Here is a 56,884-nt window from a genome sequence, read left to right as displayed (position 1 = left end):
ATGCTTGGCGGGCCGCCGGGCCGCGCAAAACCTTCGTCGAGTGGTCGTCATGTCGCTTGTCGGGCGGGTCCGAAGACAGAGCCGATGTAGGGCTCCGCCCCGGACTTGGGGACGACGACGGGACCGTTACCGACGAGTGACCCTGAAGGGCCATCCTGCTCCATCAAGGCGTGGCTGTTGTAGCCGAAGTACCACGTCAGTTCGTCCTCACAAAGTAGAAGCTGCCGGCTCGGCGCGGTGCGCGCCGACGTGGCGGCCCGCCCCTGGAGCCACCACACGATGTCGTTCGCGAGATCGAGCGCGGCCGGTGTGGGTGCTCGGCGGTGAGGTCGTCATCGCTCGTCATGGAGCCAAGTCTGCCCGACAGCCTCCAGGATCCGATCCTCCGATCAAGATGTTTGGCTCCGTCGTGCGACCACGTAGCGTATCCAGCCCGAGGTCGCGCCTACGGTGACGAAGACAGCAAGATACTGGGCGGCGTTCAACCAGTTCGCGCTGACGATGAACAAGATCCACAGCACGACAGCGATGAGTGTTTGGCCTGCGGCGAAGACAAGATCGTGTCTGGTTCGCCGATTCTTTTCGCCGCTCACGCAACGTTCCCCTCTGCTAGCCGCCTCCGACTTGCTGGTGTCGTCACCGCTGTGCGCGGCGGGCGCTTACAAGCGGCGATGTGCCGACGAAGTCGTCACAGGAATCGCCGACCAGGTCGGCAACTTCCTCTGGAACGATTCGCCACAGCAGGAGCCGCCCGCGGAGCCTGCTGACGTAGCCTCGCTGATCGACCAGCTCCAGCAGCTCCTCGATGCCGCGAAATCGTCCGGCCACTCCGGTGGCGACGACACACCCGGGCTGCGCGCGGTGGTCTGAACGCCGTATAACGGCTTGTACGGCGACCGAAACTGAGACGGCGGGGTTCTCCCCTCGGAGAAGCCCTGCCGTTTTCGCTGGTCACACCAATTTCCTGAGTCGGGATGACAGGATTTGAACCTGCGACCCTTCGCTCCCAAAGCGAATGCGCTACCAAGCTGCGCCACATCCCGATGCCCGCCACTCTCCGAAATCCGAGGCCAGCCGGGATCCGGAGGGGGTGTGCGGCACCAGCCTAGCCCTCACGCTAAGCTGGGCCAGCCTCCGGGTCCGCTGGGTCCCAGCGGGGGCGCTGCGGGTGTAGCTCAATGGTAGAGCCCTAGTCTTCCAAACTAGCTACGCGGGTTCGATTCCCGTCACCCGCTCCATATCCGTTCACCTGCGAAGACGAGGCCGCGTCGGCCTCGAGGCGGGTGGCGATCACGTCCAGCAGCAGATCCGTGTCCACCGGCTTGGTGATGTAGTCGTCGGCGCCCGAGGCGAGGGTGCGTTCGCGGTCCTCGGCGGTGGCCTTGGCTGTGACGGCAATCACGGGCAGGTCCTCGTGTGCCGCTTCGGCGCGGATGGCCGCGATGGTGGCGTTGCCGTCGAGCTCGGGCATCATCACGTCCATGAGCACCAGCGCGGTGTCCTCGTGGCGTTCCAGGGCGCGGATGCCCGCGACGCCCGTGTCGGCGTAGATCACCTCCAGGCCGGCCTGTTCGAGCACCGCGGCGAGGGCGAAGACGTTGCGCAGGTCGTCGTCGACGATCAGGACCTTCTCGCCGTTGAAGCGCTTCGGGGCGCTGTCCGGCTCGGTGACGGTGATCGTGCTCGGCAGGACCGGCAGCTTCGGCGTGGGCCGCACCGGGACGGCGGGCGCGATGAGGTTCGCGGCGCCCACGGGCAGGTACAGCGTGAACGTGCTGCCCTTGCCGGGTTCGCTCCGCACGCGCAGCTCGCCGCCGATGAGCTCCGTGAGCTGCTGGCTGATCGAGAGCCCGAGGCCGGTGCCGCCGTACTTGCGGCTCGTGGTGCCGTCGGCCTGGCGGAACGCGTCGAAGATGATCGCCAGCTTCTCCTCGGGGATGCCGATGCCGGTGTCCTCCACGGCGAACGCGATGATCCCCGCCGCCGACTGCAGCGCCTCCTGCTCGACCTCCTCGGCCGAGGCCATGCGGATGTGCAGCCGCACGCCGCCCTCGTCGGTGAACTTGGCGGCGTTGGACAGCAAGTTGCGCAGCACCTGCTGCAACCGGTGTTCGTCGGTGTGCACGCTGCCGGGCACGGGTGGGTCGATGAGCACCGCGAATTCCAGGCCCTTGTCCGACGTGAGCGGGCGGCACAGGGATTCGACGTAGTTCACGAGCTCCGGCAGCGTCACGTCGGACATCTGCAGGTCCATGCGCCCGGCCTCGACCTTCGCAAGGTCGAGGATGTCGTTGATCAGCTGCTGCAGGTCGCTGCCGGCCGCCCAGATCGTCTTGGCGAACTGGATCTGCTTCTCCGTGAGGTTGCCCTCCGGGTTCTCCGACAGCAGCTTCGCGAGGATCAGCGCGCTGTTGAGCGGGGTCCGCAGCTCGTGCGACATGTTCGCCATGAACTCGGTCTTGTACTGCGACGCCACGGTGAGCTGCCCGGCGCGCTCCTCCAGCTCCTGGCGCGCCTGCTCGATCTCGATGTTCTTGACCTCGATGTCGCGGTTCTGCTGCGCCAGCAGCGCCGCCTTCTCGGCCAGCTCCGTGTTGGACCGCCGCAGCTCGCCCTGCTGCGCCTGCAGCTGTTCCGAACGCGCGCGCAGCTCCTGGGCCAGCCGCTGCGATTCGGTCAGCAGTGCCTCGGTGCGCGAGTTCGACAGGATCGTGTTCACGTTGACGCCGATGGTGTGGCGCAGCTGCTCCAGCAGATCCAGGTGCACGGCGGAGAACTCGTTGACCGAAGCCAGTTCCAGCACACCGAGCACCTCGCCCTGGAACAGCACGGGCAGCACGATCACGTTCACCGGCGGTGCCGAGCCGAGGCCCGAGGACACCAGCGCGTACTCCGGCGGCGCCTCGCGCACGAGGATCGTCTGCCGGTCGACGGCGGCCTGCCCGATCAGCGACTCGCCGAGCGTGAACCGCAGGCCGGCGCGCGACTGCGCGAGCCCGTAGGCGGCGATGCAGTCGAGGACCTTGCGGCCCGGGTCGCTGCCGTCGTCGTGGGCGAGGAAGAACGCGCCCTGCTGCGCGCTCACCAGCGGCGCCAGCTCCGACAGGATCAGCGTGGCCACGGACGCGAGGTCGCGGTGGCCCTGCATCCGCCCGCCGAGGCGCGCGAGGTTGGTCTTAAGCCAGTCCTGCTCGCGGTTCGCCGACGTCGTCGACTTCAGGTTCGCGATCATCTGGTTGATGTTGTCCTTGAGGTCCGCCAGCTCACCGGACGCGTCCACGGTGATGTGGCGGGTCAGGTCGCCCGCGGTCACGGCGGTGGCGACCTGGCCAATGGCGCGCACCTGGGTGGTGAGGTTGCCGGCCAGCTGGTTCACGCTCTCGGTGAGCCGCTTCCACGTGCCGGACACGCCCTCGACCTCGGCCTGGCCACCCAGCTTGCCCTCGGTGCCGACCTCGCGCGCCACACGCGTGACCTCCGAGGCGAACGCGGAGAGCTGGTCGACCATCGTGTTCATCGTGGTCTTGAGCTCCAGGATCTCGCCGCGCGCGTCGACGTCGATCTTGCGCGACAGGTCCCCTCGCGCGACCGCCGTCGTCACCTGCGAGATGTTGCGCACCTGGCTGGTCAGGTTGTGCGCCATGAAGTTGACGTTCTCGGTCAGGTCCTTCCACGTGCCGGCCACGCCGGGCACGCGCGCCTGACCGCCGAGGATGCCTTCCGTGCCGACCTCGCGCGCCACGCGCGTGACCTCGTCGGCAAAGGCGCGCAGTGTCTCGACCATGCTGTTGAGCGTGGCCGCGAGCGCAGCGACCTCACCGGCGGCGTCGATGGAGATCTTCTTCGACAGGTCGCCGTTGGCCACCGCGCTCGCCATGGTGGCGATGCTGCGGACCTGTTCGGTGAGGTTGTCGGCCATGCCGTTGACGTTGTCGGTGAGGTCCTTCCACGTGCCGGCGACACCGGGCACGCGGGCCTGGCCGCCGAGCTTGCCCTCGGTGCCGACCTCGCGCGACACGCGCGTGACCTCGTCCGCGAACGCGGAGAGCTGATCCACCATCGTGTTCAGCGTGTTCTTGAGCTCCAGTATCTCGCCGCGCGCGTCGACGCTGATCTTCTGCGTCAGGTCGCCCTTCGCCACCGCCGAGGTGACCTGCGAGATGTTCCGCACCTGGTCGGTGAGGTTGTTGGCCATGAAGTTGACGTTGTCGGTCAGGTCCTTCCACGTGCCGGCCACGCCCGGCACGGTCGCCTGACCACCCAGCTTCCCCTCGGTGCCGACCTCGCGCGCCACACGCGTGACCTCGTCGGCGAAGGCCGAGAGCTGGTCGACCATCGTGTTCAGCGTGGTCTTGAGCTCGAGGATCTCGCCGCGGGCGTCCACCGCGATCTTCTTGGTCAGGTCGCCGCGCGCGACGGCCGTGGCCACCTGCGCGATGTTGCGGACCTGCGCGGTGAGGTTGTTGGCCATGAAGTTCACGGAGCCGGTGAGGTCGCGCCAGATGCCGGCGACGCCGGGCACCTGGGCCTGGCCGCCGAGCATGCCCTCCGTGCCGACCTCGCGCGCGACTCGCGTGACCTCGTCGGCGAAGGCCGAGAGCTGGTCGACCATCGTGTTCATCGTCGTCTTGAGCTCGAGGATCTCGCCGCGCGCGTCGACGGTGATCTTCTGCGTCAGGTCGCCCTTCGCCACGGCGGTGGTCACGTGGGAGATGTTGCGGACCTGGTCGGTGAGGTTGTCGGCCATCTGGTTCACCGAGTCGGTGAGGTTGCGCCAGGTGCCGGCGGCGCCGGGGACCTCCGCCTGGCCGCCGAGCCGCCCGTCGCTGCCGACCTCGCGGGCCACGCGGGTGACCTCGTCGGCGAACGCGGAGAGCTGGTCGACCATCGTGTTCAGCGTGGTCTTGAGCTGCAGGATCTCGCCGCGGGCGTCGACGTCGATCTTCTTGGTCAGGTCGCCCGCCGCCACCGCGGTGGCGACCTGGGAGATGTTGCGGACCTGGTCGGTGAGGTTGTCGGCCATCAGGTTCACCGAGTCGGTGAGGTCGCGCCAGGTGCCGGCGACGCCGGGCACGCGCGCCTGGCCGCCGAGGCGGCCCTCGCTGCCGACTTCGCGCGAGACGCGCGTGACCTCGTCGGCGAAGGCCGAGAGCTGGTCGACCATGGTGTTGATGGTGGTCTTGAGCTCGAGGATCTCGCCGCGGGCGTCGACGTCGATCTTCTTGGTCAGGTCTCCGCGCGCCACGGCCGTGGTGACCTGGGCGATGTTGCGGACCTGCTCGGTGAGGTTGTCGGCGAGGAAGTTCACGGAGTCGGTGAGGTCGCGCCAGGTGCCCGCGACGCCGGGGACCTCGGCCTGACCGCCCAGGCGGCCCTCACCGGCGATCTCACGCGACAGGCGGATCACTTCGGCGGCGAAGCGCGAAAGCTGCGCGAGCAGGCCGTTGACGGTCTTCGCGAGGTCGGCGTACTGGCCCTGCAGCGGCTTGCCGTCCAGCTGCAGCGCCATCGGCTGCGAGAGGTCGCCCTCGGCCACGGCGCCCAGCACCCGGTCGAGCTCCACCACGGGCTTGCTGACGTCCTCGATGAGCCCGTTGATCGTCTCGACGGCGGTGGTCCAACCACCGGGGCCGATCTCGGCGCGCACGCGCTCGGTGAGCCGGCCCTCCTGCCCGACGGCGCCGCGCACGCGCATGAGTTCCGTCACGAGGCGCTGGTTGCGCTCGGCGATGTCGTTGAACGCGCCCGCGAGCTGAGCGGCGATCCCGTCGCCGCTCGCCACGAGCCGACGGCGGAAGTTGCCTTCGCCGAGGTCACGGACGGCGGCCAGGAGGCGCTCCAGCGCGGCCGCCTCACCGGCGGCGATGCCGTTGCCCCCGGTGATCTCGTCCCGCTCGGAACCGGTTGTCATGTCTGCCGACCCTCTCCACCACGCGTGTGCCAGCCATGGTCGTCGACCCAGCGTGCCACGGTTCGCCCTACACTTCGAGCCAGTCCGCCCGCTCACGCTGTGCCAACCTGTACTGACGAGAAGTCGGTCGACCCGGAGGCAGGAGGTTCGTGCATGGTGTCACGGCCCGCTCCGGCGTCGGCCCTGCCACCCGGCGCCGAGCTGCCCGAGTACGGGGGTTTCTGGCGTTCGGTGCTCGAAGACGTGCGGGACCCGGTGTTCGTCCAGGACCCGGCCGGAGCCGTGCGCTGGGCCAACGCGGCCGCGCGCACGCTCGCGGCCGAGGGCCCGCCCGTGCTCGCCACCGTGACGGAGACCACCGGCCGCATCGACCTCGGCGACGTCCGCCGCGCCGCGCACGTGCGCGCGCTGCCCGAGGGCTGGCGCGTGTGGACCGTGGTCGACGACAGCCCCCGTCGTCCTGAGGAGTTCCTCGCGGAGGCCGGTCCGAAACTCGCCGCGGCCCGCGGCCGCCACGGCACGGCACGCGTGATCGCCGAGCTGGCCGCGTCGGCGCTGGGCGACTGCGTGTTCGTGCTGCTGCCCACCACCCGCGGCCGCTGGGAGTGGTGGAGCTGCGAGGACCACGGCGCGCCCGGCCACGGCCGCATCCGGCGGGTGCCGGCGCAGCACGCGCCGGCCGTGGCCGAGACGTTCGCGGCCGTCGGCCCGCCCGAGGTGCGCGTGGTGCCCGCCGCCGAGGTGGCCACGATGCCCGCCGTGGTGGCCGAGCGGTTCTCCGGTCACGCCGAGGTTTCGGTGGTGTCGCTGGGTGTCGACGACGGCGGCGTCACCGGCGCGGTGCTGATCGGGCGGCGCACGGAACCGGCGTTCGGCGCCGGGCAGCCGCGCGCGATCGAGGCGTTCGCCACGGCCGCGGGCACGGCGCTGGCCAACGCGCAGCGCTATGCGCGCCAGGAAGAAGCCACGCGCGGCCTGGAGACCACGCTGAAGCCGACCCCGCCCGCCGAGGTCGACGGCGCCAACTTCGAGCTCTGGTACGAGCCGGCCGGCGGCGTGCTCGGAGTGGGCGGCGACTTCTACGACGTCCTCGCGCGCGAGGACGGCAGCGCGTTCGTGGTGGTCGGCGACATCTGCGGCAAGGGCGCCGAGGCGGCCGCGCTCACGGGCCGCGTGCGGCATTCGCTGGCCGCGCTGCAGCTCGTGGAACGCGACGGGCGCACGATGCTGCGCCTGCTCAACGAACTGCTCATCGCCGGCGGGTCCAACCGCTTCGCGACGCTCGTGCTCGGCTCGGTGGCGCCGACGGAGTCGGGTCTCGACGTCACGCTCGCCTCGGGCGGGCACCCGGCGCCGCTCGTGCTGCGCCGCGACGGCGGGGTCGAGGAGGTGAGCGTGCCGGGCACGCTCGTCGGGATCTCGCCGCAGGCGCGCTTCGCCGAGGCGACGGTGCACCTCGACGAGGGCGACGTCTGCCTGCTCTACACCGACGGCGTCACGGAAGCCCGCAACCGCACGGAGTCGGCCGAGCTGTTCGGCGACGAGCGGTTCCACAGCGTCCTCGCCGACTGCGTCGGGCTGCCCGCCCACCAGGTCGTGGCGCGGCTGCGCGAGGCCGTGCGCGCGTGGCTGGGCAACTCCGGCCACGACGACATCGCCGTGCTCGCGATCGAAGCCGCGGCGCGCGCAGATTGAGCGGTCCGCCGCGCGGGTAGCCGGGGATCAGTCACTCGAACCCGGACGGAGGAAACCCGATGGCGAACGCTCTTCACGGCCGCAAGGTGGCCATCCTGGCGGCTGACGGCGTCGAGCAGGTGGAGCTGGAACAGCCCCGCAAGGCGGTCACCGCCGAAGGCGCGACCGTGGACTTGGTCTCGCTCGCCGACGGCGAGATCCAGGCCATGAACGGCGACATCGACAAGGGTGCGACGTTCCCGGTCGACCGGCTCGTCGCCGATGTCTCCGCGGACGACTACGACGCCCTCCTGCTGCCCGGCGGCACGATGAACCCCGACAACCTGCGCCGCGACCCGGCGGCCGTGCGGTTCGCGGGCGACTTCGTGCGCGCGGGCAAGCCCGTCGGCGTGATCTGCCACGGCCCGTGGACGCTCGTGGAGGCCGACGTGGTCCGCGGGCGCACGCTGACGTCGTTTCCCAGCGTGCGCACGGACATCCGCAACGCGGGCGGCACTGTGGTGGACGAAGAAGTGGTGGTGGACAACGGTCTCGTGTCCAGCCGCAACCCGGACGACCTGCCGGCTTTCTGCGCGAAGGTGATCGAGGAGTTCGCCGAGGGCCGCCACCCGGTCGGCTGAGCCTCGGCAAAGCACTGGCGCACTTGCGGTCCACGGGGGACCCTTGTCGGGTCCGAGCCGTGCGATCCGGGAGGAGGTGACGCGATGACAGTGCATTCGAGGCGATACGGCCGGTGGTGCCGGGAGCACTTCGACACGCCCGCCCCCGCCGGGGACAAGGCCGTGAAGGAGGTTCAGGTTCCCCCGCCCGAACCTCCGGGACCGCCCCCGCCTCCTTCGCCGCGGAAGCCGAAGGACTGAATTCCGGGCGGTCCGGAGGAAGGCGGGCAACCTCGATGAGGGCCGCGCGTCATGGCGATCATGAAACCCACCCGGTGCGCCGCCGTCGTCGCGGCTGCACTCGCCGTGCTGGCCCTCGTCCCCGCCTCCGCCACCGCCGCTCCTGATGCTTCCGACGTCCCCGCCGGCTTCGCGCCCGCGTCCACGAGCTGGACCGGGCCGCAGCACGGCTTCGTACTCGGCTACACCGACTGCGGCGAGCCGGGCTGGTGCCCGGTCCTGCTCTCCACGACCGACGGCGGCGCGCACTGGCGGAGGCTGGGTGCGCCGCCGATGTCGTTGCCGGACAACCACAATCACGTCCGGCTCGTCGCTGCCGGCGACCAGCACCTGTATGTCACCGACGGCTCCCGTGTCCTCGCCACGCGCGACGGCGGCCGGCACTGGTTCACGGTGCTCGTGGCCGGTGGCGGGCAGCGTTACGTGTCCGCGCTGGCCGAGACGGGCGGCCGGATTTTCGCCGTGGTCACCAGCAACTCCTCCGGCAACACCACGTCCGTGTACTCCGGCCTGGCGGGTGGGCCCGTGCTGGCGCCGCTGCCGGGGTTCGAGGTCACGGGCGGCATCACCTACGGCGACCTGGCCGCCGGGGGCGCCCTGCAGATCGTGCTGGGCGCCGACTACCGCACCGAGGAGTACTGGACTTCGCGCGACGGGGTGGTGTTCACGCCCGCTTCGCCGCCGTGCCCGTCCGGGACCACCGCGTCGCTGGGCGGCGTGCGGGCCGGGCAGGTGATCGCGTTGTGCAGCAGCAGCCCGGGTTCGCCGCAGCCGGGCTCGTCGGAGCGGCGGATGTGGCGCGCCCCCGAGCTGGGCGGGACTTTCAGCGGCACGGCCGACGCGCCGTCCGTCGGCATCACGCAAGGCTTCGGCGCCGCGACCGCCGACACCGCGACCGTCGCGGCCGAAGGGGGCGGCGACGGCTTCCTCCACCGCACCACCGACGGCGGCCGCACGTGGACCACCACCGTGCTGTCCGATCGGGGCGTCGGGCTCTCGGATCTCGCCTTCGTGGGCGACGACGTCGGCGTGGTCGTCGACGGCCTGCCGGACGCCGAAGCCGGCTCCGCTGTGTATCGGACGACCGACGCCGGAAGGACGTGGGAAGAACTCTCGTTCTCCTGAGCATTACTGCAGGTGGAGCAGGCTGTGGGGAGTGGGTTCACTTGGCGAACGCGGTGTCGTAGGGTGTGCACTGTCCGTGGCTCGAAAGGGGCAGTGGTGGTTTCGGGGACCTCGACGCGCTTCGACCACGACCGGCCCAGCCTGGCCCGCCTGTCCGACGCTCTCCTCGGCGGCTGCGACCACTACGAAGCCGACCGCGTGATGCTCCAGCGCCTGCTCGCCGTCGCGCCCGGCTCGCAGACCATGGCGCGCGAGCACCGCGACTGGCTGATGCGCGTGGTCCGCCACCTCGCCGCCGACCGCGGCATCGACCAGTTCCTCGACCTCGGCTCCGGCATGCCCACCGCGGAGAACACCCACGAGGTCGCCCAGCGCTACAACCCGGACGCGCGCGTCGTGTACGTCGACAACCACCCGGTCGTCCAGGTCCACGGCCGCGCGGTCCTGGAGACCAACGACCGCACCCACGTCTCGGGCGCCGACCTCACCGACCCGGGCGCGACCCTGGGCGACCCCATCGTCTACCGCCACCTCGACTTCGACCGCCCGATGGCTTTGCTGCTCTGCTCGATCGTCCATCACATCGACAGCCTCGACCGGGCGCAGTTCATCGTGCGCAGCTACGTCGACCAGCTGGCCCCCGGCTCGTTCCTCCTGCTCACCCACCACCACACACCCTCGGCCGACCCACCCCGGCAGGCCTTGGCGCACCTCATCGACTCGACCTTCCAGGGCACGGGGCTGGGCACGGTGCACCGGTCGCGGGAGGAGATCGAGTCGTTCTTCGAGGGGCTGGAGCTGCTGGAGCCGGGGCTGGGGCTGCTGCACGAGTGGTGGCCTGACGGCCCGCGGATGACTCCGTTGGGGGACTTGAACTATCTGACGCTGGGCGGCGTGGCCAGGAAGCCCTGAGTTTCCCTGGCGTAGTGGACCACCGGCCAGACCTGGCCGCCGATCTCCCTTGTGGACGGGCCTTCGACGCGGCCGAAGCCGGCGTGCTCGGCCGCTCGCTGCGAAGCGACGTTGCCGGCGTGCGTCCAGAGGCGGATTTCGGTGCCGGGCCACGCGGTGCTCGCCCGGCGGCACAGCTCGGCGAGCGCGCGGCGCGCGACTCCGCGGCCTCGTGCGGACGCCGCCACCCAGTAGCTGACCTCGGTGACGGCACCTTTGCGCTCCGCCGCGAGGTTCGCCAGCCGCTCGCCGGACTCGGCGGCGATGGCGACGAAGCCGAGGGCGTTCTCGTTGCGGCGCAACGCTTCCAGCGCGCGCCGGAACTCCGCGATCGTCAGCGTTGCCAATTCCGTGGTGAAGCGCAGGATGTCCGGGTCCTGCACCTGCGCGACATACCACGCCGCGTCGTCGGGCAGCCAGTCCCGCAGCTCGATCTCCATACCGCACCGTAGAACAGAAAACGGGCGGCTCCCGGCAAAGGAAGCCGCCCGTTTCAGTTCAGCCCGGACCTCACGCCACGTCGAACGTGTCCGGGTCCGGCCCCGTGCGCAGGCCGCGGTCGAGCGACGACAGGCTCGCCACCTCGGCATCGGTGAGGGTGAAGCCGAAGACGTCGAAGTTCTCGGCCACGCGCGAGGGTGTGACGGACTTCGGGATGACCACGTTGCCCAGTTGCAGGTGCCAGCGCAGCACGATCTGGGCGGGGGTGCGCCCGTGCACGGCGGCGATGTCGGTCACCGCCTGCTCGCCCAGGAGGTCGCCGCCCTTGGCCAGCGGGCTCCAGGCTTCCGTGGCGATGCCGTGCTCGGCGTGGAAGGCGCGCAGTTCCTGCTGGACGAGGTAGGGCGACAGTTCGATCTGGTTCACGGCCGGCACCACGCTGCCTTCGTCGAGCACGCGGTGCAGGTGCGCCGGCTGGAAGTTGGACACGCCGATGGCGCGTACGCGGCCGTCGGCGTACAGCTTCTCCAGTGCTTTCCACGTGTCGAGGTACTTGTCGCGCGCGGGCAGTGGCCAGTGGATGAGGTAGAGGTCGAGCCGGTCGAGTCCGAGGGCGGCGATGCTGGAGTCGAAGGCACGCAGCGTCTGGTCGTAGCCCTGGTCGCTGTTCCACAGCTTGGTGGTGATGAACAGTTCGTCGGCCGGGATGCCCGACTCGGTGAGTGCCTCGCCGACAGCCGCTTCGTTGCCGTACGCCGTGGCGGTGTCGATGCTGCGGTAGCCGGCGTCGAGGGCGGTCTTCACCGCGGCCTTCGTCTCGGCGGGCGGTACCTGGAAGACGCCGAAGCCGAGCTGCGGCATCTCGACGCCGTTGTTCAACTTGGTGACAGGAACGCTGGTCAACTCGAAAACCCTTCTGTAGGAACAGAACTCACGGAATGATCGCCGGTGCGACTCCGCCGTCGACGCGCAGCGCGCCCCCGGTGGTCGCGGCGGCCTGGTCGGAGGCGACGTAGGTGATGAGGTTCGCCACCTCCTCCGGGCGGATCAGCCGGCCCAGCAGGGAGGTCGGACGGTCCTGGGCCATGAACCGCCGCTCGGCCTCGGCGAAGTCGAGGTCCGGGTACAGGCTGCGCACGAACTCGCGCACGCCGTCGGTGAGCGTGGGTCCGGGCAGCACGCTGTTCACGGTGACGCCCGTGCCGGCCACCTCCTGCGCCATCCCGCGGGACAACGCCAGCTGAGCCGTCTTCGTCATACCGTAGTGGACCATCTCGGTCGGCGGCTGGACCGCCGATTCACTGCTGACGAAGATCACCCGGCCCCACCCGCGATTCACCATCCTGGGTGCGTAGTGCCGCGTCAGGCGTACGCCCGAGAGCACGTTCACTTCGTAGATCCGCTGCCAGTCGGCGTCGCTGATCGCGAACACCGGGATCGGCGCGAAGACGCCCGCGTTGTTCACCAGCACGTCCACGTCCGGCAGCTGCTCGACGATGGAGGCGACGCCCTCGGCCGTGCCGACGTCGGCGGCGATCCCGCGCACGCCCAGGCGTTTCGCGACCTCGTCGACGCGGTCGGCGTTGCGGCCGTTCACCACCACGTCGGCGCCCGCGGCGGCCAGCGCGGCGGCCGTGGCCTCCCCGATGCCGGCGGTGGACCCCGTGACCAGGGCGGTGCGCCCGCTCAGGTCGATGTTCATCGGGTGGATACCCCTTCCTGCGTTCGCGAGTACAGTGGCCTCAGACGATTACGAGCGTCGGCAATACTTGCACACGCGGTTAATTGCACACGCTCGATAGTGCCTGACGGACGATCCACCCGCAACCGCGGGGGTCGGCGAGAAGGGGTGAACCGTGTCACTGGCTGACGACGCCGTGGAGGCCCGGGCGCAGGGCTGGCGCACTCTGGCCGCGTTGCACGCGCGCATCGAAGACCGGCTGCAGCGCGCGCTCGAGCGCGACCACGAGCTGTCGGTGAGCGAGTACACCGTGCTCGACGTGCTCGCCCGCCAGGACGGCTTCCACCTCCGGATGAACCAGCTCGCCAACGCCGTGGTGCTGAGCCAGTCGGCCACCACCCGCCTGGTGACCCGGCTCGAGGACCGCGGCCTGCTGTCGCGCTACCTCTGCCCGACGGACCGGCGCGGCATCTACACCGAGGTGACCGTCGCGGGCCGCGAGCTGCTCGACGAGGCGCGCCCGACGCACGACGCCACGCTGTCGGCCGCGCTCGCCGAGGCCGAGGAGCTGCCCGAGCTGGCGCCGCTCGTCGGCGCGCTGGGGTCGCTCGCCTTCGCGAAGCAGTAACGCACCGTCACCATCCGGCTGGGGCTCTCCGAGGACCTTCGGCCCTAGGCGGAAGCGGTTCCCGGCGTGACGCTGAACCGGGAAAACTCCCGGAAGCCGGGTGGCGAAATGACGGAAAACGCTCGTATCACGGAAGAAGCTCCCGCCGGAATACTCGAGCGCCTCGGCCGCTGGTGCGCCGGGCACCCGTGGCCGGTGATCGTGGTCTGGATCCTGGTGCTGGCCGGCGCGACGGTGGCCAACAACCTCGTGGGGGGCACGTACAGTGACGACTTCAGCCTGCCCGACGCCGAGTCCGGCCGCGGCAGCGCCGTGCTCGCCGAGCACGGCATCGTCGGTGGTTCCAACAGCGCACGTCTGGTCTTCACCACCGACTCCGGCACGCTGAGCAGCCAGAGCGCGGCCATCGAGCAGGCCGCGGCGCAGGTTCGCGCCGTGCCCCACGTCGTGTCGCTGTCCGACCCGCTCGCGCCCGGCACCACCGCGCGCGACGGCCGGGTGGCCTTCGCCAACATCCAGTTCGACGACAAGCCCGCCGCGCTCGGCACCGACCTCGTCGACGGCATCGACAAGGCCACCGATCCCGTCCGCGCGACCGGCGTGCAGGTCGACTACAGCGGCGCGCTCGGCAAGGCGGCCGAACCCGGCGCGGGTGACCTGCGCTCGGAGTCCGTGGGCATCATCGTCGCGATTCTGGTGCTGCTGCTGGCTTTCGGCAGCGTCATCGCCGCCGGCCTGCCCATCGTCACGTCGGTGATCGGCGTCGCGACGGGTCTCGGCATCCTCGGCTTGCTGGCGGCCTCGATCAGCTTCGCCACGGCGTCGCCGACGCTCGCGATCATGATCGGCCTCGGCGTCGGCATCGACTACGCCCTCTTCCTCACCACGCGCTTCCGCCAGCACCTGCTCGACGGCGCGGATCCGGTCACGGCCGCCGGCCGCACCGTCGCCACCAGCGGCCGCTCGGTGCTCATCGCCGCGACGACGGTGGTCATCGCGCTGATAGGCCTGTTCACCGTCGGCGTCGCGTTCATCGGGAAGCTCGGCCTGGCCGCCGCGATCACGGTGGTCGTGGCCGGGATCGCGGCGACCACGCTCGTGCCCGCGCTACTCGGCCTGTCCGGGCGGCGGATCGACCGCTGGCACCTGCGCAAGCCCGTGGCCGAGCAGTCGGCCGACGGCAAGGAAAGCGCCTGGCACCGCTACGCCGTGCGCATCGACCGGCATCCTTGGCGCTACCTCGGCGGCGGCGTGCTGGTGGCCGCCGTGCTCGCCATCCCCGCGTTCTCCATGCAGCTCGGCCACATCGACGAGGGCGCCGACCCCGCCGGCACCACCACGCGCCAGGCCTACGACGCCCTCAGCAGCGGCTTCGGCCCGGGTGTCAACGGGCAGTTCACCGTCGTCGTGGAGTCGTCCGACGCGGCCTTGGGCTCAGCCGTCCAGCAGGCCCTGGCGAAAACCCCCGGCGTCGCCTCGGCCACCCCGATGTCGCCCAGCCCGGACGGCGCGCTGATGCTGTCCACGGTCACCCCCACGACGGGCCCGCAGGACGCCGCCACCGACGAGCTCCTCGGCACCCTGCGCACCCAGACCCTGCCCCCGGTCCTCGCCGGCGCGACCAGCTACGTCACCGGCATGACGGCCGGCCAGCTCGACTTCCGCGACATCGTCGCCGCCCGTCTGCCCACGATCATCGGCGTGGTGGTGGCGGCCGCGTTCGTGTTGCTGCTGCTGTCCTTCCGCAGCCCGGTGCTGGCGTTGAAGGCCGCGTTGCTGAACCTGCTCTCGATCGCCGCTTCGTACGGCGTGATCGTCGCCGTGTTCCAGTGGGGCTGGGGCGGGGCGCTGCTCGGGGTGCACGAGAAGGTGCCGATCGAGTCGTACGTGCCGATGATCATGTTCGCCATCGTGTTCGGCCTGTCGATGGATTACGAGGTGTTCCTCCTTTCGCGGGTCCACGAGGCTTGGCTGCGCACGAAGGACAACCATGTCAGTGTGGCCGACGGTCTCGCCGTGACCGCTCGGGTGATCTCGTCGGCCGCGGTGATCATGGTGTGTGTGTTCTTCGCATTCCTGGCTTCGCCGAGCGTGGTGATCAAGATCCTGGCCCTGGGGCTCGGCGTCAGCGTGCTGATCGACGCGACGATCATCCGGCTGATCATCGTGCCCGCGGCGATGTTCCTGCTGGGGAAGCACAGTTGGTGGCTGCCGCCTTGGCTGGACCGGTTGCTGCCGCATCTCGAACCCGAGCCTGAGGGGGTGGCGAAGCCGGTGGCGCCTTCGCCTTCGCCGGAGTCGGCACCGTCCACTTAGGTCGATTCGGCGAGCTGCTGAACCAGTAGACGGCGTTCTGGCTCCGGACCTGCCCGTCCGCGGTCCGGACGGCGGAGAAGGTGGCGGTGTAGGAGGTGTCGTCCGCGCGGGTGCCGTGGATGGGCAGGACTTCGGCTCCTTGCACGGTGCCTCCGCCGCCGAGCCACAGTACGGCTCGGCGGCGACGGCTGACCCCCTCGGTCACTCACCCCTTACGGCCCGGCGAACGCGCTGGAAGGTGGAATTTTACCGGATGGGTTGACCGTCCACTTAGATCTCACGGCCGCAGTCGATGCAGGTCGCGGGGGAACAGCGTCGTACCGCGGATGTTGGGCACCTTCAGCACCCGGGCGACCCAGCGTTCGAGGCCGATGGCGAAGCCGCCGTGGGGTGGCATGCCGTGGGCGAAGGTCGCGAGGTAGTCGCGGTACTGGTCGGCGTCGGGGCCGAGGGCGGCGAGGTAGTCGGCGTGGTGGTGCAGCCGTTGGCCGCCGGTGACGAGTTCCAGGCCGCGGAAGAGGAGGTCGAAGCTGTTGGACAGGTGGGGGCGCGCCGGGTCCGGGTGGGTGTAGAAGGGGCGTTTGGTCATGGGGTAGCCGGTGACGAAGAGGAACTCCGAGCTGTGGTTCTCCATGGCCCATTCGCCGAGGCGGCGTTCGTCTTCGGGGGAGAGGTCGGGTTCGGTGCTGTGGAGGAGTCGTTGGGCGGTCGGGTAGTCGATGCTGGGAATCTCTTCGGGGACTGCGGGCGCTTCCGGTCCGACCGCGGCGGCCATTTCCGCGACGACGTCACGCAGCACGGCCATCACGTCGCGGTGGTCGGTGATGAAGCCGAGTTCCGCGTCCAGGCTGGTGTACTGCGCCAGGTGGCGCGCGGTGTCGTGGGGTTCGGCGCGGAAGACCGGGCCGACTTCGTAGACGCGTTCGAACACGCCGACCAGCGCCTGTTTGAAGAACTGCGGCGATTGGGCGAGGTAGGCGGGTTTGCCGAAGTAGTCGAGCTGGAAGACGTTGGCGCCGGATTCCGTGCTGGTGGCCACGATCTTGGGCGTGTGGACCTCGGTGAAGCCGCGGTTGTCGAGAGCGCGCCGGAACGCAGCGACGCTGCGGGCCGCGATTTCGTGGCGCCGCTTCAGCTCGGGATGCCTGAGTGCGACGGCCGCGTTGTCGAGGACGGTCGGCAGAGCTGCCGGGATCGTGGGCCGGTAGAGGTCGAACGGCGGTCGTTTTTCCGGTGTGGCAAGGACTTTGAGGGTCGCTTCCACGATCTCGACGCCATCGGGCGCCTGCTTGTTGGCTACGACTCGCCCGGTGACCTCGACGACGGTTTCTTCGCTCAGCTGCGCGAATTCGGTGCTGTCCGCGGACTTGTCCACACCCGACCCGAGTTGTGGACAACTCGGGCGCATTTCGGCTTGGCGCCCGTTTTTGTCGGTGGTGGGCGGTAGAATCGAGTCGGGGACGCCCCCCAGGGAGGGCGGGGGCGTGTTCGGCGGGGGCGTGTTCGACGGGGGCGTGTTTGGCTCGGGGTGAGGCGGCGCACTGAACACCACCTGAGCCAGCCCCGTACGGTCCCGGATCACCAGGAACGTCACGGATTTCAAGGTGCGCCGGCGGTGGAGCCAGCCGGCGATGGTCGTGGTGGTGCCGGTGTGCGTGGGCAGGTCGGCGACCAGGGTGCGAGGGAACATCCACTCTCCTCGAGCGAACTCGGCGAACCCTTGGGGGTGCGGGCGAGAAGGGAACTCGCGGTACCACCGCACCTTCGCCGCCGGAACAACGGCGGCCTCGAACTGGGCCCGGTGTCGGGGGCCGGCCGGCGGGGCATTTCCTCCCCGCTGCTCGGGAGTGTCTTCGCGGCGGGGGCGCGGCGCCGCCTCTCAGCGATGGCGGCTCTCTGTGGGCGCGGGACCCCGCGCTACTCGGCTCCGTCAGCGCGTTGCGCGGAAGTCTGGCACAGGCGACACCGCCCGTCGCGCGAATTAACCGCAGACCCCGTGTAGGACTTTCGACTTGCGGCGCCGAACGGTGACAAACAGTCGTTTCCAACGAATTCCCCCGCGGCCACCCCGCAGCGTTCACCCGGGTGGCGCAACCACCGGCGCACCCCAGCCCGGCGGGCTCATCCGAGCGGCTGAAGCCGAACGGGTGAGCGGTTCGGACATCGACGATCTCAATCCATGCTCCATCCGAAGGACCGCCCACGGCGCCCCGAAGAACAGTTTCCCCAGGTCACTCCGGCAATTAGGGGCTTTTGCCTGAATCGTTACCATCCCTCCATCGTTGACCCCTTCGTTCGGGCTGACTTAATTTGTTGCCCCACCAGACGAACTTGGCGGTGTCAGCGTGGACTCCTCCCTGCCTCTGAGACCCGTCGGCCCGCCGCGGCCGGCGGACCAGGCCTCGGTGCGGCGCAGCAACCTCGCGCTCGTGCTTCGGCACCTGCGTGACGCCGGGCCGCGGTCCCGGGCGGGCATCGCGGCGGAGACGGGCCTGAACAAGGCCACCGTCTCGAGCCTCGTCGCGGAGCTGGTCGAGCGCGGGCTGGCTCGGGAAGGCGAGCTGGAACGCGCGGGGGCGGTCGGGCGGCCGGGCACGATCGTGGAGCTCGACGGGCGCGGGGTGGGCGGCGTCGGCGTCGAGGTGAACGTCGACTACCTCACCGCCCTGGCCTTGGATCTCACCGGCACCGTCCTTTTCGAACAGCGCGTGGCGCTGGATGTGCAAGCGCTTCCTCCGGCGAAGGTCCTCGACGCGACGGCCGAGCTGGCCGCCAGAGCGCTCCGGGAATGCCGCCGCCTCAAGGTCTCGCCAGTCGGGCTTACGCTGGCGATCCCGGCCCTCGTCGACGTGACCGCCGGCACCGTGGCGTTCGCGCCCAACCTGCACTGGACCGACGTCCCCGTGGTCACCGGCCTGACCGAACGGCTCACCCACCGCCTCGGCCGCCTGGGTTTCCCCATCCGCATGGCCAACGACGCCAACCTCGGTGCCCTCGGCGAGCACGCGATGGGCAGCGTCGCCGGCACCGCGGACCTCGTGTACCTCACCGGCGAGATCGGCGTGGGCGGCGGCGTGATCTCCGGGGGCCGGCTTCTCGGTGGCGCGGAAGGGTTTTCCGGCGAGATCGGCCACATCCAGCTCGACCCGAACGGCCGGCGCTGCGGCTGCGGCCGGCGCGGCTGCTGGGAGACGATCGTGGGCCTCGCCGGGATGCTGCGGCTCGCGGCCGAGCCCAACGACCCCGTGCACGACCCGTCGCTGGACCTCGAACAGCGCCTCGACATGCTGCGCCGCCGCGCGGAGCTGAAGGACCGCCGCACGCTCGACGCGCTGGCGAAGGTGGGCACCGGGCTCGGCGTCGGCGCGGCCGTGCTCGTGAACGTGTTCAACCCGCGCGTGGTGCTGCTCGGCGGCTACTTCGCGCAGCTCGGTCCGTACCTGCTCGGGCCGATGATGGCCGAGCTCAAGGCCCGCGTGGTCGCGCCCGACATCGGCGGCTGCCGCGTGGAGCTGTCGTGGCTGGGCTTCTCGGCCGCCTCGCGCGGCGGGGCCCACGTGGCGCTGGAAGCCGTGTTCGACGACCCGACGCGGATCGTCGCCGGAGCTGGGGAGAGGGACAGCGGATGACGCTTCTCGAAATGACGGGGATCGGAAAGGGTTTTCCCGGCGTGCGCGCCCTCGACGACGTCGAGCTGAGCGTGGCCGAAGGCGAAGTGCACTGCCTGCTGGGCCAGAACGGCGCCGGCAAGTCCACCTTGATCAAGGTGCTCGCCGGCGCGCACCGGCCCGACACGGGGGAGATCCGCGTCGGCGGCGAGCCCGTGGAGCTGCCCAACCCCACCGCCGCCATCAAGTGCGGCATCGCCACGCTGTACCAGGAGCTCGACCTCGTCGACGGGCTTTCCGTGGCGGAGAACATCTTCCTCGGCCACGAGCAGGCCAGCGTCGGCTGGGTGCGCCGCGCGACCATGCGCGCCGAAGCGCGCGAACTCCTGGATCGCCTGGGCCATCGCGAGATCCGCGTGGAACGCGAGGTCGGCTCGCTCTCGGCCGCGGGCAAGCAGATCGTGAGCCTCGCCCGCGCGCTCTCGCTCGACGCGCGCCTGATCGTGCTCGACGAGCCCTCGGCCGTCCTCGCGAGCGACGAGGTCGCGAACCTCTTCCGCGTGATCCGCGGCCTCACCGAACGCGGCGTCGCCGTCGTCTACATTTCCCACCGGCTCGAAGAGATCCGCGAGATCGGCGACCGCGTCACGGTCTTGAAAGACGGCCACACCGTCGCCACCGGGCTCCCGGCCCGCACCACGCCGACCACCGAACTGGTCGCGCTGATGACCGGCCGCCGCGTCGAGTACCTCTTCCCGCCCCGGCCCGCCGAAGACGCGTTCGACGACCGCCCGGTGCTGCTGGAGGTCGGGGACCTCACCGTGGCCGGCTCGTTTGAAGACGTGTCGTTCACCGTGCGGGAAGGCGAGATCGTCGGCCTCGCCGGACTCGTCGGGTCGGGCCGGTCCGAAGTCCTGGAAACCGTCTACGGCGCGAGGAAACCCACCGCCGGTCACGTCAAGCTCGCCGGGAAGCCCCTCGGGAAGGGCGTGACCTCAGCCGTCCGCGCCGGTCTCGGCCTCGCGCCGGAGGAACGCAAGAGCCAGGCCCTGCTGCTGCAGGAATCCGTGGCCCGCAACGTTTCCCTCGCCTCGCTGCGACGCTACGCGCGGTTCGGCTGGTTCAACTCCCGCGCCGAGACCACCGCCGTCCGCCGCCACACCGAGGCCCTCGACCTGCGCCCGCCCGACATCCGCCGGCCCGCGGGCAAGCTGTCCGGCGGCAACCAGCAGAAGGCCGTGCTCGCGCGCTGGCTGCTCAAGGGCTGCCGCGTGCTGCTGCTCGACGAGCCCACGCGCGGCGTCGACGTGGGCGCGCGGGCCGAGCTGTACCGCGTGATCCGCGAACTGGCCGATGCCGGCGTCGCGATCGTGCTGGTGTCCAGCGAGCTGCCGGAGGTGCTCGGCCTGGCCGACCGGGTGCTGGTGCTGCGCGAAGGCCGCGTGCTCACCGAGGCGCGCGGACGTGACCTCGACGAATCGGCCGTGCTGGATCTCATCCTCGAGGAGCAGGAGCGTGCGGAATGAACGCTGAACAGGCGGTGGCACCCGAGCAGCCGCGCCGGTTCTCGGTGCGGCTGCGGGAGGCACGCAACCTCGGGCTGGTCGGGGTGCTGGCCGTACTGGTGCTGATCGGCGCGCTGACCGAACCGGGCCAGTTCCTCACCACCGGCACGGTGGTGCTGGTGCTCACGCAGGCGTCGGTCATCGGCGTGATCACCGTGGGCATGACGTTCGTGATCATCGGCGGCGGCATCGACCTGTCCGTCGGCGCGGTGGTCGCGCTCGCGACGGTGTGGGCGACCACGCGCTCCACCCAGCAGTTCGGCATCGGCGGGATCGTGTTCACCGCCGTGGCCGTGGGGGTCGGCTGCGGCTTGGTCAGCGGGCTGCTCATCGCGTACGGCCGGCTGGTCGCGTTCATCGGCACGCTGGCGATGCTCGCGTCGGCCCGCGGCCTGGCGATCCAGCTCTCGCAGGGCCGCACGCAGACCGTGACGTCGAGCAACCAGGGGCTCGTCGACCTCGGGTACCAGGACAGCTACGTGCTCGGCATCCCGCCGCTGGTGCTGATCTTCGCGGCCGTCGCGATCGTCGGCTGGCTCGTGCTCAACCGCACCACCTTCGGCCGCCGCACCTACGCGATCGGCGGCAACCTGGAGGCCGCGCGGCTGGCGGGCATCAACGTGAAGCTGCACACCTGCCTGCTGTATGTCCTTTCCGGACTGTGCTGCGGCATCGCCAGCGTGATGCTGATCATCCTGACCTCCAGCGGCACCTCGGGCAACGGCAACCTCTACGAGCTCGACGCCATCGCCGCGGTGATCATCGGCGGCACCCTGCTCTCCGGTGGCCGCGGCACGCTCGTCGGCTCGGTGCTCGGGGTGCTCGTGTTCACGGTCATCAGCGTGCTGTTCACCCTCAACAACCTGCCCACGGCCGTGCAGCAGCTGGCCAAGGGCGTGATCATCGTGCTCGCCGTGCTCGTGCAGCGGCGGGCTTCGCTCTACTCGAGTGAGAGGACCACCCGATGAACACCGACATCCGCCGCCGCGCGTTCCTGACCGGAGCGACCCTCGCGGGCGTGGGCGCGCTCGCCGCGTGCACGAGCAACGAAGAACCACCGCCCGCCGCCGCGACCGCACCCCAAGGCGCGCAGGACGCGCCGGGCAAGAGAGTCACGGTCGGGTTCGCCGGGCCGCAGGCCGACCACGGCTGGCTCAACGCGATCACCGTCAACGCGCGGGCCGAAGCGCAGCGCCATCCCGACGTGGAGCTCGTCGTCGCCGAGGGGTCGAACGACGCCGCCACGCAGTCGGCGCAGATCGACGCGCTGATCAACCGCAAGGTCGACGTGCTCGTGGTGCTGCCGGCCGACGGAAAGCAGCTCACGCCGGCCGGGCGCAAAGCGATGGACGCGGGCATCCCCGTGATCAACCTGGACCGGATCTTCGATTCGCCGCAGGCCTACCGCACGTGGGTCGGCGGCGACAACTACCGCATGGGCGTGAACGCGGGCAACTACATCGGCCGGCAGCTCAACGGCCAGGGCACCGTGCTCGAGCTCGCCGGCATCGACACCCTGGAGCTCACCCGCCAGCGCACGCAGGGCTTCGACGACGCGCTGGCCAACTACCCGGGCATCCGCAAGGTCGGCCGCGCCGCCGCCGAGTTCACCGTGCCGACCGGGCAGGCGCGCATGGCCGAGCTGCTGCAGGCGCACCCGCAGTTCAACGCGATCTGGAACCACGACGACGACCAGGGCGTGGGCGCGCTGCAAGCCGTGCGCCAGGCCGGTCGATCGGACTTCCTGATGGTCGGCGGCGCCGGGTCGAAGGCGGCGATGGAGGCGATCAAGAGCGACAACTCGGTGCTCAAGGCCACCGTGCTCTACCCTCCGACGATGGCCGCGTCCGCCGTGCGCCTCGCGCGGCTGCTCGGGCAGTCGAAGGGCGTGTCGGACCTGGCGGAGCAGGAGATTCCCGCTTCGGTGACCACGTTCTCGGCGGTCGTGACCAAGGAAAACGTGGACAAGTACCTGCCGGTTTCCTTCGAGTGAAAGGGTTTTCGATGGCCGAGCAGATCGGCGTCGGGATGGTGGGTTACGCCTTCATGGGCGCGGCCCACTCCCAGGCGTGGCGGACCGTGCACCACGCTTTCGACGTGCCGCTGACGCCGCGGATGGCGGTGCTGTGCGGGCGAGACGCCGCGGCGGCGTCGGCTGCCGCGGAGAAGCTCGGCTGGGATTCCGTGGAGACGGACTGGAAACGACTCGTGGAGTCCGACGAGGTCGGGCTCGTCGACATCTGCACGCCGGGGGACACGCACGCGGAGATCGCGCTGGCCGCGCTCGCGGCCGGCAAGCACGTGCTGTGTGAGAAACCGCTGGCCAACACGGTCGCCGAGGCCGCGGCGATGGCCGCTGCCGCCGAGGAGGCGGCCGAGCGCGGGGTGCGGTCGATGGTGGCGTTCAACTACCGGCGGGTGCCGGCGCTGGCGTTCGCGCGCAAGCTGGTGGCCGACGGGCGGCTGGGACAGCTGCGGCACGTGCGGGCGCAGTACCTGCAGGACTGGATCGTCGATCCCGAGTTCCCGCTGGTGTGGCGGCTGCAGAAGGAGCGTGCGGGGTCGGGCGCGCTCGGCGACATCGGCGCGCACATCGTGGATCTCGCGCAGTTCCTGACCGGCTCGCGGATTTCGGGCGTGAGCGCGGTGACGGAGACGTTCGTGCGCGAACGGCCGCTGGTCGCGTCGTCCTCGGGGCTGGCGGCTTCTTCGGGGTCCGCGCGGGGCGAGGTGACGGTGGACGACGCCGCGCTGTTCACCGCGCGCTTCGCCTCAGGCGCGCTGGGCAGCTTCGAGGCGACGCGGTTCGCGGCCGGGCGCAAGAACTCGATGCGCATCGAGCTCAACGGTTCCGCGGGCAGCATCGCGTTCGACTTCGAGGCGATGAACGAGCTGTCCTTCCACGACCACACCCTCGACCCGTCGATCGCCGGGTTCCGCCGGATCCTCGTGACCGAGCCCGAGCACCCGTACGTCGGCGCGTGGTGGCCGCCGGGCCACGGCCTGGGGTACGAGCACACCTTCACCCACGAGGTGCGCGATTTCCTCGTGGCGCTGGGCTCGGGCACCGACCCGGCGCCGTCGTTCGCCGACGGGCTGCAGGTGCAGCGTGTGCTCGACGCGGTGGAACGCAGCGCCGCCGCCGATTCCGTGTGGACCGTTGTCTGATCAGGAGGTTTTTCGATGGCACGACCGCTGACGCTGTTCACCGGGCAGTGGGCCGACCTGCCCTTCGAGGAGGTCTGCCGCCTCGCGAGCGGCTGGGGCTACGACGGCCTCGAGATCGCGTGCTGGGGCAACCACTTCGAAGTCGACAAAGCGCTTTCCGACGACGGGTACGTGCAGTCCAAACTGGACACCCTGGCCAAGTACGACCTTCGCGTGTGGACGATCTCCAACCACCTGGTGGGCCAGGCCGTGTGCGACCACCCCATCGACGAGCGCCACGAGGCCATCCTGCCCGCCCGCATCTGGGGCGACGGCTCGCCGGAAGGCGTGCGGCAGCGGGCGGCCGCGGAGATGAAGGACACCGCGCGGGCGGCCGCGTTGCTGGGGGTGTCCACTGTGGTCGGCTTCACCGGGTCGTCCATCTGGCACACGGTGGCCATGTTCCCGCCGGTGCCGCAGTCGATGATCGACCGCGGCTACGAGGACTTCGCGGCTCGCTGGAACCCGATCCTCGACGTGTTCGACGAGGTCGGCGTCCGCTTCGCCCACGAGGTCCACCCGAGCGAGATCGCCTACGACTACTGGACGACGGTGCGCACGCTGGAGGCGATCGGCCACCGACCGGCCTTCGGCCTGAACTTCGACCCGTCGCACTTCGTCTGGCAGGACCTCGATCCCGTGGGGTTCCTGTGGGACTTCAAGGACCGCATCTACCACGTCGACTGCAAGGAAGCCCGAAAGCAGCTCAACGGCCGCAACGGCCGGCTCGGCTCCCACCTCCCGTGGGCCGACCCGCGCCGCGGCTGGGACTTCGTCTCCACCGGCCACGGCCACGTCCCGTGGGAAGACGTCTTCCGCATGCTCAACGCCATCGCCTACGACGGTCCGATCTCCATCGAGTGGGAAGACGCCGGCATGGACCGGCTGACCGGCGCGCCGGAGGCGCTGGAGTTCGTGAAGCGGTTGAACTTCACACCCCCGACGGCGGCGTTCGACGCGGCTTTCTCGTCGAAGCCTTAGGTCTGTCGGACCGGCGTGGCCCTCAGGTCAGGCGGTTGGCGATCATGATGATGACGACCACCAGCGTGAGGGCCGCGAACACCATGCCCACGATGGCCAGCGCCTTCATCCGCCGCCGTCCCCCGCACGCGGCGATGCCCAAAGCGAGCGCCACGAGTGCGAACGGCAACCCGATCCACGCCCGGACGTCGAGCGTGCCACCCAGGCGCGCGTCGTCCATCGCGACCGGCAGGAACGGGACGATCAGGCCCACGATCCCGAGGACGAACGCCACCACGGCGAGCAAGCCGCTCTTCAACGGCCCCTGCTGAAGCATCCCGGGCTGCCCGGTCCACTGCTGCTGCGGCCCGGGGTGCGAGGGCAGGCCGGGCCGCGGCGGCAGGGGAGCCGAGGACGGCTGCGGCACCGCGGCGGGAGTGGTCCACGCCTGCTGCGTCCCGCCACTCAGCCGCCCGGCTTCGGCCGCGGGCGGCTGCCCTGGCGTGTACCGCAACACGGGCCCTTGCGGTGGCGGCGGGAAACCGCCCTCCGGCCGGGGTTCCGGCGCATCGGTTTCGGGCTGCGGACCCTCGGTCATGGTGGGGACTCCCTCGCTGGCAGGACCGCTTGGCGAGAAGAAACATAGTGGTTCGACCACCGCGCGACCAGCAAACGCCGTTCATCGCGACCTCGGCCGCCGCCGCTCTCGTACCCGCGGTTCCCGCCCGCGCAGACGAGTCGGGGCCGTGCCCGGGCCGGAAAGCCCTGGCACGGCCCCGAGCCGCCGCGAAGTCAGCGGATCGACGCGCCCCGCACCGTCACCGGGTGCCGAGCAGGTGCTCCAGCGCCAGCTGGTTCAGCCGGGTGAAGTGGTAACCCCTCTTGCCGGCCGCCTCGACGTCGAACGAGTCCGCCGCCAGGTCGTCCAGGGTTTCGCCAGGGGCGACCGTCGGCACTGACAGCTCGTCGACGCGCGAAGCCGACAGCGCGGCAGCCACCTCGGGGTCGGCGCGGAACGCGGCGGCCTTTTCCTTCAGGATCAAGTACATCCGCATGTTCGCCGCGGCCGAGTCCCAGACGTCCGAGGGGTCCTCGGTGCGCAGGGGCTTGTAGTCGAAGTGCCGCGGGCCGTCGTAGCCGCCGTTCTCCAGGAGGTCAACCAGGAAGAACGCCGACGTCAGGTCGCCGTGGCCGAAGATGAGGTCCTGGTCGTACTTCGGGCCGTGCTGGCCGTTGAGGTCGATGTGGAAGAGCTTGCCCTGCCACAGCGCCTGCGCGATGCCGTGCACGAAGTTGAGGCCGGCCATCTGCTCGTGGCCGACCTCGGGGTTGAGGCCGAACAGCTCCGGGCGCTCCAGCTGCGAGATGAGGCCCAGCGCGTGCCCGATCGTGGGCAGGAGGATGTCGCCGCGGGGCTCGTTGGGCTTGGGCTCCAGCGCGAACCGGATGGCGTAGCCCTGGGACACGGCGTAGTCGGCCAGGAGGTCGAGGCCCTCCTTGTAGCGGTCCAGCGCGGCGCGCACGTCCTTGGCCGCGTCGGACTCGGCGCCTTCGCGGCCGCCCCACAGCACGTACGTGGAGGCGCCCAGCTCGGCGGCCAGGTCGAGGTTGCGGCGCACCTTCGTCAGCGCGTACCGGCGGACGTCGCGGTCGTTGCTGGTCAGACCGCCGTCCTTGAACACGGGGTGCGTGAACAGGTTGGTGGTCGCCATCGGCACCTTCAGGCCCGTGGCCTCCAGCGCCGCCTTGAACTTCTTGATCGCCGTGTCGCGGTCGGGCTCCGTGGCGAGCAGGTCGTCGTCGTGGAAGGACACGCCGTACGCACCCAGCTCGGCGAGGCGGTGCACGCTCTCCACCGGGTCCAGCGCCGGCCGCGTCGCCACGCCGAACGGGTCGGCGGCCGGCCAGCCCACGGTCCACAGTCCGAACGAGAACTTGTCGTCCGGTGTGGGCGCGAAGTCGGTCATGACGATCCCCTTCAATCCAGTGCGTTGTCATTCCAGTGCAGCATCGATCCGGTGCACTATTTAGTTCACGTTGTAGACTAAATATGCGCCCCGGAGGCCCGCCCGTCAAGGGCCACCGCTTCACCGGGGTCTCGGTACAGTTCCGGGAGGAGGCCACGGGGATGACGCAGGCGGTGCGGCACGATTCGATGCGCGCGCGCAACCTCGAGCTGGTGCTCGGCGAGGTCGCGGCGCGCGGCCCGCTCACCCGCGCGGCGCTTGCGGAGCTGACCGGCCTCACCAAGTCCACCGTGTCGAAGCTCGTCGGCGACCTGCTCGACGCCGGTTTCCTCGCCGAGACCGGCCCGGCCCGCGCCGGTGAACGCGGCCGCCCCGGCGTCGAGGTCGTGCTGTCCGGCGCGCGCGTGGCGTCGCTCGGGCTGGAGATCAACGTCGACTACCTCGCCGTCTGCCTGCTCGACCTCGCCCGCACGGTGCGCTTCACCGAACGCCGCGAGCGCGACAACCGCGGTTCCAGCCCCGAAGAAGTGCTGGGGGAGCTGCAAAACCTCGCCGAGAAGGCCCTTGCCGCGGCCGGTGACCTGACCGTCGCCGGCGCGGTCCTCGCCGTGTCCGGCCCGGTCGGCGACGGCGTGCTGTTCAGCGCCCCCAACCTCGGCTGGAGCGACGTCCGCGCCGCCGACATGCTGCACCTGCCCGTGCCCGTCACGCTCGACAACGAGGCCAACCTCGGCGCCCTGGGCGAGCTCTGGTTCGGCGCCGGCCCGTCCGACTTCCTGTTCGTCTCCGGCGAGGTCGGCATCGGTGCGGGCCTGGTCGTGGACTCGGCGCTGTTCCCTGGCTCCCACGGCCTCGCCGGCGAGCTCGGCCACGTCGTCGTCTCGCCGACAGGTCCGCGCTGCCGCTGCGGCGCGTCCGGCTGCCTGGAAACCTATGCGGGACAGGAAGCTCTGCTCGAAGCCTCGGGCGTCGCCGGCGTCCGCGAGCTCCTGCGCAACCTCGGCACCGACGACCCGACCGCCCTCAAGGCGGCCACCTCGGCCGGCGAAGCGCTCGGCCTCGCGCTGTCCTCGGCGGTCAACCTGCTCGACCTCGACCACGTGGTGCTCGGCGGCGTCTTCGCCCCGCTGTTCCCGTGGCTCGCTCCCGCCGCGGAAACCGTGCTGGCGGGCCGCCTGGGCCGCCTGCGCGGCTCGGTCCCGACGCTCGCACCGTCCACTGTGGGCGGTGACGCCGCCACGCTCGGCGCGGCCGGCCGCACCATCCACCACGTGCTGGCCGACCCGGGCCCGTTCCTCACCCGCGCGTGACCCCGGCTCATCTCCGGCGGGTGAGGTGACTTCGGCACCGGCGGGCCGACGACGACCGCGACGCCCAGCCGAATCGAGGTGTTCGATGACCGCCCAGCCGACTGCCCGAACACCCGACCAGACGCGCGAGCGCAACGCCGAAGTGGCGTTGCGCTCGATGGGCCAGCCCAACTCCGTGGCCGGCGAGTTCGACTTCTGGAACGACCGCTACGAGGGGCGGCGGCTGTTCTCCGAGCTGTTCGGCACCTTCCTGCTGGTCCTCGTCGCCGTGGGCGGCGGGGTCGTCAACGCCCGGTTCGGCGGCTCGGCGATCCCGACGTCGGTGCAGGTCGTGGCGCCGGCGTTGACGGTCGCCGCCATCATCCTGTTCATGGGCACGCTCCGGCGCCCACCTCAACCCGGCGGTGACGCTGGCGTTCGCGGCGCGCGGTGACTTCCCCTGGAAGCGCGTGCCCGCCTAACCTCGTGGCGCAGTTCGCCGGCGCGGCCCTGGCCACGCTGCTGCTGTGGGCGCTGCTCGGCAAGCAGGGCGACGCCGGGCTGACGCTGCCCGGCAGCGGGATCAGCACCGTCACGGCGAAGCTGTGGGAGCTCGTGCTGACCACGGGCCTGGTGAGCGTGATCCTGGGCAGCGCCTCGGGCGCGCAGCAGGTCGGGCCGCTCGCGGCGATCGCCGTGGGCAGCTACATCGCGCTGGCGGGACTGTGGGGAGCGCCGGTGAGCGGCGCGTCGATGAACCCGGCGCGCTCGCTCGGGCCCGCGCTGGTGCTGGGCGACTGGACGTCGTGGTGGGCCTACCTCGCCAGCCCGATCGCCGGCGGGCTCATCGCGGTGGGCATCGCGTACGTCCTGCGCGGCCGCGGCGGTGGCCGCAGCGGAGGGAAGGCGGCGCAGGGCGTGCTTCCGGGGAGCGCGGTGCCGCGCTCCCCGGAGAGCACCTAGCTCACCGCACGCACGAGCACGATGCCGCTGCCCACGGTCGCGCCCGCGTCGTCGACCACCGACAGCTGACCGCGCAGCACGCGGCCCGCGCCCGGAGCGGCGGAGGCCGTCACGACCCCCGGCACGGTCCAGGTGGTGCCCGAGGCGTGCGCGGCGACCGGGTCGGTCACCGTGACGCCGCCTAACGACGGGTTGACGAACACGTCCAGGTAGTCGAACGCCGTGGTCCCGGTGGGCACGGAGTACCCGTCGACGACCGCGACCCACCCGCCCGCGGCCGGGTTCTGGATCGTCACCGACTCCTCGGAGTCACCGTCGGCACTCTGGCCCGCGAGGACGCACGAACCGCTGCTGCAGTTGTACACCGACAGGTCCAGGTCGGCGGCGGTGTCGGCGGTGTTGCCGATCGTCACCGTCAGCGAGGAGGAACCCGGTAGCACGTTCAGCTGCGTCTGCTGCTGGGCGTCCTGGGCGATCGTCGGACGCGTGATCTTCGCGCTGCCGAACGTGCTGCCCACGACGTGCCCGGTGAACGCCTTCAACGAGTTCTTCACCGTGTACGTGCGATCCACCGCGGCGCCCAGCGGCGCCGACGCGATGTCGTCCGGGTTCGGCGTGATCGCGGTGCCCAGCGCGGAAACCGTCAGCTTGTACGGCGCGGTGTCCACATCGGACGTCCGCCGCGCCTCCACCGTGATCTCCCAGACGCCCGGCAGCGGGTTGGTCAGCGTACGGCTGGTCGGCGTGCCGCCGACGCAGCCCGCACCCGCGTCGGGGTTGTAGCAGTTGGTGGAGGTGTTGCTGTCGACCGGAACGCCGGTCGGGTCGTAGCGCAGGAAGCGCACCTGACCCTTGCCCGGGTCACCGCCGCCGGTCATGTCCACCTGCAGCGAGCTCGCGCCCTGCGGCACGCGCAGGAAGTAGCTCACCGACTGGTTGCGCGCGATCGTGCCCGAGGCCGTGAAGATGCCCGACGAGGCGAACTCCGCCGGCGCGAAGACCGTGTTCATGGTCTGCACGTCGACGCCGATCGTCAGCGGGTTGTCCAGGTACAGCAGCGCCGAATGCGCACCGGCCTGCTGGGGGTTCACCTTCACCGGGAAGGAAACGGGCTTGTTCAGCGGCAAGGACACCAGGGAACCCGAGGAGAATGTTCCGTCGTTGCCCACCCAGCGTGCGAAATACACCACCGGGCGGGAAGAACCGGACGTGCGCGTGAGCGTGTACGTGCGCGTATAGGACTTCCCGACGGTCACGCCCTCGCGGTCGTGGATGCCGACGCCGACGCCGGGGGTGGGCTTCAGCAGGTTCGCCTGCACGGTGTGCACGTCGACGGCGGTGGTGACCGCGTCCGGCTTCGGGTTCAGCGACAGCGCGACCCACGCGGCGGGCACGTTGAACAGCCCGGCGCCCTGCTCGTACGCGCCGATCCCCGGCACGAACCGCGCCGTGGACTTGATCGCCGAACGCAGCGCCGCGACCGGCGGCCGCTGGCCGTGGTGCGTTGCCTTGTACGCGCTCACCAGCAGAGCCGCCGCCCCCGTCGCCTGCGGCGAGGCCATCGACGTGCCCTGCAGCATCGCGTACCCGGCGGGCAGTGCGTACGTGCCCGCGACCGGGCCCGGGGCCTCCCACCGCGGCACGGTGGAGATCGCCGCGCCGGGCGCGATGATGTCCGGCTTGAAGCCACCGTCTTCCCGCGGGCCGCGCGAGGAGAACGGGTGCAGCGCCTCGGCCTTCGACACCTTGGAGCCGTAGTTCGACAGCCACGTCTCGCGCGTGATGTACGAGCCGACGCTGATCGCGTCCGTGGCCACCGACGGGTCGCCGACCGAGTTCGCGCCCGCGCCGGAGTTGCCGGCGGAGATGAAGATCTGCACGTTGTACTCGGCGATCGTGCGGTTGTAGAGCTCCGCGCGGGCGTTGTTGCCGTCGTTGAGCGCGGGCAGGCCGCCGATGGAGATGTTGATGACGTCGGCGCCGTGGCTCGCGGCGTAGACCACGCCGTCGAGCAGGCCACTGGAGGTGCAGGAGTCCGTGGTGAGACAGACCTTCACGGCCATCACGTTCGCACCCGGCGCGGCACCGTCCATCTTGCCGCCGAACAGGTCGTTGCCCGTCGCGATGCCGGCCACGTGCGTGCCGTGCTCGGCGCCGGCGATGCCGATGTTCACGAAGCCCGGCTTGTCGGTCTGCACCACGAACGCCATGCGCTCGGCGCGGTCGGTGGCCGGGTTGTCGGTGCCGAAGTAGCCGACGTCGAAGTTCTTGGCGTAGTCCGACATCGGCTTCTCGTCGGTGAAGTCGCCGTCGCCGTCGAGGTCCACGCGCACCTGCTTGGTGGCGGTGTCGAGCAGCACGCCCCACGAGTCGGTGCGGTCGCCGTCGCGGTTGAGGTCGCCGCCGGTCTCGCTGCCGGCGCCGCCGAGGTCGCCCGCGGTTTCCTTGAACAGGCCGAAGGTGTACGGGCCGCCGGTGGCGGGTGCGGTCCAGTCGCGGCCGTTCGAGGCGAACGTGCCGGTGTAGGTCTGGGTGGACTGCTGCACCCACGTGCCGTCGCCGGAGTTGGTGGCGTTGGCGTTGTACCAGTCGACGATCTTGCGGTCGCCGTGGCTGGTCTTGGCCAGTGCGGGGCTGTCGAGGTCGACACCGGAGTCGAGCACGGCGACGGTGGTGCCCTTGCCGTCCCAGCCGCCGAAGGTCTGGCCGAACTGCGCGGCGTAGGTGTCGCCGGTGGGCAGGTACGGGTTCACGCGCGGGGTGTTCTTGCCCGGAGCCGGCTGCGGGATCGGGTTGGCCGCGCCTTCGGGCTTCGGGTCGTCGCGGTGGATGAGGCCGTCGACGTCCACGGCGTCGACCGACTTGAGCTTCGCGGCCTTCTCGGCGTTCGCGACGGGCACGGAGACCTTGACGTAGTCGAGCTTCGCGTCCGTGGACTCGACCACGCCGCCGAGGGCCTTGAGGTCGTTCACGGCGGCGCTCGAGTGGCCGCGCTCGGCCGCGACCAGCAGCGTCACGGTGCGCTTGCCGGCCCGCTGGGCTTCGGCGACGAGCGCGCGGTCGGAGTCGCCGAGGGTCTTGCCGTCAGTGGCAGTGGGGTTTCCGGGGGAGGACGGAGGCTGCGCGGCGAGCGCAGCGGGCACCCCGACGGGCGCGACGCCGAGGGCGGTGGCGAGGAGGGTGATCCCGGCCCGCCGTCTCCAGCGTGATCTCTGCTGTGTCATCGGAGCAGTACACAGGTCGGGACCATCCGCATCAATCAGACAGTCAGCCTATCGGCCGCAATTCGACGTGAGACGAACGGCCTAACGCGGTGACCACCGATGGCGGTCCGGCGGTTGCACCCCCGGAAACCACGCCGGGCGAGGGTGGTCCGCCCCTCAGGCACAACCCTGCCCGAGCGCGGACGGCCGACCAAGGTGACCACTGTGGGGGGTCGGGCGGCGAAGCCCTCGAACCTCAACGAGCAAGGGCGGTCCGCCCTTTCCCCCAGACGCAACCCCACCCCAACGAACCTGCCCGACCAAGGAGATCACCGTTGGGGGCCGGGGGCGAAGCCCTCCGGGCGGGGCCCGGGGGTTGCACCCCCGAAAACACGACAAGCGAGCCAGGTCCGCGCCCTCTGCGGACACACTCCGCCCACTCGCTCGTGGCAACCGAGGGAGTCGAACCCTGCGCGGCTTGTGAAGGCGGCGCCCCTGACCGGCCCTGACCCTTCGGCGGGCGACGGCTGCCGTACTTTCCAACAAGGGAGGAGTACCCCCACATTCCCAGCATCGCACATTCATCACCCGTTCGGGCAGTGACGGGGTGGCGGTGATCTCGTCGTGCCGGTGATTCCCTTCCCCCGCACGGGCCTGGCAGGCTGGGCGGATGGACGATCTCCTCCTCCGCCGGGTGCGGGTCGGGCTGGGCGGCGGGCTCGCCGACGTGCGCGTGAACGACGGCCGGGTGGCCGCCATCGAGGAGCCGGGCACCGGTTCGGGCTTCGCGGCGCGCGTGCTCGACGGTCACGGTGGCACGCTCCTGCCTGGTCTAGTCGACGCCCATGTGCACGCCCTGCAGTGGGCCACCTTCCGCCGGCGCATCCCGCTGGCGGACGCGCGGTCGGCGTCGGAGGCGGTGGAGCTGCTGCTGCGGCGGCTGCTGGAGACGCCGGACCAGCCGGGGGACCTCGTCGTCGGCGCCGGGTTCCGCGACGGGCTCTGGCCCGACAAGCCGCACAAGGATCTGCTGCAGCGCGCGCTGCCGGGCCGCGCGGTCGCGTTGTTCAGCGCCGATCTGCACACGTTGTGGCTCAGCCCGGCCGCGCTCAAGCTGATCGGCCGCGACCATCCGACGGGCGTGCTGCTGGAAAACGACTGCATGACCGCCACCGCTGCCCTGCCGTCGGCGGCGCCGGACGTGCAGGACCGCTGGGTCGCCGACGCGCTCGGCGCGGCGGCTTCCCGTGGTGTGACAGGGATCGTGGACTACGAGTACGCGGACACGGTCACCGACTGGACCCGCCGCGTCGCCGCGATGGCGCCGGCGGCGCGGGTGTCCTGTGTGATTTCGCGGCCGCTGCTGGAGGTCGCGGTCTCCCGCGGCCACCGGACCGGCGACGTGCTGCCGGCCGGTGACGGGTTGCTGAGCGTGGGGCCGTTCAAGGTGTTCGTGGACGGTTCGCTCAACACCCGCACCGCGTATTGCCACGACCCCTATCCGGAGTCGGATTCCCCTGGCCTGTTGGAGCTTCCGCCTTCAGAGCTCGAGCCGCTGCTGCGCCGGGCGTGGGAAAACGGCCTGGTGCCGGCGGTCCACGCCATCGGCGACAAGGCCAACACCATCGCCCTCGACGCGTTCGCCGCCGTCGGCTGCCCCGGCCGCATCGAGCACGCGCAGCTGTTGTCGTCCGACGACGTGCCGCGGTTCGCCGGGCTGGGCCTCGTGGCGAGCGTGCAGCCCGCCCACCAGCCCGACGACCGCGACGTCGCCGACCGCCACTGGTACGGCCGCACGGACCGCGCCTACGCCTACCGTGCCCTGCTGGATTCCGGCGCCCGCCTGGAAATCGGCTCCGACGCGCCGGTCGCGCCGCTGGACCCGTGGGACGGGATCGCCGCCGCCGTGGGCCGCACGGACGACGACCGGCCGGCCTGGCACCCGGAGCAGGCGATCCCGCTGGCGGACGCGTTGGCCGCGGCTTCGGGTGGCCGCCGTGGGGTCGCCGTCGGCGACGTGGCCGACTTGATGGTCACGTCGGCCGATCCGTCGCACCTGTCCCCGGCTCAGCTGCGGGACATGCCGTTGACGGCGACGATCCTGGCCGGGAAACCGACGCATCTGGCGTGAGCGGGCCGGTCCGGCGCGTCACCGGGCGGGGGTACCGGCCTGCCAGCCCGAGGCCCACAACCGATCCGGCGTCACCTCACCGCGGAAGAGCGGAGCCGCGCGGGTGGCGAAGTCGGCGAAGGGCGTCGGCCGGAGGCCGAGCTTCGTGAAAATCTCGGTGTCCACAGTGGACTCCGGGCTCCCGGTGCGGCGAAGGCGGAAGAGCGTGGCGACGTCGTCCGCGAACTCCGCCGGGATGCCGGCCGCCACGACGCGGCGGTGGTGCTCCTCGGGGGAGAGGTCGACGTAGCGGATCGGCAGTCCCACCACGCCGGTCAGGATTTCGCAGACCTCCGCCATGGTCAGCGCCTGCGGTCCGGTCATCTCGTGGACGGCCGATTCGTGGTCGTCGGAGGTGGCCGCGGCGTAGACGACCTTCGCGATGTCCTCGACGTCGATCGGGGCCAGGCGGGTGGCGCCAAGGGGCAGGGCGAGCTCGCCGCTCGCGAGCATGGTCGGCACTTCCCGCAGGTAGACCTGCATGAACTGGCTCGGCCGCAGGATCGTCCAGGCGAGGCCGGACGCGCGCAGGTGCTCCTCGATCCGGGCGTGCAGCCGCGCGAACCGGAAGCTCGATTCCGGGTCCGTGCCCATTCCGGACACCTTCACGACGCGCCGGACACCGCACCGCACGGCCGCGTCGATGAGGTTGGCCTGCGCTTCGGCCATCCGGCCGTCCGCGCCGGAGATCAGGATGGCCGTGTCGACGCCGTCGAGCGCCGGGCCGAGGGTCTCCGGCGCGAGCAGGTCGCCGTGCACCGGGGAGATGCCGGGCAACGCCGGCAGCGGCCTGCGGACCAGGGCCCGCGCCGGGTGGCCCCGCCGGACGAACTCGCGCACGACAGCCGAACCGGTGAGCCCGGTGCCGCCGGTGATGAGGATCATGGGGTGACTCCTTCGTTGAATTTCCCCCTCGATCCCTGTAGACGAAGTGCTCCGCCTGAACTGACCGCGGAATCCACCGGAGGTCCGGCGCGTTGCCGGGGTTGTGACGCCGACCACCCTTGACGACTGGACCGACCTCGACGCCCGGCACCGGCCGGAGCTGCTGGGCTACTGCTACCGGATGCTCGGGTCGGCCGCCGACGCCGACGAAGCCGTGCAGGAGACGATGCTGCGGGCCTGGCGCGGGCGCGACGGCTTCACCGGTGCCGCCACTCCGCGGGTGTGGCTGTTCCGCATCGCCACGAACGTTTGCCTCGACCAGCTCCGGCGCCGGCCTCGCCGGGAGCACCCCGTCGACGTCACCGCGGCCGGCGACGCGAGTTCGCCGCTCGGCCTGCCGGAACCGGCGAGGTGGGTGGGCCCGGCACCCGATCGCTGGCTCCTGCCACCGGGCGCCGACCCGGCGGAAACCGTGGTGCGGCGCGAATCGGTGCGCCTCGCGTTCGTCGCCGCGTTGCACACGCTCTCCGCACCGCAGCGTGCGACGCTGATCTTGCGGGACGTCCTGAAGTTCAGCGCGGAGGAGACAGCCGGGTTCCTCGGCATCACGGTGGCCGCCGCGAACGGGCTGCTGCGCCGCGCGCGGGGGCGCCTCGCCGGACGCCCGGTGCCGGCGGCCGGGCTCACCGACGCCCAGCGCGCGCTGCTCGCCCGGTTCGTCGATGCCTTCGAACGCTACGACGTGCCCGCCCTCACCGCTCTGCTCCACGAGGACGCCACGCTCGCGATGCCGCCTTACGGCCTGTGGCTCGCCGGCCGGGCCGAGATCTCGCGGTGGTTCCTGCGCGAGGACAGCCCCTGCCGTGCGTCGCGGCTCGTGCCGATCGAGGCGAACGGTTCACCGGCCTTCGCGATCTACCACGACGAGGGCGGCTTGCGGGCCTTCGCGGTGCTGGTCGTCGAGGTCGCCGGCGACCGGGTCGCCGCGCTCGAGGCGCACCTCGAGCCGCGGCTGTTCGGCCTGTTCGGGCTCCCGGCCGAGCTCGCCGTGGCTCAGTCGCCGTGGGGGTCGGAGGCGTTGACCGCGGCGACGACCTGGTCGTAGTCGCCGCGGGCTTCGCCGTAGCGGAGGAACTTGACGCGCTCGACCTGGATCTCGCGGGCGTCCGGCTGGGTCTCGATGAGGTTCATGACCTCGCCGACGAACTCGTCGAGCGGCTGGGCGTGGTCGTTGTCGGCCTGGCCGGGGAGTAGGTCCGTCTGCACGGACGGCGGCTCGAGCTCCAGGACCTTCACCGACGTGTCGGCCAGCTGCAGGCGCAACGATTCGCTGAGCATGTGGATGGCGGCCTTCGACGCGTTGTAGCTCGGCGTCACCTTCAACGGGGTGAAGGCGAGACCGGAGGAGACTGTCATGATCGTCGCGTCCGGGCGGGTCTGCAGGTGCTCCACGAAGGCGGCGATGAGGCGGATCGGGCCCAGCACGTTGGTGGTCACGACCGACTCGGCCGACGCGAGGAACGACTCGGGCCGGTGCCAGTCCTCGACGCGCATGATGCCGGACATGGTGACCAGCACGTTGAGGTCGGGGTGGTTCGCGAGCACCTCCCTGGCGGCGGCGTCGATGCTCGCTGGGTCGGTGGTGTCGACGTGCACGGTGCCGAGGCCGGGGTGCCGGGCGGCGATCTCCCGCAGCAGCTCCGTGCGGCGGCCGCCGATGATCACGGTGTTGCCCCTGGCCTGCAGCTCCAGCGCGAGGGCGAGGCCGATGCCGCTGGTCGAGCCGGGGATGAAGATGGTGTTTCCGCTGATGTCCATGCCTCGACCTTCGCGCTTCGCCGGGCCGAAGTGCAGAGACCGCTCATCGGGGGATCGGCGATCCCTGGTTCGCGCCCGGCGCGGCCCGGATACTGAGTGTCATGGATCGTTCGACACTGGCGGAGTTCCTGCGCCGGCGCCGGGAGGCGCTGCAACCCGAGGACGTCGGGCTGCCCGCCGGCGCGCGTCGCCGCGCTCCCGGGCTGCGGCGTGAGGAGGTCGCGACGCTGGCCGCCATGTCCACGGACTACTACACGCGCCTCGAACAGCAGCGCGGCCCGCAGCCGAGCGAGCAGATGCTCGCGTCGCTGGCCCGCGCGCTGCGCCTGGACGCCGGCGAACGCGACTACCTCTTCCAGATCTCCGGCCGCAACGCGCCTTCGGCCGCGACCGTCGCCACCCACGTCGCGCCGGCGTTGCTGCGGGTCCTCGACCGGCTCGACGACACCCCCGCGCTGATCCTGTCCAACCTTGGCGAGGTCCTCGTGCAGAACCGCTTCGCCGACGCCCTCTACGGCGACCACTCCCACCACACCGGCCTCGCCCGCAGCGGCATTTACCGCTGGTTCACCGACCCGCGCGAGCGCCTCATCTACCCGGAGGACGACCGCGCCCGCCAGAGCCGCGCCCAGGTCGCGGGCCTGCGGGCTGCATACGGCTCGATGGGGCCGCGCTCCCGGGCCGGTGAGCTGGTGCGCGCGTTGCAGCAGGAGAGCGTGGAGTTCGCCGAGCTGTGGGAACGGCACGAGGTGGCGCGGCGATTCGAGGACCACAAGACGTTGATCCACCCGCAGCTGGGGGCCATCGAGGTGGACTGCCAGGCGCTGTTCACCGAGGACTGGTCGCAGTCGCTGCTGGTGCTGACGGCGGCGCCGCGGACGGAGGCGGCTGAGAAGATCCAGCTGCTCGGTGTGCTGGGCCACGAGCGGTTCCCGGCTCCGGCTCGTTGATCGTTTCACCGGTTTTCGAGGTCTGGGGAGGAAACGAGCATGTCGCCTGCTGAGGTTTTCGCGCGGCTGAGTGATACCCGCACGCCGGTGGCGGGACCGGTGGTGGTGAAGACGGCCGTGGTGCTGGGTGGCAGCGTCGCGGGGTTGCTCGCGGCGCGGGCGCTGGCGGACCACGCCGAGGAGGTCGTGGTGCTGGAGCGCGACGACCCCGGGCCCGGCGCCCGGCCGGGGGCGCCGCAGGGGTCGCAGACGCACGTGCTGCTGCCGGCCGGGCTGCGCCAGCTCGAACGGTGGTTCCCCGGCTTCACCGACAAGGCCGTGGCGGCGGGGGCGCGGCCCGCGCCGGCGCGGTTGCGCAGCACGTATTCCGACGGCGTGCGCAAGATCGTCGGCTCGGACACCGACATGCTCAGCAGCAGCCGGCCGTTCCTCGAAGCGCAGATCCGGGAGCGCACGCTGGCGTTGCCGAACGTCCGGTCGGTCGTCGCGCGCGTGACGGGGCTGGAGTTCTCGGACACGGCGGTCACCGCCGTCCACTACGAGGGCGGGCGCTTGCGCGGCCGGTTTCGTCGTCGACGCCATGGGCCGCTCCAGCCGCCTCGGTGAGTGGCTGAAGACCGCGGGCTGGGAGCAGCCGCCGACGACCCGCATGCGCATCGACCTGAACTACACCACCGCCGTGCTGCGCCGCGCCGGTGCGCAGCCCGAGGTCCGCGCGGGCGTGTCGATGCACTCGCCGGGCGACCCGTCGGGCATCGCGGCCGCCGCGATGTGCCAGATCGAGGACGACCAGTGGATGGTCACGCTGTCGGGCTACCTCGACCGGCGCCCCGGCAGCACACCCGAGGAGTTCGTCCACCTGTGCCGCACCGCGCTGCCCGGCGAGTTCGGCGCCATCGCCGCCAACGAGATGCTCGGCGGCATCACCACCTACCGCCACACCGACAGCCGCCGTCGCGACTTCCACCCCGTCGGCCGGTTCCCCGCGCGGCTCGTGGCCACCGGGGACGCCGTCGCGTCCTTCAACCCCATCTACGGCCAGGGCATGTCCTGCGCCGCCCTGCACGCTTCGTGCCTCTCGGAGTACCTGCGGACCGGCCCGGACCTGGCCGTGCCGGCGCACGCGTTCTTCGCGCTCCAACGCGTGGTCGTCGACGCCGCCTGGGGCCTGTCCACGGGCGGCGACCTCGAACTGCCCCACGTCGACGGCCCCTACCCGCGCGGTTACCGCCTGCAGAAGCAGGCGATCGGGCAGATCGTGGCGGCGTCGGTGTTCGAGCCGGAGATCGCGCGCCGGTTCGACGAGGTCGCCTACCTCCTGGCGCATCCGGCGACGCTGGCGCGGCCGGGGACGTTGCTGAGGTCGATTGCGGCCAACCGGCGGCAGAGCTGAGAGCCGGTCCGGGCGCCCCCGCGACGAGGGCGCCCGGACCGGCGTCGGGTCAGTGCTGGAGCTCGGCGTGGACCAGAAGAGCGTCGTGGTCGGTGTAGGTCGTCGGCAGGACGGTCGCCTGGGGCGCCGCGAGGGTGCTGTAGGAGTGCTGGATGCCGGGGTCCTTGGCGGCGGCCGCGTCGGTCAGCGTCCAGAAGCCCTGGGGCGCGCACGAAGCGTGCCGGTTGACGTCACCGGCGAAGATGGTCGGCCGGTGCCGGGCGGCGAGCACGGCGGACAGCTCGGTGCACTGGACGGAGTTCGTCGTGCCGGGGGCCTCGCCGTCGGTCGACAGGTGGCTGGTGCAGACGTCCACTCCGCGCGCGGTCGTCACGCAGAGCCAGCGGCGCTGCTCCACGCCGCTGAACACGGAGTACGGGGCGTCTTGGGATGCGCGGATCGCGTCCTTGGTCAGCACGGCGTTGCCGAAGAACCCACGGCCTTGCGGGGTCTTGCAGGCCAGCGGGGCGCCGTTGTAGATCACCGTGGCGAACCGGTAGTGGTAGCGGGTGCGCGCGGCGACCTGGGCCACGTCGCCGCTGCACGCCTCGTTGAGGGTGACGGCGTTGACGTCGTTCGCCTTGATCTCGGCGACGACCTCGTCGACGATCTTCGGGTACTCGGTGCCGGGGTAGCAGCCGGCGTAGCCGCTGGAGCAGACGTTCATCTGCAACAGCGAGTACGGCGACCGCCCGTGCCCGGCCTCGGTGGCGCCGGCGGTGGCGAGCGGGGACAGGAGCCCGAAGGCCAGCAGGCAGAACAGCACTGTGCGCACACGCGCAGCGAAACGTTGGGTCACGAGCAGATTCTGGGGCCCGGGCCGGGCCACCCGAAGAGCTCTCGGCAAGAGTTCACCGGGTGGCCGTCCGGCGGGCAACTTCTGTCCCGGAGTTCGGCGCTTTCCGTTGCGCCACTACGGGTTCTCGCGATCGCGTCAGCCCCGCCCCGCGGGCCGGGGCAGGTCGAGGTGCTCGCGCAGCGTCGACCCGGTGTACTCCGTGCGGAAGCGGCCCTTCGCCTGAAGCAGCGGCACCACGTGGTCGACGAAGGTGGCCAGCTCGTAGGGGAGGGTGGAGCCCATGATGGTGAAGCCGTCGACCGCGCCCGCGTCCTGCCAGGTGAGGATGTGGTCGGCCAGCTGCTCGGGCGTGCCGACGAAGTGGTACTGACCCGCGCCGCTTTTCATGGCCGAGGTCAGTTCTCGCAGCGTCGCGGCCGGCTCGGCGCGAGCCGCCTCGACGAGCTGCGCCGCCCGGCTCGACGCCGCCGGAGCGTCGAGCAGCTCCGCGGGCAACGGCGCGTCCGGGTCGTACGCGTCCGGATCGAGCCCGGCGGTGTAGAGCACGTTCTGCCACCGGAACTCCTCGCTGGACAGGTCTTCCAGCCGCTGGGCCTTTTCCTGTGCGGCGGCCTCGGTGTCGCCGAGGGTGATCATCAACGCCGGCAGCACCAGCACCTGCTCGGGCGAACGCCCGGCTTTGGCCGCCTGCGCGTGCAGATCGGTGCGGAACTTCACGGCCGCCTCCAACGACGGCGGCCCCGAGAACACCAGCTCCGCGAACCGCGCCGCCAGCCCGATCCCCGCCGACGACTGCCCCGCCTGCACCAGCACCGGCCATCCCTGCGGCGACCGCGGGAACGGCAGGATGCCCTCGACGTCGTAGAACTCCCCATGGAACCGCGGCGCGTGCAGCTTCGCGCGGTCCGCCCACACACCGTCGGGCCGATCGCCCACGACGGCGCCGTCCTCCCAGCTGTCCCACGCCCGCGTGACGACGTCGACGAACTCGTGCGCCCGCGCGTACCGGTCGGCGTGATCGGGGTGCGCGGCCTCGCCGAAGTTGGCCGCCGCCAGCGACGTCACGGTGGTGACGATGTTCCAACCCGCCCGGCCCCCGCTGAGGTGATCCAGCGTCGCGAACCGCCGCGCCAGCTCCCACGGCTTGTTGTACGTGGTCGACCCCGTGCCGATCAGCCCGATGTGACTGGTGACCGCCGCCAGCGCGGACAGGACGGAAATCGGATCGAACTGCGTCTGCGGCAAGTGCGCCACCCGGTACTCGGGGATGGCGATGTTGTCGGCGAGGAACACCGTGTCCAGCAGACCCCGCTCGGCCGTGCGGGCGACGTCCGCGTAGTACGGCAGGCCGAGAACCCCGCGAACGTCGTCGTCCACGACCCGCCACGCTGATTCGTGGTAGCCGTTGGGCCAGATGAAGGCGTTGAAGTGCAACGGTCGCGCGCTCATGAGCTGGGCTCCTCAAGCAGTGTTGTCACGGGCGTGGTGGCTCCGCCTCACCGCGGCGGCTCGAGAGCTTCGGCGAGCGTTCCCGGTCGGTGGTGCGGTGTGGGCAGCCTGGCCGGGTTGCCGGGTGGGCGGGGTTGGTGCGGCGGGGTTGTGGTGGGTGCTGGCGTGGTCGTCCGGTGCGTGGTGGCTTGGTGGCATCTCGCTGCGACCGTGGGGTTGTGCGGTCGGGCTTGCGGATGGGCGGGTGCCTTCGCCGCTGTCGGCCGGCGCACCTCGCCGCGGCCGTGAGGGTCGTGCGGTCGGGCTTGTGGGGGACTGCCTTCGCTGCCGTCGGTCGGCCGCTTCGGTGGCCCGGCTGCTGCACGCAAGACCTTGCCGCGGTCGCGGGGGGTCGTGCGGTCGGGCTTGTGGGTGGGTGCCTTCGCCGCTGTCGGTCGGCCGCGTCGCTGGCCGGGTGGCCCCTCGCCGCGGTTGCGGGGTTGCCGGGTGGGTGGGGTTGTCGCGGTCGGGCTTGCAGGTGCCGGGCGGCGCCGCCGCAGTCGGTCGGCACCTGCAAGCCCGCCGGCCGTTCGACCCCGCCCACCATGCGACGTGCCGCCCGGACCGCGGGGCCGTCGGGCCCTCCCGGGCCGAGGTCGCCAGGGGCCCACCCAGGTCGCAGCAGCGACCAGGCCCCTCCACCCCACGGCGCCCACGCCACAGAGCAGGTGCCCACGCCACAGAGCAGGTGCCCACGCCACAGAGCAGGTGCCCACGCCACAGAGCAGGTGCCCACGCCACAGAGCAGGTGCCCACGCCACAGAGCAGGCGCCCACGCCACAGAGCAGAGGGAACGACGCGCAAGCAAACCGGGCCGAACCTCAGGCCAGGCCCTGCTGCTTCAGCCAGTCCTTCGCCACGTCGGCGGCCGGGTCGCCGTCGGCGTCGACGCGGCTGTTGAGGTCGCGCAGCTCGTCGGTGGTGAGCTTCGCGCTGACGGCGTTGACCGTGGCCGCGAAGTCCTGGCCCCGTTCGTCGAGCACCTTCTGGCTGACCGCCGGCACGACGTTCTCCGTCGGCTCGATCCCGAGGTCGTCCTTGAGCACCACGTACTTCGAGTCGCCGGCGACCGGGCTCACCGAGTCGACCGGGATCACGGTCGCGCCGCCCGAGTCGAGCTCCTGCACGCGAGGGCCGATTTCCTGCACGGTCTTGAACGTCGCGTTCGTGAGCTTGTACACGTCCTGGAAGCCCTTGAAGCACGGCAGCCGCGTCTCGCACTCCGGACCGCCCGCCATGACGACCTTGTCGAGCTTCTTCAGGTCGCCGATCGTGGCCAGCCCCTTGGACTTCGCCAGGTCGGCCTTTACGATGTAGACGTCCTTGTCCTCGGCCGGCGCGTAGTTCAGCAGGCCGATGCCCTCGGGCTTGAACAGCGCGGCCAGCTGGCTGTGCTCCCCGGCCGCGTCCTTCACCGCGTCCTTGCCGAAGCCGGTCGCGATGGCCGCGCCCTGGTACTCCGGCACGAACTGCAGCTCGCCCTTCTTCAGCGACGGGTAGATCAGCTCGCGTGAACCCAGGTTCAGCTTCCGCGTGACCGGGTAGCCCTTCGCCTCCAGCGCGCCCGCGTAGATCTCCGCGAGGATCTGGCTGTCGGTGAAGTTGAACGACGCCACCACGATCGGTGCCCCGCCCTTGCTCTGCGCAGCCGGCTGGTCACTGCCGCCGCCACCGCAGGCCGTGAGGCCGAGCGCCGCCACGGCCAGCAGCGCGGCCGCTCGGATGGTCCGGGTCCAGCGCACGTGCCCACACTCCTCGGGTCGAGAACGGCCTCGGTGACCGATCACTGGGACCCTATAGACGGGTACCGACAGAAACCACATCGTGGGAATCACACGGGGGCGGCGTCTGCTGTGGACAGCGGTTATTCCCGATTCACGGCCAAAGATCTCGGTCCGAAAGGTCATCCGAGCCGATAGGTTGATCACGTGACGAGTTACGCGATCGTGGGGTCCGGCTGGCGCGCGGAGTACTTCTGGCGCCTCGCGGACGAGCTCGACTGCCTCGGCGTGGTGTCGCGCGGCCCGAAGGACCTGCCGGTGCCCGTGTTCACCTCACTCGACGACTGCCTCGCGCGGAAGCCCGACTTCGTGGTGACGTCGGTGCCGTGGCACGTGACGCCGGGCCTGATCCGGGAGCTCGTGGGCCGCGGCGTGCCGGTGCTCGCGGAGACGCCGCCGGCGCCGGACCTGGACGGCCTCCGGGCGCTGTGGCACGACGTCGGCGAGAGTGGTCTGGTCCAGGTCGCCGAGCAGTACAGCCGGATGCCCGCCCACGCGGCCCGCATCGCGCTCGCCCGCTCGGGGGTCATCGGCGACATCACGCGAGTCGACGTGTCCTCCACGCACCAGTACCACGCCGTGTCGTCGATGCGGACCTTCCTCGGTGCCGGCCGCGGCCCGGTGGAGGTGCGGGCCACGCGGACGACCGCTCTGCTGGCCGACCCGCTCTCCCGCGCGGGCTGGGCCGAGAAAGTCGAGACCAAGCCCGCGGTCACCACGTTCGCCACGATCGTCTTCGCGGAGGGTCTCGGCGTCTACGACTTCACCGACAACCAGTGGCACAACCAGCTCCTGCACCGCCGCCTCCTCGTCCGCGGCACCCGCGGCGAGCTGGCCGACCAGGACGTGCTGCGGCTGACCGGCGACCGCACCATCGCCCACACCCCGATCGTCCGCCGCCAGACCGGCTACGACCTCGACCTCGACGGCTTCGACACCGACCACCTCACGTTCGGCTCCGAGGTCCTCTACCGGAACCCGTACCAGGGCCGGCGCTGGAACGACGAGGAGATCGCGATCGCCACCCTGCTGGCCGACACCGGCGCCTGGGTCCGCGGCGAAGGCCCGCCGCCGTACCCGCTGGCCGACGGGATCGAGGACCACCGGATCGCGCTGGCCATCGAGGAGGCGGCGGACCGCGACACGGTGGTGCGCACGGCACGCGAAGCCTGGCACTGACCTGCCGGAGGAAGCCTGACAACGCTGCCAGTGGTCTGCACCACCGGAACCGATTCAGCCGCCTGGTGAATCGGCCACTGGTACAGGCGGTGGATTGACGGAACCCCACGGAACGGGCAAAGATCGTAGACACCCCGATCTGACAACGTTGTCACGCCGAAAGGAACGCGATGAGAGCGCGGAAACGCGTGTTCGCCGCCTTGGTGCTCGCCAGTGCCGTGGCCACAGCGGCCACCACCACGGCAGCCACAGCCCAGGCCCAGCAAGGCCCGAAGTTCGCCGACGATCCCACGACCCTCGTCGACACCAGCATCGGCAACAACGGCGACGGGACCACGTTCCCGGGCGCCGCGGTGCCGTTCGGGATGGTGCAGCTGAGCCCCGACACCCAGCTGAACCAGTACGCTTCCTACGACTACAAGCAGGACACGATCCTCGGCTTCAGCCACACGCACCTCTCGGGCGTCGGCTGCCAGACGATGGGCAACTTCCGCTTCATGCCGACCACCGGCGCCGTCACGTCGTCGGACCCGGCGCAGTACGGCGCGAAGTTCAGCCACGCCAACGAAACCCGCGCGCCCGGCTACTACGGCGTGAAGTTCGACAACGGCATCCAGGCCGAGCTCACCGCGACCGAGCGCACCGGCCAGCACCGCTACACCTACCCCGCCGGCTCGGGACCCGAGAACGTGCTCGTCGAGGTCGGCCAGAGCAACGGCTCCACCTACGCCGGTGACGTCCACGTGGTCGGCAACGACACCGTCGAAGGCTGGCTGCAGGGCGGCAACTTCTGCGGCGAGACCGGCAAGGAGCGCTACCGGATCTTCTTCAGCGCCAAGTTCGACCGCAAGTTCCAAAGCTTCGGCACCTGGACCGACGGCACGATCACCCCGAACCAGCGCGACGCCTCCCGCGGCACCCAGCGTGCCGGCGCCTACCTGACGTTCGACCCGAGCAAGGGTGACCAGGTCGGCGCTTCCGTCGGCCTGTCCTACACCTCGATCGACGGTGCCCGGCTCAACCGCAAGACCGAGCAGCCCAAGTCTTTCGACAAGGCACGTTCCCAAGCGCACACCACGTGGGAGAACGAGCTCAACCGCATGCGGGTGGCCGGTGGAACGACACCAGACCAGCGTACGTATTACACCGCGCTCTACCACTCGCTGCTGCACCCGTCGGTCGGGTCCGATGTGGACAACCGCTACCGCGGTTTCGACGACCAGGTGCACAAGGCGGATTCGACGTACTACCAGATGTTCTCGCTCTGGGACACCTACCGCTCGCAGAACCAGCTGGTGGCGCTGCTGCACCCGGACAAGGCCGCCGACATGGCCAAGTCCGTGTTGCACATCTACTCCGACGGCGGCTGGCTACCACGCTGGGGCCTCGGCAACAGCGAGACCAACGTGATGTCCGGCGACCCGATCACCCCGTGGGTCGTGGACATCTACAACCGCGGCCTGCTCGACAACCGCACCGCCCACGGCCTGTTCGACGCCCTCTGGAAGAACGCCAACGAGGTCCCCGCCGACCAGTCGATCTTCCGTGGCCGCGACGGCAACCCCAGCTACGTGCAGAACGGCTGGGTCGCCTACCAGAACCTGCCCGGTTACAAGTTCGGCGACAGCCGCCAGGCCGGCTCCGCCACGCTGGAGTACGCGCTGGGCGACTGTTCGCTTTCCACCATGGCGGCGGGACTGGGGTACCAGGACAAGGCGAAAACTCTCGCCGGCCGCTGTGACAATTTCACGAAGCTCTGGGACCCGACGATCACCTCGCAGGGCTTCAACGGCTTCCCCGTCCCGAAGAACGCCGATGGCTCGATCGTCGGCAACCCCGACCCCACCCAGACCAACGCCTTCCACGAGGGCACGGCCTGGCAGTACCAGTGGATGGGCCAGCAGGACCCGCAGACCCTCTTCGGGCTGATGGGCGGCGCCGGGCAGGCCGAGCAGCGGCTCGACAAGTTCTTCGACATGCCCACCGTGCTCACGGACCCGGCGAAGGCCGCCGCGGACTCGTGGGTGACGGGCGCCTACGACTACCACAACAACTTCGCCTTCAACCCCAACAACGAGCCCGACTTCGCCGCCCCGTGGATGTACACGTGGACCGGCGCGCCGTGGAAGACGTCGGCCGTGCTGCGCGCCATGCGCACGCTCTTCACCGACAACGTCTACGGCATGCCCGGCAACGACGACCTCGGCGCCACCTCGTCGCTGCTCGTCTTCGCCATGGCGGGCATCTTCGAGGCCCAGCCCGGCTCCGCGACCTACGTGATCACCGCGCCCATGTTCGACAAGGTCGAGATCCGGCCCGAGCACGGCCGCACGATCACCATCGAGGCCCCGGGCGCCAGCGCTTCGAAGCTGCAGTACGTGTCCTCGGTCAAGACCGACGGCCCGGGCAACCGGGACAACGGCGGCAAGCTGCGCCAGAGCTGGCTGTCGCACAAGGACCTGCTGCGCGCGGGAACGATCAAGATTCAGCTCTCGGACACCCCGACGAGCTGGGGCGTCAACGCCGGTCCGCCGGCGGTGGCGCGCGCCTGACAAGTCCGGGGTTGCGGTCCAACAGGGCCGCAACCCCGGGCTTCGGTGCCGCTTCTTCAGTGCCTCGGTACTTCAGTGCCTCAGTGCTTCGCCTGCAACGCGGCAAGCACGCCCTGCCACGCTTCGCGCGAGACGGTGAGTTGTCCCGCTTCGCGATTCTTGGTGTCCCGGACACCGATCTCCTCCGAGACGGCCACCTCGACGCAGTCGGAATTCTGCTGGCTGTACGACGACGTCCGCCACCGGGCAGTCTGCATGTCTGGCCTCCGTCTACCTTGCTGCCTCCGCGATCAACTCGCGGCTGGCTTCCTCGCTTAATGCCTCTCCGGCGAGGAGCTTAGCAAGCCGCTGATAAGGCCCCCAATCCTTATCGCTGCTGAGGAACGAAGTGGTGCTGTACTGCTCCAGCAAGACAATCGGATTACGGTGTCGATATTGATAAAGCGCGAATGAGCCGCTCATTCCGGGGTGCCATTGCTGCTGCCGCGGCAAGATCCGCAGGCTGACGTTGGCGCGGACCGTCATGGCGAGCAAGTGATCCAGCTGGTCGGACATGACCCAATCCGGAGCAATCGGCTCATCAATGGCGTGCGCGCTGACGATTGCCGAATATTTCACAGGCTCGGCATCGGTGAGAATTTTCTGCCGGTCGAGGCGAACTCGAATTCGTGTATCGGCTTGTCGAGGTGTTAGGCCTACTTCGAAAATGGCGCGCGCGTAGTCCGGCGTTTGGAGCAGCCCGGGAATGATGTTGAGCGACCAATTGGTGATGGCGCTCGCGCCCTGTTCGTATTGCAGCAGAGTGGTCAATTCTGGAGTCAGTTCCGCCTCGCCGGTGGCCATCCAGTTCGGATCGCGAACATGCCGCGCCAGGTCCATGATCCGCCGCTTCGACTCGCCGATCACGCGGAAGAAGCCCAGCATGGTGGAGACGTCCTCGATGGAGGGGATGCGGGTTCCGGCTTCCCAGTGCGCGACGAGGCTCGGGTTCAGGTCGAGTGCGCGCGACAGTTCGCGAAGGCCGAACTTCTTGGCTTCGCGCACTTCGCGCAGCGCCGCACCCAGCGCCACGGCGCGCGGGGTGCCAGAAGGCTTGGTCATGGGCGCCAGCATACGTAATCGGATGATCACCCGGGCTGCCGTTGGCGTTTACCGCTGTGCACAGAAGGCTGACTTCGGCACGTTGCTGAATAGGGGAGACCGCTGTGTTGAGATGGCAGCAGGCCGAGGGAAAACGGCACGCCCTCGAAGGGCCTTTCGCGCCGCGTCCGGAGGAATCGTTCGTCGCGTTGTGCGGGGTGGAGGTGACCGTCGCGCGGGAGGACGTTCCGCAGCTCGGCGGGAATTGGTTCGATCCGACGTGTGCGGTGTGTTCCTCGACGTGGTTGAGCCGGACGTGAACGACACCTTGCTCCTCGAGCGGATCCGGGATCTGCACGCCTCGCTGGGTACGGATCTGGCGTTCCTGGCGCGCACGTTCGAGGAGGACCTGCCCCGTCCCGACGCGCTGCGCGACCTCGGTGAGCGCCTGCTCGACCTGGGTGGCGCGCTCGTGGCCAGGTCGGACGAGCTGAACGCGGCCATCCTCGCGGTGCTGCCGCCCGACGGCTGGCTGCCCGAGGCCGGCACGCGCCGGCACGTGATCGGGCTGGTGCACCAGGTGGGGCCGAGGCCGTTGCGGTGCGGGGCGGTTTTCCTGGCGCTGTGCGGTTCGGCGTGTTACCCGTTCTACGGCCGCGACGCCACGAACCGCTCGGCGCGCCATGAAAGGTGCGAATCGTGCCTGGCCCGGGCCTCTTCCCGAGCGTGACCGGCGGTTTTCGTGTTGGCTGGACCGATGGCAGAGGATGAGCAGGGGGAGAAGCAGCAGAAGACGAGCACCGAGCGGCTGTTCCGGATCGCGATCGCGCTCAAAGGGCTCGACGGCGCCGTGCAGCTGATCGGGGCGTTGATCCTGGCCTTCATCCCGTCGACGGTGGTCACCGGCTTCACCCATGCCGTGATCACGCGCGATCTGCTGGGCGACCCGTCGGGCACGCTCGCGCGGCACCTGCAGCTGGCTTCGGAGCACTTCGTGGACGGCGGGACGAAGACGTTCGCGGTCGCGTACCTGCTGGCCCACGGCGTGATCAAGCTCGCGCTGGTGTTCGCGCTCTCGCGCAAGTGGGTGCGCGCCTACCCGGTGGCGATGGTGGTGCTGGCCGCGTTCGTGGTCTACGAGGTGTACCGGGCGATCGACACGCATTCGATCGCGTTGCCGTTCTTCGCGGCGCTCGACGCGGTGATCATCGTGCTCGTCTACCGCGAATACCGGCAGCTGCGCCGGGAACGCGCCGTTCAGCGTGAGTCAGGCGAGCCGGGTTCAGGCGGCTGAGGGAAATCGCTCGGTGACGATGGCGGCCACGTCCACCTCCGGCTGTTCGACGAAGAGGGCGGTGGCGTTGTCGGTGCCGCCGACGGCGATGGCCGTCTCGACCAGCGCGGCGGCGCCGCGCTCGGGGTCGGCCAGGATCTCGTCGATGGTGGCGGGCGGGAGGACCTTGTGCACGCCGTCGCTGGTGAGCAGCAGCCCGCCGCCCACGACCTCCGTCGTGCCGATCTCGTCCGGCTTCGTGGTGCGCACGCTCGTGGTGACCATGTGCTCCATGCGCGGCGAGTACGGCTGGTGGCGCGCGCGGAAGTACTCCGCCAGCGTGTGGTCGGTGGTGAGCTTGCGGATCATGGTGCCGTCCCAGGCGTACGCGCGGGAATCGCCGACCCACGCGATGCGATAGCCGCCGGGGAAGGGCATGGCGACCACGAGCACGGCGTCGCCGGTGCCGCCGAGCTCGCGCAGGGCGCGCTGGGCGTTGAGGATCGCGGCCACGGGCCCGCTCTGCACGGGCGTGCGCGCGGCGGCCGCGGCGGCGGTCTGGGCGGCGCGGCCGGCACCGGGGTCGTCGCCGACGCCGTCCGCGAGCGCGAAGGTGATCCCGGGCGCGCCGGCGAGGGCGTAGGCGCTCACGGCGTCGGCGTTGCGCTCGCGGGGGCCCTGGGCGCTGGCGGTGTGCCAGCGTGGGTATCCGGCCATCGTGACCTCCCGGGTGTTCGCGGCTTGCCCCCTTGCCCTTTCCAGAATGCGCCCGTTTCCTGGGAACATCCTGAGGAGTGGCTGTTTTTCCCCTGTTGGCCTAAACCTCTGCCTCACCCGCGCGGAGGCCACCTCGCACTGGGCGAGGTGGCCTCCGATCCCGTCACTTCGTGAGGTCGTAGACGGTCGTGTCGCCGACGGTGGTGGCGGTGAAGGTCGTCGCGACCCACTCGGTGATCTCGCTGGAGCCACCGCCGGGTCCGCCGCCTCGCCCGCCGTCGACGTAGTAGGAGATCTGGCCGTTCGCCACGTACTGCTGGAACTCGGCCAGCGTCGGGGCCGGGTCGCTGCCGGACCAGCCGCCGATGCCGATCACGGACTTGCCGCTGGCCAGCTCCAGGCTCGCGGCCGACTGCGAGCCGGTGGTGGCCGCGGCCCACTTCGTGGTGGTCCGGGCCAGCAGCCGGCCCACTTCGGAGTCGGCCTGCTCGCCGCCGAAGCCACCTGCGCCGAAGCCGCCGGCGGTGGCCGGGCCGGACGTGGGAATGGAGCCGGTGTGGGGCTGGGCGGCCGTTTCGACGGCGTACGCGGCGGTGCCGAGCCCGAGCGTCAGCACGCTCGCCGCGGCCAGGACCGCCAGCGCCTTGCGGAGCGGGGGCACGCCGACGACCACGACCGTCGCGACGAGCACCCCCAGTACCACGAGCACCCAGCGCAGCGCGGGGAACCAGTCGGGCGTGCGGTCGAGGAGGATGAAGCTCCACACGGCCGTGACGGCGATCATCGCGCCGAGTACCGCTCGTGGCGCGGTCTGGGCGCGGCCTTGCCACAGTGCGTGGCCGGAAATCGCGACCAGGGCGGCGATCGCGGGGGCGAGTTGCACGGCGTAGTACGGGTGGACGGTGCCGCTCATGAAGCTGAACACCACTCCCGTGACGAGCAGCCAGCCGCCCCAGACGACGAGCGCGGCGCGGGTGCGGTCGGTGCGCGCGGCGCGGCGGGTGAACCACAGGCCGGCGACGAGGCCGATGATCGCGGCGGGCAGCAGCCACGAGACCTCCGTGCCGAAGCTCGCGCCGAACATCCGGCCGAGGCCGGAGCTGCCGCCGAACATCGTGTTGCCGCCACCTCCTCCGAAACCGCCACCTCCGCCCGCGTTGCCTTCGCCGCCGAAAATACGGCCGAGACCGTTGTAGCCGAGCGCCAGCTCCAGGAGGCTGTCGCCGGTACTGCCGCCGATGTAGGGACGTGAGGTGCTCGGCCACAGCTCGACGAGCGCCACGAACCAGCCCGCGGACACGACCACGGCGGCCGCGGCGGCAAGGAGGTGCAGCAAGCGCTTCCCGAGCGGCGCCGGGGCGGCGATGAGGTAGGCCAGCGCGAAGGCGGGCAGGACGAGGAAGGCCTGCATCATCTTGGTCAGGAAGCCGAAGCCGACGGCAGTGCCCGCCAGGGCCAGCCATCTCGGGTTCGCCTTTTCCAGCGCGCGCACGGTGAAGTAGGCGGCGGCGATGAGCAGGAGCACGAGCAGGGCGTCGGGGTTGTTGAAGCGGAACATCAGGGCGGCCACGGGCGTCAGCGCGAGGCCGGCACCGGCGAGGAGACCCGGGACGGGGCCGCAGATCCGGCGGACCGTCAGGTAGAGCAGGCCGACGGACGCGACGCCCATGAGCGCCTGCGGGGCCAGCACCGTGAAGCTGGAGAAGCCGAAGATGCGGGCGAAGGCCGTGCCGACCCAGAGGGCGGCGGGCGGTTTGTCGACGGTGATCACGTTGCCGGAGTCGAGGGAGCCGAAGAGCCAGGCCTCTACGTTCTGCGTGCCGGACTGCACGGCGGCGGCGTAGAAGGAGTTGCCGAAGCCCGACGCGGTGAGGTCCCAGAAGTAGAGGACGGCCGTGAGGGCCAGGAGGCCGGACACCGCCGGGCGAACCCAGTGTTGTTCTTCGCGGTGCGCGGGTTTCGGTCTGGCGGGAACGGCGAGCGTGGCGGTCATGGGGTCTCCTCGGACGGGCGCCGGCGGGGGTTGAACACCCAGCCGCGCAGCAGCAGGAAGCGCAGCACCGTGGCGGCGAGGTTCGCCAGCACGAGCACGGTGGTCTCGAGCACGAGCCCGGGGTGGGTCGTGTGGTTGAGCACGGCCAGCGAGCCGCTGGTGAGCGCGAGGCCGAGGCCGAACACGATCAGGCCCTCGAACTGGTGCCGCCCGGCGCCTTCGCGGCCGCGGACGCCGAACGTGACGCGGCGGTTGACCGCGGTGTTGGCCACGGCGGTGACGAACAGGGCCAGGAAGTTCGCCGGCTGCGAGCCGATTCCGTTGCGCAGCAGGAGGAACAGCAGCAGGTACGCGGCGGTGCTGGCGACCCCGACGGCGGCGAAGCGCACGAGCTGCTTCACGAGGCCGGGCGAGACGCCGGGCGCGGTGACACCGATGGGCTCGCGGCCGAGCTGCTCGCGCAGGCGGCGCACGGGGATCTCGCCGGTGAACGTGGCGCGCGTGATGCGCACGATGCCCTTGAGGTCTTCGGTGGCCGTTTTCACGATGTGGACCGACGAGTCGGGATCGTCGACCCAGTCGACGGGGACCTCGTGGATCCTCAATCCCGCGCGCTGGGCGAGGACGAGCAGCTCGGTGTCGAAGAACCAGCCCGTGTCCTGCACGTGGGGGAGCAGGCGGCGCGCGACGTCGGCGCGGATGGCCTTGAAGCCGCACTGCGCGTCGGAGAACCGGGCGGCCAGCGCGCTCCTGAGGATGAGGTTGTAGCAGCGTGAAATGAACTCCCGTTTGGGGCCTCGCACCACCCGCGCGCCTCTCGCGAGCCGGCTGCCGATGGCGAGGTCCGAGTGCCCCGAGAGCAGCGGGGCCACGAGCGGCTGCAGGGCAGCGAGGTCGGTCGAGAGGTCGACGTCCATGTAGGCCAGCACCTGGGCGTCCGAAGTGGACCAGACAGCGTTCAGCGCGCGGCCGCGGCCCTTCTCGTCGAGGTGGTGCACCTCGACCGGCGCGAACTCTCCGGCGAGCCGCTCGGCGACGTGGAGCGTCTTGTCGGTGCTCGCGTTGTCCGCGATGGTGATGCGGTAGGCGTAACCTGCGTGCTCCTCGAGGTACGCGTGGAGCCGGCGGATGCAGGGCTCCAGGTCGGATTCCTCGTTGTACACCGGGATCACGACGTCGAGCACCGGCTGCGGCCCACCGAGGCCGACCGGCGTCGACCCGGGCCGGGGCCGGGGCACTTCGGCCTTGGCCCCGGTTCCGGATTCGTTTCGGGAGGGTGCGGTGGCGTTCATGGCCGTCATCGTTCGGCGCCCGGCTTTGGCCGGCTTGTGGCGCCGCTGTGGGGCGCCTGTGGGTCGGTGCCCTATCGGGTGATCTTGAACGGCTCGGGGTTGCTTCTAGGATGGGCGGATGCTGTTCGAGGCACGGCTGCGGGAAGGCATCCACGCGGGGCGCGTGACCGTGATGGTGCGCAGGTGGGCGCGCAACAAGGCGATCGCCGGGCACCGGTACCGGACGGGCGTGGACCTGATCGAGGTGGAGCACGTCGACGAGGTGACCGTCGAGGATCTGACGGACGCGGACGCCGTGGCGGCCGGGTACGCGGATGTGGCGGAGCTGGTTGCGAACCTGCGCGGGGACGAGTCGGTGCCGTTGTACCGGGTGTCGTTCCACGTCGTGCAGGGCGGGGATCCGCGGGACGCGCTGGCGGCTGATGCGGAGTTGTCGGGTTCGGACGTGGAGGCGATCTCCGCGCGGTTGCGGAGGTTTGACGCGACAGGTCCGGATGGGCCGTGGACGAGGGCTGTGCTGGAGGCGATCGCGGCGAACCCGGGACAGCGGGCGGGAACGCTGGCCGAGCGGCTGGGGTGGGCGGAGCTGCTGGTGTTCAAGCGGTCCGTGCGCAAGCTGAAGGACCTGGGGCTCACGCTCTCGCTCGAGTTGGGGTACCGGATTTCGCCGCGGGGCGAGGCTTATCTCAGGTTGTCAGGTCGTACACGGTGACACCGTCCACTGTGGTCGCCCGGTAGTGCTCGGCGACCCAGGCGGCGACCTGCCGGGCGTCGTCGCTGCCGGAGCTGCCTTGCATCAGGAGGCCGTCGCCGAGGAAGTAGTGGATTTGTCCATTGTGGACGTACTGCTGGAACTGGGCGAGGGCGGGGTACGGGTCGGTGCCGTTGAAGCCGCCGACGGCGAGGACCGGGAGGCCGCTCGCGAGCTGGTAGCCGGCGGCGTTGTTGGAGCCGACGGTGGCGGCGACCCAGGTGTGGCCGGAACCGCCGTTTTTGAGCAGTGCGGTGAGGGTGGTGCCCGGGGTCGCGGTGCCGAGGAGGCCACCGGCCATGCCGCCGCGGAAGCCGCCGCCTCCGAAGCCGCGGCCGGTTGACGGCCCGGCCGAGGGAATGGCGCCGCTGTGGGGAGTCGCGGCGGTGGCGATGGTGTAGGCGCCCGAAGCGGCCAGGAGCGTCACCAGGCCCAGGACCGCGATCCCCCGGGCGGCGGTGCGGGGAAGCCGGCCGACGAAGAACAGCGCCACGGCCGCGAGCAGCCCGGCGACCAGGACTGCGGGCGCGAGCCACGGCTGCCAGGACGGTTCGCGGATGAGCAGGACGTACGAGGTCACGGCCGTGAGCGCGAGGCCGCCGCTGAGGACGCCGGCCGCGGCGGGGTCGTGGCGGAGGCGCCACAGCTGCACCGCGGCCGTGCCGACGAGCGCCGCGACGGCCGGGGCCAGGGCGACCGTGTAGTACGGGTGGATGATGCCGCCCATGTAGCTGAAGACGATCGCCGTCACCAGCAGCCAGCCGCCCCAGATGACCAGCGCCGCGCGGCTTCGGTCAGTGCGGGGTGCCCGGCGCGTGAACCACAGGCCGGCCCCCAGGGCGAGCAGCGCGGCCGGGAGCAGCCACGCGATGCCGCCGGCCATTTCGCTGGAGAACAAGCGGAAGAGGCCCGTGGTGCCCCAGCCGCCGCCGCGTCCGCCGCCGACGCTGCCGGTCTCGTCGCCGGTGATGCGGCCGAAGCCGTTGTAGCCGAAGGTGAGGCCGAGGAGGCTGTTGTCCTGGGAGCCGCCGATGTAGGGCCGATCGGCGGCGGGCCACAGCGCGACGACGGCGACGTACCACCCGGCCGCCACGACGACGGCGCCCAGCGCGCCGGCCAGGTGGAGCAAGCGTTTGCCCGTTGCGGTCGGCGCAGCGATCAGATACGCGAGCCCCAGTGCGGGCAGGACGAGGAACGCCTGGAGCATCTTCGCGAGAAACCCGAACCCGACGGCCACCCCCGCCAGCGCGAGCCACCCGGGGCCGGCCTTCTCGATCGCCCGCACCGTGCCGTAGGCGGCGGCGATGAGCAGCAGGACGAGCAGCGCGTCGGGATTGTTGAACCGGAAGATCAACGCGGCCGCCGGGGTGAGGCTCAGGACCGTCCCGGCCAGCAGCCCCGCCGCGGCTCCGGAGGTGCGGCGGACGGTCGCATAGAGCAGATAAGTCGACCCGACCCCCATCAGCGCCTGCGGGGCGAGCACACTCCACGCGTTCACGCCGAACAGACGCGTCGACAGCCCCATCACCCAGAGCGCGGCGGGGGTTTTGTCGACGGTGATGCCGTTGGCCGCGTCGCTCGACCCGAAGAACCACGCCTTCCCGCTCTGCGCACCCGCCTGGGCGGCCGCGGAGTAGAACGCGTTGGCCCACCCGGAGGCGCTCAGGTCCACCAGGTACAGGCCGGTCGTGCCGACGAGCAGGACGGCCAACGCAGGCCGCACCCACCGGGGCCGGCCGGCATCCACCCGCCGCCGCGGCCGCGCGGCGGGAATCGCGACTGCGGTCATGGCACCCACCCTGTCGCCCCCGCCTGGGCCAGGCTTGTGGACACCCTGTGTGCGCCCTGTGCGACGGGATGTCACAGGGTTCGTGGACATCGCGGGTGATAAGGGCGGAATCGGGCTTTGATCTGGCACCCGGAGACCGCCGGCGCGTGTGTCGGGACGGCAGCGCGCAGACGGACCTCGGACTCGGTGGGGCCGGGAAGGCGGCGGACCTCGACGGTCCCGTGGCGGGCCACTCGCAGCCTGGTCGCTTCGATGGTCGGCCGTTCGCGGGTGGGGGACGTGCCCGGGGTGTGGGCGGTGGATGGTCGTGGCGTCAGGCTTGGATCTGCGCCAGCGGTGAGTCTGTGTGCTGGGTCGGGACCACGATGGGCAGCCGGATTTTCAACCCGGTTTGGTTGGAGGTGGGTGCGGTTGTTGAAGGTGTGGTGGGTGGGCCACTCGCAGCCTGGTCGCTTCGATGGTCGGCCGTTCGCGGGTGGGGGACGTGCCCGGGGTGTGGGCGGTGGATGGTCGTGGCGTCAGGCTT

At 70.8% G+C, this 56,884-nt stretch carries 47 protein-coding genes and 2 tRNA genes; 29 read left to right on the top strand and 20 right to left on the bottom strand.

Going from position 1 to position 56,884, the window contains the following annotated elements; translation table 11 throughout:
• Nucleotides 1-450: 450 nt before the first annotated feature.
• Nucleotides 451-870, top strand: a complete 420-nt coding sequence (locus AB0K15_RS25350) for a hypothetical protein (protein ID WP_364055105.1) — start codon at nt 451-453, stop codon at nt 868-870.
• Between the two features lie 99 nt (nt 871-969).
• On the opposite strand, the gene AB0K15_RS25345 is transcribed toward AB0K15_RS25350, so the two are convergent.
• A tRNA-Pro gene (locus tag AB0K15_RS25345) sits at nt 970-1,043 on the bottom strand.
• Nucleotides 1,044-1,164: 121 nt separating this feature from the next.
• On the opposite strand from AB0K15_RS25345, the gene AB0K15_RS25340 reads away from it, so the two are divergent.
• Nucleotides 1,165-1,238 (top strand) — tRNA-Gly (locus tag AB0K15_RS25340).
• Here AB0K15_RS25340 and AB0K15_RS25335 read toward each other — a convergent pair.
• The gene (locus tag AB0K15_RS25335; RefSeq protein WP_364055333.1) at nt 1,190-5,911 is read right to left on the bottom strand and encodes a HAMP domain-containing protein; all 4,722 of its coding nucleotides are present in this window, start codon (nt 5,909-5,911) and stop codon (nt 1,190-1,192) included. The two genes, AB0K15_RS25340 and AB0K15_RS25335, sit on opposite strands and share 49 nt — an antisense overlap.
• Before the next feature lie 153 nt (nt 5,912-6,064).
• Here AB0K15_RS25335 and AB0K15_RS25330 point away from each other — a divergent pair, with 153 nt between their 5' ends.
• The 4 genes from AB0K15_RS25330 to AB0K15_RS25315 all read left to right on the top strand — a co-directional run bounded on the left by AB0K15_RS25330 (nt 6,065) and on the right by AB0K15_RS25315 (nt 10,542).
• Nucleotides 6,065-7,606 carry a PP2C family protein-serine/threonine phosphatase gene (locus tag AB0K15_RS25330; RefSeq protein WP_364055330.1) on the top strand — a complete coding sequence of 514 codons (1,542 nt, stop codon included), beginning with the start codon at nt 6,065-6,067 and terminating at the stop codon, nt 7,604-7,606.
• 59 nt (nt 7,607-7,665) lie between these two features.
• Nucleotides 7,666-8,226 (top strand): type 1 glutamine amidotransferase domain-containing protein, encoded by a 561-nt coding sequence (locus AB0K15_RS25325; protein ID WP_364055102.1) that lies wholly within the window; start codon nt 7,666-7,668, stop codon nt 8,224-8,226.
• Between the two features lie 300 nt (nt 8,227-8,526).
• Nucleotides 8,527-9,630, top strand: a complete 1,104-nt coding sequence (locus AB0K15_RS25320; protein ID WP_364055099.1) for a hypothetical protein — start codon at nt 8,527-8,529, stop codon at nt 9,628-9,630.
• Nucleotides 9,631-9,726: 96 nt separating this feature from the next.
• The gene (locus AB0K15_RS25315; RefSeq protein WP_364055096.1) at nt 9,727-10,542 is read left to right on the top strand and encodes an SAM-dependent methyltransferase; all 816 of its coding nucleotides are present in this window, start codon (nt 9,727-9,729) and stop codon (nt 10,540-10,542) included.
• Here AB0K15_RS25315 and AB0K15_RS25310 read toward each other — a convergent pair.
• The 3 genes from AB0K15_RS25310 to AB0K15_RS25300 all read right to left on the bottom strand — a co-directional run bounded on the left by AB0K15_RS25310 (nt 10,506) and on the right by AB0K15_RS25300 (nt 12,724).
• Nucleotides 10,506-11,021, bottom strand: a complete 516-nt coding sequence (locus tag AB0K15_RS25310; RefSeq protein WP_364055093.1) for a GNAT family N-acetyltransferase — start codon at nt 11,019-11,021, stop codon at nt 10,506-10,508. The two genes, AB0K15_RS25315 and AB0K15_RS25310, sit on opposite strands and share 37 nt — an antisense overlap.
• Nucleotides 11,022-11,091: 70 nt before the next feature.
• Complete coding sequence (locus AB0K15_RS25305; RefSeq protein WP_364055090.1) at nt 11,092-11,925, bottom strand: aldo/keto reductase; 834 nt, start codon at nt 11,923-11,925, stop codon at nt 11,092-11,094.
• A 28-nt stretch (nt 11,926-11,953) separates the two neighbouring features.
• The gene (locus AB0K15_RS25300) at nt 11,954-12,724 is read right to left on the bottom strand and encodes an SDR family oxidoreductase (RefSeq protein ID WP_364055087.1); all 771 of its coding nucleotides are present in this window, start codon (nt 12,722-12,724) and stop codon (nt 11,954-11,956) included.
• A 154-nt stretch (nt 12,725-12,878) separates the two neighbouring features.
• On the opposite strand from AB0K15_RS25300, the gene AB0K15_RS25295 reads away from it, so the two are divergent.
• Together AB0K15_RS25295 and AB0K15_RS25290 are read left to right on the top strand one after the other, a co-directional pair.
• Nucleotides 12,879-13,331, top strand: a complete 453-nt coding sequence (locus tag AB0K15_RS25295; RefSeq protein WP_285973781.1) for a MarR family transcriptional regulator — start codon at nt 12,879-12,881, stop codon at nt 13,329-13,331.
• 108 nt (nt 13,332-13,439) lie between these two features.
• Nucleotides 13,440-15,647, top strand: a complete 2,208-nt coding sequence (locus tag AB0K15_RS25290) for an MMPL family transporter (protein ID WP_364055083.1) — start codon at nt 13,440-13,442, stop codon at nt 15,645-15,647.
• Between the two features lie 277 nt (nt 15,648-15,924).
• Here the strand turns inward: AB0K15_RS25290 and aspS are convergent, their stop codons facing one another.
• Nucleotides 15,925-17,337 (bottom strand): aspartate--tRNA(Asn) ligase, encoded by a 1,413-nt coding sequence (gene aspS / locus AB0K15_RS25285; protein ID WP_364055080.1) that lies wholly within the window; start codon nt 17,335-17,337, stop codon nt 15,925-15,927.
• Nucleotides 17,338-17,992: 655 nt separating this feature from the next.
• Here aspS and AB0K15_RS25280 point away from each other — a divergent pair.
• From AB0K15_RS25280 to AB0K15_RS25255, 6 genes are read left to right on the top strand one after another with little or no spacing between them, the layout of a single operon-like run.
• Nucleotides 17,993-19,276, top strand: a complete 1,284-nt coding sequence (locus tag AB0K15_RS25280) for an ROK family transcriptional regulator (RefSeq protein ID WP_364055077.1) — start codon at nt 17,993-17,995, stop codon at nt 19,274-19,276.
• The gene (locus tag AB0K15_RS25275; RefSeq protein ID WP_364055074.1) at nt 19,273-20,781 is read left to right on the top strand and encodes a sugar ABC transporter ATP-binding protein; all 1,509 of its coding nucleotides are present in this window, start codon (nt 19,273-19,275) and stop codon (nt 20,779-20,781) included. The genes AB0K15_RS25280 and AB0K15_RS25275 overlap by 4 nt, the downstream gene beginning before the upstream one ends.
• Complete coding sequence (locus AB0K15_RS25270; RefSeq protein WP_364055071.1) at nt 20,778-21,788, top strand: ABC transporter permease; 1,011 nt, start codon at nt 20,778-20,780, stop codon at nt 21,786-21,788. Before AB0K15_RS25275 ends, AB0K15_RS25270 begins: the two co-directional genes overlap by 4 nt.
• Nucleotides 21,785-22,813, top strand: coding sequence for a substrate-binding domain-containing protein (locus AB0K15_RS25265; RefSeq protein ID WP_364055068.1), 1,029 nt, complete (start codon nt 21,785-21,787; stop codon nt 22,811-22,813). The genes AB0K15_RS25270 and AB0K15_RS25265 overlap by 4 nt, the downstream gene beginning before the upstream one ends.
• 11 nt (nt 22,814-22,824) lie before the next feature.
• Nucleotides 22,825-23,988 (top strand): Gfo/Idh/MocA family oxidoreductase, encoded by a 1,164-nt coding sequence (locus AB0K15_RS25260; protein ID WP_364055065.1) that lies wholly within the window; start codon nt 22,825-22,827, stop codon nt 23,986-23,988.
• Nucleotides 23,989-24,003: 15 nt separating this feature from the next.
• Nucleotides 24,004-25,008, top strand: a complete 1,005-nt coding sequence (locus AB0K15_RS25255; protein ID WP_364055062.1) for a sugar phosphate isomerase/epimerase family protein — start codon at nt 24,004-24,006, stop codon at nt 25,006-25,008.
• 22 nt (nt 25,009-25,030) lie between these two features.
• Here the strand turns inward: AB0K15_RS25255 and AB0K15_RS25250 are convergent, their stop codons facing one another.
• Together AB0K15_RS25250 and xylA are read right to left on the bottom strand one after the other, a co-directional pair.
• Nucleotides 25,031-25,585, bottom strand: coding sequence for a hypothetical protein (locus AB0K15_RS25250; RefSeq protein WP_364055059.1), 555 nt, complete (start codon nt 25,583-25,585; stop codon nt 25,031-25,033).
• A 220-nt stretch (nt 25,586-25,805) separates the two neighbouring features.
• On the bottom strand, nt 25,806-26,954 hold the full coding sequence (xylA, locus tag AB0K15_RS25245) for a xylose isomerase (protein WP_364055056.1): 1,149 nt from the start codon (nt 26,952-26,954) through the stop codon (nt 25,806-25,808).
• A gap of 161 nt (nt 26,955-27,115) precedes the next feature.
• On the opposite strand from xylA, the gene AB0K15_RS25240 reads away from it, so the two are divergent.
• The 4 genes from AB0K15_RS25240 to AB0K15_RS25225 all read left to right on the top strand — a co-directional run bounded on the left by AB0K15_RS25240 (nt 27,116) and on the right by AB0K15_RS25225 (nt 29,206).
• Entirely contained in the window at nt 27,116-28,264 is a 1,149-nt protein-coding gene (locus AB0K15_RS25240) for an ROK family transcriptional regulator (RefSeq protein ID WP_364055053.1), read from the top strand.
• An 85-nt stretch (nt 28,265-28,349) separates the two neighbouring features.
• Nucleotides 28,350-28,697 (top strand): hypothetical protein, encoded by a 348-nt coding sequence (locus AB0K15_RS25235; RefSeq protein WP_364055050.1) that lies wholly within the window; start codon nt 28,350-28,352, stop codon nt 28,695-28,697.
• Entirely contained in the window at nt 28,675-28,725 is a 51-nt protein-coding gene (locus AB0K15_RS25230) for a hypothetical protein (protein ID WP_364055327.1), read from the top strand. Before AB0K15_RS25235 ends, AB0K15_RS25230 begins: the two co-directional genes overlap by 23 nt.
• A 4-nt stretch (nt 28,726-28,729) precedes the next feature.
• Nucleotides 28,730-29,206, top strand: a complete 477-nt coding sequence (locus AB0K15_RS25225; protein WP_364055047.1) for an aquaporin — start codon at nt 28,730-28,732, stop codon at nt 29,204-29,206.
• Here the strand turns inward: AB0K15_RS25225 and AB0K15_RS25220 are convergent.
• A complete protein-coding gene (locus tag AB0K15_RS25220) occupies nt 29,203-32,430 on the bottom strand; it encodes a S8 family serine peptidase (RefSeq protein ID WP_364055044.1) in 3,228 nt (1,075 codons plus the stop codon). The genes AB0K15_RS25225 and AB0K15_RS25220 overlap by 4 nt on opposite strands.
• Nucleotides 32,431-33,079: 649 nt before the next feature.
• Between AB0K15_RS25220 and AB0K15_RS25215 the strand changes: the two genes are divergently transcribed.
• Nucleotides 33,080-34,540, top strand: coding sequence for an amidohydrolase family protein (locus tag AB0K15_RS25215; RefSeq protein ID WP_364055041.1), 1,461 nt, complete (start codon nt 33,080-33,082; stop codon nt 34,538-34,540).
• Nucleotides 34,541-34,558: 18 nt separating this feature from the next.
• Here the strand turns inward: AB0K15_RS25215 and AB0K15_RS25210 are convergent, their stop codons facing one another.
• Nucleotides 34,559-35,464 (bottom strand): SDR family oxidoreductase, encoded by a 906-nt coding sequence (locus tag AB0K15_RS25210; RefSeq protein WP_364055038.1) that lies wholly within the window; start codon nt 35,462-35,464, stop codon nt 34,559-34,561.
• A 103-nt stretch (nt 35,465-35,567) separates the two neighbouring features.
• Between AB0K15_RS25210 and AB0K15_RS25205 the strand changes: the two genes are divergently transcribed.
• On the top strand, nt 35,568-36,569 hold the full coding sequence (locus AB0K15_RS25205; protein ID WP_364055035.1) for an RNA polymerase subunit sigma-70: 1,002 nt from the start codon (nt 35,568-35,570) through the stop codon (nt 36,567-36,569).
• Here the strand turns inward: AB0K15_RS25205 and AB0K15_RS25200 are convergent.
• The gene (locus tag AB0K15_RS25200; RefSeq protein WP_364055032.1) at nt 36,518-37,282 is read right to left on the bottom strand and encodes an SDR family NAD(P)-dependent oxidoreductase; all 765 of its coding nucleotides are present in this window, start codon (nt 37,280-37,282) and stop codon (nt 36,518-36,520) included. The genes AB0K15_RS25205 and AB0K15_RS25200 overlap by 52 nt on opposite strands.
• 101 nt (nt 37,283-37,383) lie before the next feature.
• On the opposite strand from AB0K15_RS25200, the gene AB0K15_RS25195 reads away from it, so the two are divergent.
• Genes AB0K15_RS25195 through AB0K15_RS25185 form a run of 3 tightly spaced genes read left to right on the top strand, consistent with a single transcriptional unit; the run spans nt 37,384 to nt 39,625 of the window.
• Nucleotides 37,384-38,232, top strand: a complete 849-nt coding sequence (locus tag AB0K15_RS25195) for a helix-turn-helix transcriptional regulator (RefSeq protein WP_364055029.1) — start codon at nt 37,384-37,386, stop codon at nt 38,230-38,232.
• Nucleotides 38,233-38,271: 39 nt separating this feature from the next.
• Nucleotides 38,272-38,838: a hypothetical protein gene (locus AB0K15_RS25190; RefSeq protein WP_364055026.1), complete on the top strand. Its 567-nt coding sequence runs from the start codon at nt 38,272-38,274 to the stop codon at nt 38,836-38,838.
• Nucleotides 38,813-39,625 carry a hypothetical protein gene (locus tag AB0K15_RS25185; protein ID WP_364055023.1) on the top strand — a complete coding sequence of 271 codons (813 nt, stop codon included), beginning with the start codon at nt 38,813-38,815 and terminating at the stop codon, nt 39,623-39,625. The genes AB0K15_RS25190 and AB0K15_RS25185 overlap by 26 nt, the downstream gene beginning before the upstream one ends.
• A 49-nt stretch (nt 39,626-39,674) precedes the next feature.
• Here AB0K15_RS25185 and AB0K15_RS25180 read toward each other — a convergent pair whose 3' ends face one another.
• From AB0K15_RS25180 to AB0K15_RS25170, 3 genes are all read right to left on the bottom strand, one after another.
• Complete coding sequence (locus AB0K15_RS25180) at nt 39,675-40,463, bottom strand: endonuclease/exonuclease/phosphatase family protein (RefSeq protein ID WP_364055020.1); 789 nt, start codon at nt 40,461-40,463, stop codon at nt 39,675-39,677.
• Nucleotides 40,464-40,598: 135 nt separating this feature from the next.
• Nucleotides 40,599-41,912: an LLM class flavin-dependent oxidoreductase gene (locus tag AB0K15_RS25175; protein ID WP_364055017.1), complete on the bottom strand. Its 1,314-nt coding sequence runs from the start codon at nt 41,910-41,912 to the stop codon at nt 40,599-40,601.
• An 860-nt stretch (nt 41,913-42,772) separates the two neighbouring features.
• Entirely contained in the window at nt 42,773-43,693 is a 921-nt protein-coding gene (locus AB0K15_RS25170) for an ABC transporter substrate-binding protein (protein WP_364055014.1), read from the bottom strand.
• 186 nt (nt 43,694-43,879) lie between these two features.
• On the opposite strand from AB0K15_RS25170, the gene AB0K15_RS25165 reads away from it, so the two are divergent.
• A complete protein-coding gene (locus AB0K15_RS25165) occupies nt 43,880-44,911 on the top strand; it encodes a hypothetical protein (protein ID WP_364055011.1) in 1,032 nt (343 codons plus the stop codon).
• A gap of 170 nt (nt 44,912-45,081) precedes the next feature.
• Nucleotides 45,082-47,463 (top strand): GH92 family glycosyl hydrolase, encoded by a 2,382-nt coding sequence (locus AB0K15_RS25160; RefSeq protein ID WP_364055008.1) that lies wholly within the window; start codon nt 45,082-45,084, stop codon nt 47,461-47,463.
• An 80-nt stretch (nt 47,464-47,543) separates the two neighbouring features.
• Here the strand turns inward: AB0K15_RS25160 and AB0K15_RS25155 are convergent, their stop codons facing one another.
• The gene (locus tag AB0K15_RS25155; protein WP_364055005.1) at nt 47,544-47,720 is read right to left on the bottom strand and encodes a DUF397 domain-containing protein; all 177 of its coding nucleotides are present in this window, start codon (nt 47,718-47,720) and stop codon (nt 47,544-47,546) included.
• A 13-nt stretch (nt 47,721-47,733) separates the two neighbouring features.
• Entirely contained in the window at nt 47,734-48,564 is an 831-nt protein-coding gene (locus tag AB0K15_RS25150; RefSeq protein ID WP_364055002.1) for a helix-turn-helix transcriptional regulator, read from the bottom strand.
• A 104-nt stretch (nt 48,565-48,668) separates the two neighbouring features.
• Here AB0K15_RS25150 and AB0K15_RS25145 point away from each other — a divergent pair, with 104 nt between their 5' ends.
• From AB0K15_RS25145 to AB0K15_RS25135, 3 genes are read left to right on the top strand one after another with little or no spacing between them, the layout of a single operon-like run.
• Nucleotides 48,669-48,863, top strand: a complete 195-nt coding sequence (locus AB0K15_RS25145) for a zinc finger protein (RefSeq protein WP_364054999.1) — start codon at nt 48,669-48,671, stop codon at nt 48,861-48,863.
• The gene (locus AB0K15_RS25140; RefSeq protein ID WP_364054996.1) at nt 48,860-49,273 is read left to right on the top strand and encodes a hypothetical protein; all 414 of its coding nucleotides are present in this window, start codon (nt 48,860-48,862) and stop codon (nt 49,271-49,273) included. The genes AB0K15_RS25145 and AB0K15_RS25140 overlap by 4 nt, the downstream gene beginning before the upstream one ends.
• A 27-nt stretch (nt 49,274-49,300) precedes the next feature.
• Complete coding sequence (locus AB0K15_RS25135; RefSeq protein ID WP_364054993.1) at nt 49,301-49,837, top strand: DUF2127 domain-containing protein; 537 nt, start codon at nt 49,301-49,303, stop codon at nt 49,835-49,837.
• Here the strand turns inward: AB0K15_RS25135 and AB0K15_RS25130 are convergent.
• The 3 genes from AB0K15_RS25130 to AB0K15_RS25120 all read right to left on the bottom strand — a co-directional run bounded on the left by AB0K15_RS25130 (nt 49,826) and on the right by AB0K15_RS25120 (nt 53,818).
• Nucleotides 49,826-50,533, bottom strand: coding sequence for a serine/threonine protein phosphatase (locus AB0K15_RS25130; RefSeq protein ID WP_364054990.1), 708 nt, complete (start codon nt 50,531-50,533; stop codon nt 49,826-49,828). The two genes, AB0K15_RS25135 and AB0K15_RS25130, sit on opposite strands and share 12 nt — an antisense overlap.
• Before the next feature lie 163 nt (nt 50,534-50,696).
• Complete coding sequence (locus AB0K15_RS25125; protein WP_364054987.1) at nt 50,697-52,526, bottom strand: glycosyltransferase family 39 protein; 1,830 nt, start codon at nt 52,524-52,526, stop codon at nt 50,697-50,699.
• Nucleotides 52,523-53,818, bottom strand: a complete 1,296-nt coding sequence (locus AB0K15_RS25120; RefSeq protein WP_364054984.1) for a bifunctional glycosyltransferase family 2/GtrA family protein — start codon at nt 53,816-53,818, stop codon at nt 52,523-52,525. Before AB0K15_RS25120 ends, AB0K15_RS25125 begins: the two co-directional genes overlap by 4 nt.
• A gap of 118 nt (nt 53,819-53,936) precedes the next feature.
• Between AB0K15_RS25120 and AB0K15_RS25115 the strand changes: the two genes are divergently transcribed.
• Entirely contained in the window at nt 53,937-54,530 is a 594-nt protein-coding gene (locus AB0K15_RS25115) for a hypothetical protein (RefSeq protein WP_364054981.1), read from the top strand.
• On the opposite strand, the gene AB0K15_RS25110 is transcribed toward AB0K15_RS25115, so the two are convergent.
• Nucleotides 54,505-56,358: a glycosyltransferase family 39 protein gene (locus AB0K15_RS25110; protein ID WP_364054978.1), complete on the bottom strand. Its 1,854-nt coding sequence runs from the start codon at nt 56,356-56,358 to the stop codon at nt 54,505-54,507. The genes AB0K15_RS25115 and AB0K15_RS25110 overlap by 26 nt on opposite strands.
• Nucleotides 56,359-56,884: the final 526 nt, after the last annotated feature.

The sequence above is a fragment of the Amycolatopsis sp. NPDC049253 genome, from assembly GCF_040678995.1.
Classification (GTDB): domain Bacteria; phylum Actinomycetota; class Actinomycetes; order Mycobacteriales; family Pseudonocardiaceae; genus Amycolatopsis.
Note: the sequence above shows the minus strand (reverse complement) of the source record. Positions and strands in the feature narration are given on the sequence as shown.

Coding starts and splice junctions, on each gene's coding strand:
- AB0K15_RS25240 (WP_364055053.1), top strand. CDS start 27,116: ATGACGCAGGCGGTGCGGCACGATTCGATGCGCGCGCGCAACCTCGAG.
- AB0K15_RS25135 (WP_364054993.1), top strand. CDS start 49,301: ATGGCAGAGGATGAGCAGGGGGAGAAGCAGCAGAAGACGAGCACCGAG.
- xylA (WP_364055056.1), bottom strand. CDS start 26,954: ATGACCGACTTCGCGCCCACACCGGACGACAAGTTCTCGTTCGGACTG.
- AB0K15_RS25270 (WP_364055071.1), top strand. CDS start 20,778: ATGAACGCTGAACAGGCGGTGGCACCCGAGCAGCCGCGCCGGTTCTCG.
- AB0K15_RS25175 (WP_364055017.1), bottom strand. CDS start 41,912: ATGAGCGCGCGACCGTTGCACTTCAACGCCTTCATCTGGCCCAACGGC.
- AB0K15_RS25115 (WP_364054981.1), top strand. CDS start 53,937: ATGCTGTTCGAGGCACGGCTGCGGGAAGGCATCCACGCGGGGCGCGTG.
- AB0K15_RS25265 (WP_364055068.1), top strand. CDS start 21,785: ATGAACACCGACATCCGCCGCCGCGCGTTCCTGACCGGAGCGACCCTC.
- AB0K15_RS25160 (WP_364055008.1), top strand. CDS start 45,082: ATGAGAGCGCGGAAACGCGTGTTCGCCGCCTTGGTGCTCGCCAGTGCC.
- AB0K15_RS25210 (WP_364055038.1), bottom strand. CDS start 35,464: ATGATCCTCATCACCGGCGGCACCGGGCTCACCGGTTCGGCTGTCGTG.
- AB0K15_RS25255 (WP_364055062.1), top strand. CDS start 24,004: ATGGCACGACCGCTGACGCTGTTCACCGGGCAGTGGGCCGACCTGCCC.
- AB0K15_RS25325 (WP_364055102.1), top strand. CDS start 7,666: ATGGCGAACGCTCTTCACGGCCGCAAGGTGGCCATCCTGGCGGCTGAC.
- AB0K15_RS25215 (WP_364055041.1), top strand. CDS start 33,080: ATGGACGATCTCCTCCTCCGCCGGGTGCGGGTCGGGCTGGGCGGCGGG.
- AB0K15_RS25125 (WP_364054987.1), bottom strand. CDS start 52,526: ATGACCGCCACGCTCGCCGTTCCCGCCAGACCGAAACCCGCGCACCGC.
- AB0K15_RS25275 (WP_364055074.1), top strand. CDS start 19,273: ATGACGCTTCTCGAAATGACGGGGATCGGAAAGGGTTTTCCCGGCGTG.
- AB0K15_RS25220 (WP_364055044.1), bottom strand. CDS start 32,430: ATGACACAGCAGAGATCACGCTGGAGACGGCGGGCCGGGATCACCCTC.
- AB0K15_RS25260 (WP_364055065.1), top strand. CDS start 22,825: ATGGCCGAGCAGATCGGCGTCGGGATGGTGGGTTACGCCTTCATGGGC.
- AB0K15_RS25155 (WP_364055005.1), bottom strand. CDS start 47,720: ATGCAGACTGCCCGGTGGCGGACGTCGTCGTACAGCCAGCAGAATTCC.
- AB0K15_RS25290 (WP_364055083.1), top strand. CDS start 13,440: ATGACGGAAAACGCTCGTATCACGGAAGAAGCTCCCGCCGGAATACTC.
- AB0K15_RS25110 (WP_364054978.1), bottom strand. CDS start 56,358: ATGACCGCAGTCGCGATTCCCGCCGCGCGGCCGCGGCGGCGGGTGGAT.
- AB0K15_RS25120 (WP_364054984.1), bottom strand. CDS start 53,818: ATGAACGCCACCGCACCCTCCCGAAACGAATCCGGAACCGGGGCCAAG.
- aspS (WP_364055080.1), bottom strand. CDS start 17,337: ATGTTCCCTCGCACCCTGGTCGCCGACCTGCCCACGCACACCGGCACC.
- AB0K15_RS25195 (WP_364055029.1), top strand. CDS start 37,384: ATGGATCGTTCGACACTGGCGGAGTTCCTGCGCCGGCGCCGGGAGGCG.
- AB0K15_RS25250 (WP_364055059.1), bottom strand. CDS start 25,585: ATGACCGAGGGTCCGCAGCCCGAAACCGATGCGCCGGAACCCCGGCCG.
- AB0K15_RS25130 (WP_364054990.1), bottom strand. CDS start 50,533: ATGGCCGGATACCCACGCTGGCACACCGCCAGCGCCCAGGGCCCCCGC.
- AB0K15_RS25200 (WP_364055032.1), bottom strand. CDS start 37,282: ATGGACATCAGCGGAAACACCATCTTCATCCCCGGCTCGACCAGCGGC.
- AB0K15_RS25330 (WP_364055330.1), top strand. CDS start 6,065: ATGGTGTCACGGCCCGCTCCGGCGTCGGCCCTGCCACCCGGCGCCGAG.
- AB0K15_RS25300 (WP_364055087.1), bottom strand. CDS start 12,724: ATGAACATCGACCTGAGCGGGCGCACCGCCCTGGTCACGGGGTCCACC.
- AB0K15_RS25235 (WP_364055050.1), top strand. CDS start 28,350: ATGACCGCCCAGCCGACTGCCCGAACACCCGACCAGACGCGCGAGCGC.
- AB0K15_RS25335 (WP_364055333.1), bottom strand. CDS start 5,911: ATGACAACCGGTTCCGAGCGGGACGAGATCACCGGGGGCAACGGCATC.
- AB0K15_RS25310 (WP_364055093.1), bottom strand. CDS start 11,021: ATGGAGATCGAGCTGCGGGACTGGCTGCCCGACGACGCGGCGTGGTAT.
- AB0K15_RS25190 (WP_364055026.1), top strand. CDS start 38,272: ATGTCGCCTGCTGAGGTTTTCGCGCGGCTGAGTGATACCCGCACGCCG.
- AB0K15_RS25185 (WP_364055023.1), top strand. CDS start 38,813: ATGGGCCGCTCCAGCCGCCTCGGTGAGTGGCTGAAGACCGCGGGCTGG.
- AB0K15_RS25320 (WP_364055099.1), top strand. CDS start 8,527: ATGAAACCCACCCGGTGCGCCGCCGTCGTCGCGGCTGCACTCGCCGTG.
- AB0K15_RS25150 (WP_364055002.1), bottom strand. CDS start 48,564: ATGACCAAGCCTTCTGGCACCCCGCGCGCCGTGGCGCTGGGTGCGGCG.